Source organism: Halomonas sp. IOP_14 (assembly GCF_021021315.1).
Classification (GTDB): Bacteria; Pseudomonadota; Gammaproteobacteria; order Pseudomonadales; family Halomonadaceae; genus Vreelandella; species Vreelandella titanicae.
Map to the genome: position 1 here is coordinate 1 of NZ_JAINWD010000022.1, position 56,159 is coordinate 56,159.

The window sequence follows — 56,159 nt, forward strand, 5'->3', positions numbered from 1 at the left end:
GGCCAAATCCACGTGAAGTGACGAAGAACCAGATATTGTTACTTAATAGCAATCATCCTAAGTCGTAAAGCATTGCCAATCACGCTCACTGAAGAGAGTGACATCGCCGCCGCCGCGATAATCGGTGATAACAGCATACCTGTGAAGGGGTACAAAATCCCTGCGGCAATGGGGATGCCTGCCGCGTTGTAAGCAAAGGCAAAAAAGAGATTTTGGCGAATATTACGCATGGTGGCTTTTGAGAGCTTATGCGCCGTGGCAATACCGGTAAGATCTCCTCGCAGTAGAGTAACCCCAGCGCTTTCTATCGCCACATCGGTGCCGGTTCCCATGGCAATGCCGACATCCGCTGTAGCCAGCGCAGGTGCATCGTTCACGCCGTCGCCGGCCATGACAACAATGCGCCCTTCATCACGGAGACGCTGAATCACTCGGCCTTTATCCTCTGGAAGCACTTCAGCTTCGACCTCATCAATGCCTAGCCGACGTGCCACAGCGTTGGCGGAGGTGCGATTATCGCCTGTCAGCATCACCACTCGAATGCCGTCAGCCTGGAGTGAACGAATGGCTTCTTCGGTGGTTTCCTTGACCGGATCGGCAATGGCGAGCAGCCCAGCTAAATTCCCGTCGATGCTCGCAAAGATGACAGTAGCACCGTCGCTGCGCAATTGATCGGCATGTGTGTCTTGAGACTGGGTGTTAACGCCCTCGCTTTCCATCAATAGCCGGTTGCCCAGGGCAATACGCTTGCCATCTATCTGGCCTATAACGCCCATGCCATTGGGAGCCTCGAAGTCCAACGCTTCTGTTAATTTTACCTCTGCCTCTTTAGCCTTTTCGACTATTGCATGGGCCAAGGGGTGCTCGCTGCCTCGCTCAAGACTAGCTGCCAAGCGCAAAAGCTCCGATTCAGCAATGCCTTCAGTGAGAATCAACTCGGTCACTCGTGGTTTGCCTTCGGTAAGCGTGCCGGTTTTGTCGACGACGACGGTGTCGACCTTCTCTAGACGTTCAAGAGCTTCGGCATCGCGAATCAACACGCCTAACTGGGCACCGCGCCCTACACCGACCATAATTGACATGGGGGTAGCAAGACCTAGCGCGCACGGGCAGGCAATGATCAGAACACTAACCGCCGCAATAAGGCCAAACGCCATCGGCGGGGTAGGGCCCCACAATGACCAGGCGATGAAAGCCACAACAGCAATGAGAATAACGACGGGTACAAAGATGCTGGCGACTTTGTCGGCAAGCCCTTGAATGGGTGCGCGGCTGCGCTGGGCGCTGGCGACCATTTGCACAATCTGCGACAGCATCGTGTCCTGGCCCACCTTGTCAGCGCGCATGACAAAGGATCCTTGACCATTGATGCTGCCGCCAATGACGCCATCGCCGACTTCCTTTTTCACCGCTAGTGGTTCACCGGTAACCATGGATTCGTCAACGTTGGAGCGACCTTCCATCACTTCGCCATCTAATGGCACCTTATCGCCGGGGCGCACCCGGAGACGATCCCCTACCTGAACCTGGTCAAGAGAGATATCTTCCTCATTGCCCTGATCATCAAGGCGTCGAGCGGTAGCAGGCGCCAAGTCGAGCAGAGCACGAATAGCGCCAGAGGTTTTTTCACGAGCGCGTAGCTCTAATACTTGTCCCAGTAAAACTAAAACGACAATCACTGCCGCTGCTTCGAAATAAACGGCCACCGAACCATCGGCTTGACGGAAGGCGTCGGGAAAGATGCCCGGTGTGAGGGTGGCCAGCAAACTGTAGAGCAACGCGGTGCCGGTACCGATCGCGATTAGCGTGAACATATTAAGGCTGCGATGCACTAGCGAACGCCATCCGCGTACAAAGAATGGCCAACCTGCCCAGACGACTACCGGCGTTGCCAGCAGCAGTTGAATCCAGTTAGAGGTTTGCTGGGAAATAAAATGCATAAGGCCAAACACGTGGCCACCCATTTCTAGGGCAAACACGGGGAGGGTCAGTACTAGGCCGATCCAGAAACGCCTGGTCATGTCCTTGAGTTCGTCCGAAGGGCCGGTGTCAGCAGAGACGGTCTCAGGTTCCAGCGCCATACCACAGATTGGACAGTCGCCTGGGCCTTCTCGTCGAACTTCTGGGTGCATCGGGCAAGTATAAATAGACCCCGAGGGTACTGACGCTTGTGACTGTTTGCTTGGCTCAAGATACGCATCAGGCTTGGCAATAAACTTTTCCTGACACTTTTCTGAGCAGAAGTACCAAGTCTTACCCGCGTGATCGGCACGGTGGCGGGAGGTATGGGGATCAACGTCCATGCCACAAACAGGGTCTTTCACCTTTGTCTCGTTATGGTCTTCAGACATCGTTCATTCTCCCCGTTTGGCGAACAAGGCGCATGGCTTCGTGCTCTTCAAGTGCTAAAAGGGAATCTAAGAGCTCTTTAGCCTCAGGAATTTCCGCTTTGCCAACGAGGGTTCGATAAAGGTTTATCGTTTGTTCATGGAAATCAAAAACCTCTCGGCAAATGTCGTCAACACTTAGCGTGGAATAGGGCGCATCGCAGGTACGATGCGTACGGATAGGTTTATGCTCCAAATAGTCATAAACGTAGGTTTTTAATGCTTTCGCGTCAGCAGTCTGTTCAAAGCGCGCCACAACGCGCTGCATTTCCGCTTCCTGTGCAGCTAAGTAATTGAGCAACATGCGAGCGCGCTCTTCTTCGTGTATATCGGCGCAATGAGCAAGGCAAGCTGCAAGATGCTCGTGTAACTGACGGGTCCAATCGATCAATTCACCAAAGGTTCTAACGTCCATTTGGTACCTCCTATAACGCTATTAACGTTAATGAGTGTGAGAGTGCTCGCTATCGTTTGAAGCGTCGCGTTTGGATAGGAAAATCCATTCGCCGAGTAAAAGAGTAGCCATTACTACGCCAGCAACGATGAGCACCATGGGGTCCGAGATGGCTTTTACCCATAAAAAGCCGATTAACACGACAGCATCTAGTAGTATGGCAATGCTAGGAATAACAGGATTAGCCCCCACTCTGTCCTTGAGATGACGAAGCACACCCCAGTGGATGGCCATATCCATGATCAGGTAGAAAATGATGCCTAATGCTGCGATGCGGCTCAGGTCAAAAAAAGCGGTGAGCACTAAGCCAAATACGATGGTGTACACCAGTGTATGCTTTTGTACACTGCCGGGCATGTGGAAATGGCGGTGAGGAACCAGCTTCATTTCTGTCAGCATGGCGAGCATGCGTGAAACGGCAAAGACGCTGGCGATGATACCGCCCGCCGTTGCCAACATGGCGAGAATGACGGTAAACGCAACTGCCGCTTCACCCAGTGCGGGACGGGCAGCGGCGGCCAGGGAGTAGTCTTGGGTTTCGATAATTTCAGGCAAAGATAGGTTGCTGGCAACGGCAAAACCGACAAGGGCATAGATCACCACGCATAGCGCAATCGAGATCGTGATAGCTTTGCCAAGATTCCGCTTAGGATCTTTAAGCTCCGAACCACTATTGGTAATCGTCGTGAAGCCTTTAAATGCCAGTATGCCGAGCGCCGTAGCACCTAAAAAGCCCGTTATCGTAGGCGTAGGTGCATCGTTGCCAGCACCCATTTCGATGGAGTCGGCAATAAACACGCCGACAATACCAAACACTATAATGCCACCTATTTTGATAAATCCGAGCACCGAGGCGACGGTCTCGATCAAGCGGTTGGCGGATAAATTGATCAAAAAGGCTATTAGCAGTAAACCAACCCCGAGTAGGGGCACAAATAGTGAACGATCCCCCAGGTCAAACAACTCAAGCGTGTAGGAACCAAACGTTCTCGCCAAAAAACTCTGTGCGATCACCATGGAAAAATACATCAGGAGGGCATGAAAGGCGGTGGGAAGCGTCGGGCCATACGCTTTCTGTAAATACATGCCAATCCCACCTGCTGATGGGAAGGTATTGGACATTTTAACGTAAGAATAAGCGCTGAAAGAGACAATGACGGCAGCGGCCAGAAAGGCTAGAGGAAATAGCCGACCAGTCATTTCGGCCATTTGGCCGGTTAGCGCAAAAATACCGGCCCCAATCATCACGCCGGTGCCTAATGCAACGGCACCGACCAACGAAAGACTGTTTTCTTTATATTGTGGCGTTCTATCCTGCCCAACCATGAAAGCGACTCCTTGTATTAACGGCAACCACAGCAGCAATAACTGCCGAGGACTCCTGTGCGGTGTTTTTTGATGCTATATAAATTAAATATAGAACCTATGTGCAGCCACATGGCAAATGACTAACGGAAGGTCTGATTTTGCGAGGCCACAGGCAAGCAGCTCTTACCCTAAACTAGCTAGTCTTGCTCCTGGTTGTGTCATGTAGCCGTTATGACTATTAATGACAGCTCCAAGGTTCCTGTTTAGCGTTGTCTTTAACGTTCTGATCGACGAAACGGTAATACTCCTTCTTAAAGCGGTTCCACCGATCAGCGCTGACCTGTATGTCATGGAGCTTGAGAATTTTTTCAACGTCATCGATGCAGAGCCTCAGCGCATCGTAAGCAAGGCTGATATTTCGGTTTTTCTCGTTGTAGACCACCTTATCCATTCCATAGAGTCGGTCGATATCTGACAGCGCTTCTTCAATGCGTTTGGATTTACTAGGCTTGATTTTTAAATTCCGAGTCACCAGTGTGTTTTTGGAAACACCCAAGCGGTGCTCTTGTTGTGTCGTTTTCATGGTCTTTCTCCCAGGCGCGTACATGTATATATAGAGTGGTTCAGTCCTTGTCTATTTTGTTCTTATGACCGCCGTGGTGTTTATGCATGAAAATATGCATCAGTGGGCATGCTGCCAAAAAGAGGAAAGGTAAGAACTGAAATAGGTGGAGACGGTGCTCGGTTCCAATCAGGTATCCCGCCCAAATGACAAACCCAGCAAGTGGCACCCACAACATCAGCAAACGACTACTTGTACTGTTACTCATAATCACCTCAGTAACTCGCCCAAAGAGCCAACAGCAGTTAAGGCCGTTGGTTTGGGAAAAATCAAATAAATAACCCCAATAACAGCATGGATGATTTGTCTGAACGCAACCTGAACAGCATCGGAGGGAAATATGATCCTGATCAAGCGCCTCGCAAAAAGTAGGCGATAATTACCCAAGCGGTATCCATAGCCTCATTCCCATCATCATTAGGTTTTCGGTGAGCGATACAAAGCTTAATGGGTATTACTGTTGCCGACACAGGCGCACTTGAGCTCACGTTTATCGAGGTATATCGCTTTAAAGACAGAACCTGTCACACGGTGCCAACGAATAGCGCCAGTGGCGCAGCCAGCCAGATAAGCGTATCGGCCAGCAATTAGTAGCTTCGGAAGTATCTAGGCGTGAAGGTAAACGTAACTGAAGGGGACTTGGCGCTGGGCGTGCAGGTCATAGTTGAGAAACATGGCGCTAAAGCTCGCTACGCCCTGCAGCTTTTGCAGACCCGGGGGTATGATCGCTGTGGCTACGGCATACTCTAGCACGCGTGCAGTGAATATTATGCACTGAACCTCCCAACTGGCAGAAAAATCGATGAGTAACGCAGTGGCAAAAATTGCCAGCACAGGGCGATAGGTGGTCGCATTAGGGTCTGAAACGCTAACTCCCAGGTGCTCATGAAGCTCTTCATAGCCGCCAATACGTTCATAGCCCAGATATCCCTGGGAAATCGTATCGACATGTTCCTGCTCTGTAAACGCGTCAATCTCTTATCGCGAAGTCAGCAGGTTTACGTTCACCTAAGGCCCATGTGCACGAGCAGGTCAACGATCTACAAGCCAAACGGACATATGTACTCTCCTGTTTGCAACCATAAGCGCGAGCGCTGGAGTGGGTCGTTGTCACCGTTATGAACCTCTTAGTTGTTTATTAACCTTGGCCGCAGAAACTGAGTGCAACACCTGAGCATTTCGCTAAGGTGTTGTCCCATGTCTTACCTCGAACTCAGTATTGAAGAACGTGCCAGCATCCAAGTGGGTCAAGCCCAAGGGATGAGCCTTCGGCATATTGCCCAGCTCCTGGGGCGAGCTCCTTCAACCATCTCTCGTGAAATACGCCGTAACCAAATGGCCCAGAACGGTTACTGCGCCCGGTATGCCCAACGTCAGCGAGAAAAGCGTCGAGAGGTCTGTCGTCCTGCGCGTAAGCTTTTGCCAGGCACCGAGCGGTTTGATCTCATCGTGCATATGTTGCGGCGACGCTTGTCTCCCGAACAAATTAGCGGCAAGCTCAAGACGATGAAACTACCTAATTTGCGCGATGCCTACGTCTGCCGAGAGACCATCTACACGGCCATTTATGCCTTGCCTGTTGGCCACCTTCGCAAGGAACTGATTCACTGCTTGCGACAAGGTAAAACCACACGCAAGCCTCGCCGTGGCGAAGTGGATCGACGTGGACAGATCCCTGACATGGTCAGCATTCACTTACGTCCGCCCGAGGTCAGTAAGCGTGAAATGCCCGGCCACTGGGAAGGCGATCTGATCAAAGGTAAGAATAACGCGTCCGCGGTAGGCACCTTGGTAGAGCTTAGCAGTGGCTATCTGGTCCTCGCAAAAATGGACGACGCCACCGCCACATCCGCCGTAGCAGGTTTTAGTGCCGCCCTGAACCGAATGCCGGCCACCGCTCGAAAAAGCGGGTATCCGGATTAAGTGGTAGATGGAGCCCCCTTGCTCCTTCGAACCCTTAACTCTCCCAGAAGGTTGATAGATCGACGCCGTAGTTTTTCTCAGGCTCGGGAAGACCCATGCTGTAGGTCATGGTGGCCTTGCCCAGGAAGGGGGATTCCTTGATCTGCGGCACCTTCTTCTTGTGCTTGGTGGTGTAGAGCATCCGGGCCCGCATCACCTCGAATGAGTAGCCCCGGCCATCGCGGTTCTTGTCCTTGGCCAGCCGATTGATCGACTCCGTGAAGGCGTTGGTGATTGGGGTGTCGGTTTCGAAGTAGGCCAGCACCTCCTCGCGCCATCCGCTGACGGCGCTGACGAGATCCTTCCACACCTCTTTCTGCCCCTGTGGAATGTCGTCAATCCAGCGGGCCAGCGCCTTTTCGGCATCACGCCGGGTGGTGCTGTCCCAGATGTGGTAGAACCGCTCCTTGTGCTCGTAGGCCGCCAGGAGCTGAGGGAAGGCCCCTGTCCATGTCTCCATGATAAGCCGCTCGCGATCTGAAACGTCGTGGGCACGCTTCAGCAGGATCTTCCTATCGCCCTTGAGGGTCCGCCGCTGGTTTGGCTTCAGATCCTTCCTGAGTCCCTTACGCACCTTCTCCAGGGCTTCGTTGGCCATCCGCACCACATGGAACTTATCGACCACAATGCGAGCCTGCGGCAGTACCGCCTGGACAGCACGGCGGTAGGGTTTCCACATATCCATGCTGACGATCTCGACCTGGTGGCGCTCGGTCATGCTCATGAGGCGCCTCGTCACCGCGTCCTGCTGGCGACCGGGCAGCAGGTCCAGTAGGGTACGCTCCTCCAGGTTGGTCAGGATGCAGCGGTAGCGGCGGTTCAGGTACAGCTCGTCGATCCCCAGGCAGCGGGGTGTCTCGAAACGATGCCAGGCTGCCAGGAACTCAGCCTTCTTCTTGAATATCTCGCGGACAGTCTTCTCGTCGAGGCCCGTGGTATCAGCCACGTAGGCGTAGGGGTGATTGAAGGCTTCCTTCTCGACGTGGTTGTAAAGCCTCCGCGTCATGCGGTGATCGTCTACCATTTCCGGAAGAGCTGGCCGGAACGTCCTTCCACACGCCCGGCAGGTGTAGCGGCGACGGACCACCCAGAGGGTGACCCGCTTTCCGTGGATGGGTAGGTCGCGATAGGCCACATCGCGCTTGCCGAACCTGACAAACTCACTCTCAACGCCGCATTCCTCGCAAGCTAGAGGCTCAGGAGCTTCGACCTGGTAGTGGAGATCATGCTCTTCCATCTTGGTGCCTAGGACGTGGTACTCGGGAAGGTGAAGGATGTTGTCAGGCAAGCTAGTCATGCAAACTTTCCTTGTCGACATGGTCCATAGATGATCGCGACTCTTTGACCGCGTTGTTTTCAACGAACTGAAGGTGAGTTACTCCCTTGGGTCTTCTGCTTCTCTGAGCCCTTCATGCAATGACGCAATTAGCGGGCAAGTGATATTGCCTTGTTGTGCATGGCATCTGTCGACCATTTCGCTCAGCACCTTCTCAATTCTTTCAAGCCTGTCGATCTTCTCGCGAACGTCCCCTAACTTGTGCTCTGCGAGAGCACTGGCTTCTTGACAGTGGGCGCCATCTTCCAGCCGAAGTAGGTCACTGATCTCATCCAGACTAAAGCCCAGCTGCTGCGCCGTTTTCACGAACGTCAACCTGTCGATATCGGCGGCACTATAGCGTCGAATACCTCCGGGAGGGCGTTCGGGCTCCGATAATAGCCCTCGTCGCTGGTAATAGCGGATTGTCTCGACATTGACGCCGGCCGCCTTGGCCAGGCCGCCAATGGTCATGGTGTCCGCCACTTTATCTGCATGTCTCTTCATGATGCTTGACTCCGTACCAAGCTACGGAAGTAACCTTATCGTAGCTCCCCCCATCCCGAAAGGAGAATCGTCAATGCGGACATCTAAAACGGGGCGAGGGCCCCTGGCCGCCGGAGGAGTCGCGGCCCTCCTGGCCTCGGCGTGTTGCCTCGGCCCGCTGGTGCTGATCACGCTGGGCGTTTCCGGCGCCTGGATCAGCAATCTGGCGGCGTTGGAGCCCTATCGCCCGCTCTTTATCGGCGTCGCGCTGGTGGCGATGTTCTTCGCCTGGCGTCGCGTCTTTCGGCCAGTGGAAAAGTGCCAGCCGGGAGAGGTGTGTGCCGTGCCACGGGTCAGGACGGGCTACAAGGCGATCTTCTGGCTCGTATCGCTGCTGGTGCTAATCGCCCTGGTATTCCCCTACATCTTGCCCCTGTTCTATTAAAAGGAGATCTACCATGAAAGCTCGTTTCGCCTTCATCGCGCTACTCGCCCTGCTCAGCACGCCCGCCTTAGCGGCCCTGCAGACCGTGACGCTGTCGGTGCCGGGCATGACCTGTGCCGCCTGCCCGATCACCGTCAAGGCCGCCCTCAACAAGGTGGACGGCGTCTCGCAAGTCGACGTGAGCTACGCGGATCTCGAGGCCGTGGTCACCTTTGACGACGCCCGAACGTCGGTGGAGGCATTGACCGAGGCCACCATCAACGCTGGGTATCCATCAACCCCGACATCCTCGCAAGCGGATCGAGAGTGATCATGAAGAATCCCAAGCCCCTGCTGCGCGTGAGCGTGATCGGCACCGTCCTGGTGGCATTGTGCTGCTTTACGCCGATCCTGGTGATCCGGTGGGCCTGGCGGGGCTGACGGGCTATCTCGACGTTGTGTTATTGCTGGCCCTGGCCTTCTTCATCGGCCTGACCATTTATGCGATTTGGCGTAAGAAGCAGTTCGACGCCTGTTGTGACAACGGCTCTATCAAATCAAGGAATACGCCCCCTGAGTGACATCAAGCAGCTGCACATCGCGGTCATCGGGTGAGTTGTTTACGAGCTTGCCCGCCACGGTGAAGGAATAAGCGTGAAAGATTCGCAGAAATTTTTAAGCGTCGTGCTTGGCACCGGGTTGATGGTGCTGTGTTGCGCCGCGCCAATCGCCCTGGTGCTATTCGGTACGGCGGGCCTGGCCGCGTTGGCAGGCTATCTCGATTACCTGCTGTTTGCCGCCCTGGCCATCGGCTTACCTCTCTACGCGCGATACCACAAGCGGAAGCAGGATGCCGGCTTTACTAATGAAGACTCGGAGAAACGTGATGATTGAACTCAACGTGAGTGGCATGACCTGTGACCGCTGTGCGGATCATGTCAGGGAAGCCCTGGAGAAGCTGCCCGGCGTGCAGTCGGTGGAGGTATCCTATCCTCAGGGGACGGCATCGGTAGCCGTTGATCCGGAGACACCGGCCTCGGCGTTGACGTTTGCCGTGACCCGACTTGGCTACCAAGCTCGACTGGCCAACAGTGGGCCCACTTCCCCGGCAGGCGCATCGGTGTCCAAGGGCCGTGATGAAGACGCCCCGCACATCGCGGTGATCGGCAGCGGCGGCGCCGCCATGGCGGCGGCCCTGAAAGCCGCCGAGCGCGGCGCCCGGATCACCCTGATCGAACGCGGCACCGTCGGCGGTACCTGTGTCAATACAGGCTGTGTGCCTTCGAAGATCATGATTCGCGCGGCCCATATTGCCCACTTGCGTACGGAAAGTCCCTTCGATGCAGGCCTGAGCGCCCAGGCGCCGGTGGTGGATCGGGCCAAGCTGCTCGAGCAGCAGCAGCGACGTGTCGAGGAACTGCGTGACGCCAAGTACGAGGGGATTCTGCGCGACCACCCGGCCATCACGGTCCTGCACGGCGAGGCCCGGTTTATCGATGCCCATAGCCTGATGGTCAAGCTGAACGAGGGCGGCGAGCAGGTCGTCCACTTCGACCGCGCCTTAATCGGTACTGGCGCCCGACCGGCAGTACCGCCGATCCCGGGTCTTGCCGACACCCCCTACCTGACCTCTACCAGTGCGCTGGCCCTGGACACCCTTCCCGAGCGGCTGATTGTGATCGGCGCCTCGGTGGTGGCCCTGGAACTGGCCCAGGCCTTCGCCCGGCTGGGCAGCCGGGTCACGGTGCTGGCCCGCAGCCGCCTGCTCTCCCAGGAAGACCCGGCGGTAGGGGATGCGGTGGAGGCGGCGTTTCGCCGCGAGAGCATCGAGGTCCTCAAGCAGACCCAGGCGAGCCGCGTGGACTACACCGACAATGAATTCATTGTCGACACCAACGCCGGCACCTTGCGGGCGGATCAACTGCTGGTGGCCACCGGACGGACACCCAATACCGAGGCCCTGAACCTGGCGAGCCTCGGCGTGGAAACCGCACGTGGGGCGATTCTGGTCGATGAGCATCTGCACACCACGGTGCCGGGGCTCTATGCCGCCGGTGACTGCACCGATCAGCCGGAGTTCGTCTATGTCGCCGCCGCCGGGGGCAGCCGGGCTGCCGTCAACATGACCGGGGGCGAAGCCACCCTGGACCTGAGCGCCATGCCGGCGGTGATCTTCACCGACCCCCAGGTGGCCACCGTCGGCCTGACGGAAGCCGAGGCCATCGAGCAAGGCTTCAGCGTCGATACCCGCGAGCTGGACCTGGAAAACGTGCCGCGTGCGCTGGTGAATTTCGACACCGGTGGTTTCATCAAGCTGGTGGCCGAACGCGACTCGGGCCGGTTGCTGGGGGTGCAGGCGGTGGCGGGGGAAGCCGGTGAGCTGATCCAGACGGCGGTGATGGCGCTACGCGCACGCATGACCGTACACGACATCGCCAATGAGCTATTTCCCTACCTGACCATGGTGGAAGGGCTCAAGCTCTGTGCCCAGACTTTCACCAAGGATGTGACGCAGTTGTCCTGCTGTGCCGGGTGAACGATATGAGCGCGACCGTGGTGCCACTGGGCGGCGGCACCACGGGTTTTGGGCATGGACACCACAGGGAGCTCTGTCACGATGAACACGACACTACCCGATTGCGGGATGATGGGGGCGATGGGCTGGATAATGCCAGTGATCGGAATTGCCCTACTATTGCTGCTGGTCCTGGGCATCGCCTGTTTGGTGAAGTATCTGCTCTCTAGCAAGTGAGCGTACTGAGCGAGCCATCAACCAGCTAATCCGTTGTGGGTTGAGTTTGTCGGCCACCTTTCTCTCTCGCATACCAACCAGATAATCCGGATACCCGAAAAAGCATGACCTATGATCAGGGGCGTGAAATGGCACAGCATGCAAAAATCACTCAAGAAACGGGCGTTGCGATTTATTTTTGCGATCCCCACAGCCCCTGGCAACGTGGGGCCAATGAGAATATCAATGGTCTTATCCGTCAATATTTACCGAAAGGAACGGACCTTTCAGCACATAGCCAGGAAGAGCTGGACGCCATTGCCTTTGAGCTGAATATGCGACCTCGAAAACGCTTTGGATTTAAATGTCCGATAGAGGTGATGAGCGAGCTGATGGCCAAGTACCATGAAAGCCCATCAACCATCCAATGAGTGTGTTGCACTCAGAGTCTGCATCCGCCAATTGTCTTGTTTTTACGCCGATTGCGGCACTATAAAGTTAGCGAAAATTCCTGAATTAAAGCTGAATTTGTTTGCCGAGATACTAGTTTTTCATAAAAAAGGTCAGCTCATGGCTGACCTTCTTAATTCATGTCAAGACTAAAGGATATCAATAGGCGACATGTAGTTCATAATAACGGTTATCATCACTGCCTCCCCTTGATCTTCCTGTTACCTCAAGCTGATAATTACCCGGTTGCAGCTGACGAACAAGTTCGAAGTGCCCCCGTGGGCTGGAAGCTTCTGCTACCTGCTGTCCCGCCTCATTATAAAGAACAGCTGAAATGCGGTTGCCAGTGCTGGTTGCGCCTGGGAAGTGCTCACTTGCTATCTTCAGCGTAGTCGCTTGTTGAATGTTAATATTGAAACGCTTTGATTGGCCTTGGGCCAGCAATTGTGTAGAAGAGACGCCTCTTTCAAGTAGTGGCAGATCTTGGATGATCGTCCCATAGTTAGCCAATGCAGGCGTTGAAAGAATGCTAGCTACAAGCGCTCCAAAGAGAATTGATTTAACTTTCATGATAACTACTCCAGTGGTTGGTTACATGGTTATATTAGCTGGGGTTTTTGAAATGAAGCTGAATATAAAAATAAAAATAATAAAAAACGCCACCATTTGGTGACGTTAAAAGTTACACACTGCCAGAGTCGTTAGAACATTAGTTTAACACCGGCAACAACTCCAGTATCTTCAGTGTTGTCGCCACTGGCTCGGGAGAGATCTGCAGTGTCGCCGTATTCTTTCTCCCAATAGGCACCGATGTAGGGGGCGAAGCGTCGGGTCACTTCGTAGCCTAGCCGTAGGCCAGCACGAACCGAGTTAAGGCCTTCGCCCACGCCAAATTCTTCAACTTCACTGGCGGCCACGGCAATTTCGGTGCGCGGCTGTAGGTAGAGCCGCTGAGTCAGGCGCAGATCGTATTCGCCTTCAAAACTGGCGGCCACGTCGCCATCTTCACTCACTTGTAATGCCACGTCGGTTTCAATGCCGTAGGGCATTACGCCTTGCAGGCCGACAACCCCATAGGTGCGTTCAGCGTGATCATCGGAGAAAACACCGCCTTGATAACCGATCCCCCCCTGTAACTCCCAAAAATCAGCCACTAAACGACTATAGAGTAGTTCCAAAGACTCAAACTCAGCATCTTCGCCGTCGCCCTGGACATTTTCGCCTTCTGACTTTAGGTAAATGCGGTTGATATCGCCGCCGTACCAGCCTTGAAAGTCCCATACCACGGCTTCTGGGCCTTTATCAGGCACGCTATATTCGAGCCGATCAAACAGTGCCATACCCATATTATGTTCCTCAGTGGGCGCTGGCCAACTGTCTGGTGCCGCATAGCCATCTTCGGCTTGAGCGGTCGTGGCGGCGGCCATGCCAAGGGCGGCGCTGGCGAGGGTTAAGTAGCGCTTAATTTTCATACTGCCTCCTTAAGAAACTTGAACAACGCGGAACATGCCAGCATCCATGTGATAGAGAAGGTGGCAGTGGAACGCCCAACTGCCCTCTGCATCTGCGGTGATCAACGCAGATACGCGCTCACCGGGCTTCACATTTAGGGTGTGTTTGCGTGGTATCAATTCCCCTTGGCCGTTTTCTAGCTCCATCCACATACCGTGGAGGTGAATAGGATGCTCCATCATGGTGTCGTTAATCAGAATTAGGCGCAGCCGCTCATCTTTCTCAAAATGAATAGGGCCGGTCACTTCGCTAAACTTCTTACCGTCGAACGACCACATATAACGCTCCATATTGCCGGTCAGGTGCAGCTCAAGCTCACGGCCTGGCTCACGGCGATCAGGCCATGGTGTGAACGCTTTGAGATCCCGGTAAACCAATACGCGTCGTTCGTCAGGATCAATGCCGATTCCCGCCTGGTTATAGCGAGAGCCCGGCTGAGCTTCACCGGCGAGAAGCAAACCATTTGCGCCTATTTTGGCCTGCTCGGCTGCCATCCCCCCCATAGTAGAGTGATCCATGCCTTGCATGTTGGACATACCGGAGTGATCCATCCCAGCCATGCTGGAATGATCCATCCCCGACATGTTGGACATGCCAGAGTGATCCATCCCCGCCATGTTGGAGTGATCCATACCGCCCATACCGTGGGCACCCATGGCTTCCATACCGCGGTCTGCAATTTGACGGCGTTCAGGAATCTCCGCCTGCATGCCTTCACGTGGAGCTAGCGTGGCGCGTGCATAGCCGCTCCGATCCATGGCTTCGGCGAAGATGGTGTATGCCCGGTCGTCTTCAGGTGAAACCAGCACATCGTAGGTTTCAGCCACGCCAATACGGAACTCATCAACAGGAACGGGTTGCACCGGTTGTCCATCAGCGGCCACCACGGTCATCTTCAGGCCAGGTATACGAACATCGAAAAAAGACATGGCTGAGCCGTTAATCACGCGTAGTCGTATCCGCTCACCAGCTTTGAACAAGGCATTCCAGTTTTCTTGAGGAGAATAGCCGTTGAGAAGATAAGTATAAGTACTACCGGTGACATCGGCGATATCCCTCGAGCTCATGCGCATTTGAGCCCACATGCCGCGCATTTCAGCGGTCTGAGCAAAACCGTTGTTACGAACATCGGCAAAGAAGTCAGCAATCGTGCGCTCTTGGAAGTTGTAATAGCCTTCCATGGTTTTCAGATTACGGAACACCGACATCGGGTCTTCAAAGGTCCAGTCGGTGAGCAGTAGCACATGCTCACGGTCATAGCGGATGGGTTCGCGCTCGGCGGCGTCAATTATCAACGGCCCGGCGTGGCCGAGCTGTTCCTGCAAGCCGGAGTGGCTGTGGTACCAGTAGGTACCGTTCTGACGGACGGGAAAACGGTAGGTAAAGGTTTCACCAGGGGCGATACCTGCAAAGCTAACGCCAGGCACACCATCCATTTCCGGCGGTAGAATGAGACCATGCCAGTGGATGGAGGTGGGCTCGTCCAGCAGGTTGGTGACACGCAGTACTGCGTCTTGACCTTCTTTCAAACGAATCAGCGGGGCAGGACTGGTACCGTTAATGGTAATTGGTTGGGCTTCTTGTCCGTCAATAGGCAACGATTCACGGCGGATCGCCAGCGATACCTCGGGCCCTTCTTCAACGCCCTGAGCATAGACGTTGGTACGGCCCCAGGGGTTTGCCCAGGCGGGGGTTAATCCCATTGCCGCAGCGGAACCTATTCCTAGGGCAGCGCCGCCTTTTAGGACCTGCCGGCGAGAAAGCGGGTGAGAAATGATGCTTGAGCGTGCCATGTGTAACTCCCGTCAATGGTGAATAGCACCATCTTGATGGAAGAAGCTGAATCAAAGCTGAATAGTGATTAATTGACCACTTCAACTGCAAGAGGCAACGTAACCGTAACGCGCAGTCCACCCAGTGGACTACGCTCAAAGCGCGAGTGCCCTGAGTAGCGGGCAATTAACTGCGCAAGAATCGACAGGCCTAAGCCGTAGCCGGGACGGCGTTCATCCAATCGTGTGCCACGCTCTCCCAAGCGCGAAAGATCTTCTTCTGCAACGCCGAAACCGTCATCATCAGTGGTGAGCGTGAGTGTGGTAGTGGAGACGGCAATATCGCAATTAACGCACCTATTCGACCATTTGCCAGCGTTATCGAGCACGATGCCTAATATTTCAGAAAAGTCGTGAGCCTCAATAGGCACTTGGTCTTTCTCGTGTGCCGAGTGGGTAAGGTTGAAAATGCGCTCAGGGTAAAGACTACGGAACATCTCGATGAGCCGTGAACTATCTCGCGTGACGTTCGCCATTCGACCCGCGTTAGGCCCTGCAATACGCGAACGACGCAGCTCTGCAGCTAACTGAGCGTTAATATCTTCAATACGACTGAGCAGTTTATGCCGTCGGTTTTCATCAATGGGCCGATTGCCGCGCAGTACTTGGGTAATTGCTGCCAGCGGGGTTTTTAATGCGTGTGATAGGTTGGCGACCGATTCTCGCGAGCGCTTCAGACGAAGATCAATGTCGTCCATGAACCAGTTCAACTGGTCGACTAATTCATCTAGCTCCGAAGGGGCTACTAATGACAAGCGATCACGTTTGCCTGATCGCAATGCTTCAAGTTGTTGGCGCAGTTGCCAGAGTGGTATGAGTCCACGGTTAACCGCTAGCATGTTGAGTATGATGAGCATCCCTAAAAGCACGGCGGCGATCCCACCAACCCACCAGTGCAAAGCTGCAAGCCCTGCTTCTACTTGGGAAAAATCCTCGCCCACCAATAGCACACCCTGCGTGCCCTGCCACTCAAAATGGCGGCGATAGACGAGCATGTGCTGTGTTCCGCGATTCACATCTATTAGGGCATCGCCGCTCTCATCTAGCAACGGAGCCAGCTGTTGCTGCCATTGCGGGTCAGAAGCGCTGACCGAGCCATTGAAACGGAGTACGTAGAGATGATGAAAGACTTGATAGCCTTGGCTAACCGAGTCGAGCGCAGTCGGTACAGTCGTTTGGTCTTGCTCTAGCTGCGCGACCGCGTGGTTTGCTTCACGTTGTAAGCGTTCACCTAAAAAATCCCTTGCCAGGCTCTGTAAAAAGATCCCGTGCAATAGCCACGTGGTGACCACCACCAGTAGCGCGACGCCGCCTAACCATGCGAGTAGCCGAATGCGTAAACTGCGTCTATCAATGTGAAGCAAAGAAATACCCCTGACCACGTCGCGTTTGAATGACTGATTTACCGAGATAACGGCGCAGACGAGCGATGTAGACTTCCACCAAGTTAGGTGCGGCAGCGTCCTGATCCAAGGCGTAGAGCTGCTCTAGTAGCTGATCTTTCGAGTGAATACGGTCTGGATGAAGCATTAAGTAGCGCAGTAATCGAAACTCCGTTGCTGTTAGCGAACGCCACGTTTCTCCTTCTAAGCACACGCGTTGACCCGCCTCATCCAACGAGACACCGTTAAGCGTAATCACATGAGATAACTGACCAGACTGCCTACGCAACAAGGCCTTCAGGCGAGCCATAAGTTCGGCTTCGTGGAAAGGCTTGGTGAGATAGTCATCGGCTCCGGTTTCAAGTCCGATAACTTTATCTTCCCAGGTATCGCGCGCCGTCAAAATCAAAATAGGCGTACTGCGCTTCTGCTTGCGCCAATGAGCGAGAAGATCTAACCCCGACCCATCGGGCAAACCGACATCTAAAATAGCCAGCTCATAATCCTCGGTTGCCATCAGCGACTTGGCCGCTTTCAATGAAGCGGCCAAATCAACCAGGTAACCGTTGTCCTTGAGACTCTCTGCCAAGCTTTCTGCTAACAAATCATCATCTTCGAGTAGCAACAGTTTCATGGGTCTGCGTCAGATTAGAGAGAAAAATTACCGTACATGCCGGATTCATAATGACCAGGAATGTTACAGGCATACTCTAGCTCGTTAACATTGTCAGGGACACTCCATAATAAAGTCCCGGTTTCACCAGGCGCAATGGTGACACCTGCCATGTCCATGCTGGCCATATCGTGACCGCCGCCGTGTGACATATTCGACATATCGTGGCCTCCGCCGTTGGCCATGTTTAGCATCATTTGACGATGTTCTTCTTGGGCTTCTTTGCTACCAATCACAAACTCATGTTCTAAATTGCCGGTGTTGGTGATTTCAAATTTAACAATTTCACCCGCCGCCATTTCTAGCGTTTCAGGGTCGAACCACATATCGCCAGCATCAAGGCTGATCGTGCGGTCAACGTCAGCCTCGGTTAGGTTATTGCCACCACCGCCGTGGCCGGGTGCAGCCAGCGCCGCGCCCGTGATCAGACTTAATGAAAGGGCAAACAAAGACGTTGTTAAAAGAGTGTAGCGCATGGTCATTTACCTCAGAGGTTATTGTCACCCATTCTTTATACGGTGTTAACCTGAAACGAGCCTGAACCTACAGTAAAAATATGACCTGCCGGATAAGTAGCTATCACGAAAACTTGCAAGCGCAAGGCCTTATTTCGGGACCTTTTTTAATTCAATACAGCATCTTCCGCTTAATAGTGAAATTTGTTCAGTTGCCGATGTCGGCAGCAGGGATGCTCTTGGTCATCACTGCGCATCATTGTCGGTAGAAAATAGTTGCCCCTTGTTGATGATGATGGTAGCGCTAGTTACTTTTATCGCTATGACCGGACGTCGGCTTTCCACTTCATCTATATTAACCCTTGTGTCTACATTTCCTGAAAGTTTTGCCACAAGATGTTAATGCGAGCGTACAAGCACCATGAGCGCTCATCATCGACGTTGATCTATCAGCAGAAGGTGTAGCTCGTTAAATATCGCCCTCATGAACTCAATGACCAGCCGATGCTGGCCAGTTTGATCTAGATCAGCGTGAAAAAACCAGAGGACAGCTCTTGCAAAAGACCAGTGGCTCCCCAGGGATGAGAGAAGCAGAAAGGCTGAACCAGCACTGCACCTGTATCACTCTAGACCGACGAGCAGCCACCCAAAGTCTTATCGACCAGTTGGGCGACGATGCCGATGAGGCCTTTATCCGTTCGACCTGGCATCAACTTTTCTCGAATGTCGCTGTCTTTGTCCCATCTCAGGTTCTGGAGCAGATGAGGGCCACTGTTCAGGCCATAGAAAACGCCGCCGCTCTTCCCGACTATCAGCGACAAGTACTGTCTTGGGCCCCGCAAAGTGCACAGTTAAACCCCGGCCCAGTAGGTGTCTTCATGGGCTATGATTTCCATCTCGGCGAGGACGGGCCTCGCCTCATCGAAATCAATACCAATGCCGGAGGTGCATTTCTTAACGCGATCCTGGTACGGGCCCAACTGCAGTGTTGTGGTGATGCTAAAAGTGCGGCCGGGTCTGCCGACTTCGAGGCTAAAGTGATAGCCCAGTTCGAGAGCGAATGGCGTGCCCAGCGTGGCAATGGACGTCTGGAGAGGATAGCTATCGTTGATGATCAGCCTATGGGGCAATACCTCTATCCTGAATTCAAACTTGCCCAGCAGTTATTACGGCGTCATGGCATTGATGCTCTCATCCTCTCGCCTGGCGACCTTCGGTATGAGTCAGGCATGCTATACAGCGGCGGTAAGCGAGTAGATATGGTTTACAATCGCTTAGTGGATTTTGGGCTCGAAGCACCCGGAAACTCCGCCTTACACTCTGCCTGGTTGGACGGAGGCGCAGTCATAACCCCAAATCCCCATGCACACGCATTGTTCGCGGACAAACGCAACTTGGCTGTGTTATCAGATCCCGCGACGCTTATGGCTTGGGGGTTGAGCGCTCAAAATGCCGAATTACTTCGCTCTTGTATTCCCCGTACCTTACAGGTCAGCGCTGATAATGCTGATACCCTTTGGCAACAGCGACGGCAGTGGTTCTTCAAACCTGTCGCAGGCCACGGAAGTAAGGGAGTGTACCGGGGAAGTAAACTCACCAAAAAAACATTCAGCCAAATCTTGGAAAGCGACTATATTGCCCAGGCCCATGTGCCTCCCTCCGAACGCCTCGTTCTGGTCGATGGACAGCGTAAAAATCTCAAGGTCGACGTTAGACTGTATACCTATCGCGGCACACTGTTAATGGCCGCAGCGAGACTTTATCGAGGACAGACGACCAATTTCCGTACGCCAGGTGGGGGATTCGCACCTGTGCTTCTCATGAAAGATTAGTTATCAAAAATATGATCTAAAGAGTTTGTCCCACAACTTATGCGATTATCGTGATAGGGCGTGGAACTCATCTTGCAAGGCGATCGCCTCACTTCGGCCCGCGATTAGTTATTCGGAAATTGCTCCCAGCAACCTTTCAATTGCGCGCAAGTTTTTCCTGCATTTGGATTTAAAGCCTGGAAACTTACAATATTATCAGCTACGCGGATGAAACCTCGTCAATGAAGGCTGCCCTTAAAGGGGTATCTCTGGAGCGATATAGATAGCCACCTAGCCGAGCGATGGCCTTCATATAGAAACCATGTCGCGTCGCTGACCCAGTCGAGGCGGTGGAATCGACCGGTCGACCAGAACTAATAAATGATCAGTAAAGAACCGTTGCTAGCAAGGCAGCCGGGAACTGATGCCTAAGAATGATCAGTCCGGATACGATGTAGCCGAGCATAATGCCGATGGTGAGTCGATCGGCTGTGGTGAAGCACATATCCTCAATCCGGTAGCCAGTTTTTCAGATTCCATCATATACGTGTGTGCTAACGCACAGATCGTGTGATGTCAGACCCTGAACATGATGGTGCGGGTCCGTGTCGTTTGATCGCCAAGGTATCGGTCGCGTTACTATCCGCGCTAGATAACGAATAGTGCATTATGGAAATACAATCCTAATAATGTCAGGAAGGGTCTCCTCATGAATAGAGTCAACACTGCAGCAATGGCTTTTTGTCTTCTCGCTGTTCTGCCTAGGGCAGCATCCGCCCAAAACTCAGAGTACGGCCCACAAGGGGGTGTCCGTGAGTTTTCGATCTCTGGAACTGGCAGTAACGATCGGAATTTTAATAGCGGAAACTTCGGCGTGAGACTGTTGATCTTGGTTGGTATCTGAGGGATAACATGGTTGCCGGTGTTCGGCAAAGCGTCAATTACGCCGATGTCGAAGGCGAAGGCGGGCGTCACAGATGGTTTCTGGAACGGCTCAACCCGTGGTTACCTAACCCATCAGTTCCTTGATGGTCGTGCGCGGCCCTTCGTCGGTGCTAGCCTCGGTGGTATCTATGGAGACGGCGTCAAAGACAGCGCCTTCGCGGGACGGGAAACGGGTATGAAATACTATGTTCTGCCCAAGGCCTATTTCCTCGCTCGCGCTGAGTATCAGTTCCTGTTCAGCGATACCGACGATGCCACCGATGCGTTTCAGGAGGACGGTATCTGGGCTTATACGATTGGTCTGGGCTACAATTTCTGAACCACATCAAGATGCCACGAACCACCACGGCCACGTGGCGGGTGTGCATCTCTTGTCGCGCGCGGATGGCATCGGCCTTGCCTTCCGGATAGCGTTGCTTATAGCTATTAAGCTAGGTTCTTAACTACCTAAGGTGGTTGTCCTGACGGTCACCCATTCGGTGATGTCACCCTTGTCAGCACCGCCGTGATCAGCAGGATAACCACGACCAGCACCACCTCCAGCGCAATACTGCGCTGCAAACGTCGTGGGGCTGTTGCATCGCCGCTCTCAAAGGCAGGTACAAGCCGCCACTTGTTCGCGGCAGCAAATAACAGCAGCACCGCGACAATCAATACTTTGCCGATCAAGAACTGTCCATATGCCGTGGTGAGCAGGGGTGTGAGACCGCCTGTTAGCAGCGTGGCCAAAGTGACGCCCGCCAGTACCAACACGCCAACTCCGCCCATGGCGAGTTGCCCGAAACGGGTCAGAATGCGGGCGGTATTGCCGTGGTTGTAATGTTGCCCCACTAAGTGGAACAGCGGCCACAGCGAGGCTACCCAGAATGCTGCCGCCATCAGGTGAACGATCAGCAAGACAGCCAGAACGAGGCGTGGGGTGTTTACTGTATGCCCCACCTGCACGAATGCCAGCATCACCAATAAAACGCCTACTAGGCTCAAGCTGTTGGCTGTTTTCGAGAACGCTAAGTTATTAAGCTGAATCGCCTGGACCAGCAGCAAACCAGCTACCACCAGTATTAGTCGACCCCCGGACGCGCCATCGAACACGATCCCGAGCAACATTGGGTTGGTTGCAGCCGCTATATTGCCGCCTCCAAGGTAACCAGCTTCTAAAGACCACTGGAACAGAATCAGGATGACCCCCGCCCAGGCAGAAAGGACACCCATGCGGGCGACGCGCCTCCGGTCGTGATCAGGGAGCCGGGGAAACGCTAGACGAAACAACACGGCCCCCGTCGCGACTAGGGCGCTAAGGTAAATCCCGGCCGCCACGAGAATCATCGCGACGGTCCAGACATCGAGGCTATTTACGGAGAACCACCAAGCCACGGGTCAGGGCTCGACCGAGAAGTTAAAACCGTCGGACATCATGTGTCCGTCATCCGATAGGCCGCGCCAGTGCACCTGGTAGTCCCCAGCCGAAAGAATTTCACCGGGCTTCACGACGTAGCGTTCGACCTGTTCACTGCCTGGCTGACCATCAAGAGGAACGGGGCCGTTTGGGCCTGTCACTTCAAACTGGGTGATGCGCATCATGCCACCAAACTCGATGCCAATCTCTGCTGGGGAATCCTGAATGGTGACGCCATCCCTCGGTAAAGTGTTTACGCGGCCTTCATGGGCCAGTGCCGGGATTGCTAGCGACATCAACAGCGTTGCTAAGGAAGCGTGAATGATAGGGAGCGAACTCTTCTTCTTTTGCATACCGTATCCTTATGTTTTTCAGGGTTGAATGGATATTGTTACTTCATCGCGGAGGCGCTAAAACTGATTCGGTTGAGCCTTCTTACATCGTTCATTTTCCCTGTTTGGCGAACAAGGCGCATGGCGTCGTATGAATCTTCAAAGAAATGTGTAGGTGTTATAGCGTGCCAACCTGAAGCAGGGCTGAAAATGGCGGAAAAAATGATCTGTGACAACACTTAGGTATTGGGATCGGTTTCTCCTTTACCTTTGGGCCACCTATAGGTTGTAGGCTTATAACGAAAGCTAACTCCGCCTTCTTCCATTTTTAATGGATAAGGCGATGTCTCGACCAGCAACATGATAAGAGGAAATATCATGGTTAAGCACAAGATGATCTTTGTCATTGGTCTGGCTGCAAGCCTCAGTGTCCCCAGCAGCGCCATCTTCGCTCAAGGTATGAGCCAAGGCGCCCAAGGTCAGGGCAATATGATGGACGGCCAAGTCGGTATGGGTTCGGGCATGATGATGGGCAGTCAAGAAGGCATGTACCCAGGAATGATGATGGGAGGGCAAAGCGGGATGATGCCTTGTCCAATGATGGAAGGCATGGGGAGTATGTCCGGCATTGGCGGTATGCTCGACGAGCAGCAGATGAGTACCATGCGTGAGATGCGCCAAGAACACCGCGCGGCCCAGCTTGAGCGGATGGGCGAATTGATGAACCTGCGCGACGACATGATGCAAACCATGCAGACTGAACGCCCTGAACCAGAGGAAATAAAGGCGCTGCATGCTCAAATGGCCAACCTTCATGGCGATATGATGGCTGATAACGTGCGCATGCATAATCAGATGCAGGACTTACTGACCGATGAGCAGCGTGAACAGATGAGAGGAAGCATGCCCAGCCACCATGGCCCGCAATAAGCCTTGGCGATTGCCTCTTTTTTTAGGAGTGATGGTATGATGAACGCGGAATGTTTTGCTTTTATGGGGTCAATGGGGTGGCTAGGCTGGTTGATGCCCCTGGCCATGCTGTTATTAATTGGCTTGGCGATCGCTTCGCTGGCCAAGTACCTCTTCAGTCGTTCACGCTAAGGAGTTGAAAATAATGCAACATATGAGCACCAAGCTTTTACTCTCTGGTTCCATGCTGCTTGGGGCGGTCTCCGCCCAGGCGGCGTTACCGCCAGAGGCAACATTGTATAAAAACCCCCAGTGCGGCTGCTGTGACGCTTATGCACGCCATCTTGAAGAGCTCGGCGTAGAAGTGACGATTATTGACGATGTAGAGCTGGGTGATATTAAGCAGCAGGCAGGCGTGCCCTATGGCCTGGGTTCATGCCATACCATTGAGATGGGCGAGTATTGGATCGAAGGCCACGTTCCAATGGAAGCCGTGCAGGCGCTGTTTGAGGAACAACCCGATATTGACGGTATCGGTTTGGCGGGTATGCCCATTGGCACACCGGGTATGCCGGGGCCACAAGAAAGCCCTTACAATGTGTACACGTTTACAGGCCAGGAAGATGAGCCATTTATGACCCTTTAGTAGGGTGATAAAAGCTCGCCTGCTGTCTGCACGCCGTTCTAACGGACTCTTGTAGTACAGCAGGCGCATTCAAGTCATACATTACTAAAACGAAAGCGCTGTATTAAACTTAGGATTTACTTTGCTAGTGCGTTACGGGTCGATTCGTTACGGTAAGCTAAAAATAAGATTGCGTCGTTTTCTTTACACCTACACATTGCCACACTAGCAAGCCTGTTAAAGCTTACTTTGCGCAAAAACCTCCTATTAATATTACGCCTTAATAAAAGGTGAGCATGTTGTATACCCGCGTTAGTAAGATTGGCAGTTCGCATCCCACGTTTATTTCCCAAGCCCGCGTCCTTACTCGTTTTACGATGGCCAATGGGAATGGTGGTCATCGATAACAAAGACGTGCCCATGTGAGCCTGGGGAATGATGGTGGGAATGGCGATGAGGTTCCGGCCCCTCCCATCCCTCATGTTCGTGCTGATGATGTTCATCGTGGTAGTGCAGGTGGGTGTGACTTTGGGCAGCGTGCTCGTGCTCAAGAGCCATCGGGTCATGTGCGTGCCAGATAAGGGCCGCGAGCCCCGTTGCCGCCAGGGCCACCGTTCCCAGCAAAGCGAACGTACCCGTCAGTCCCAGGTTCACTCCCAGCCAGCCTGCCAACGGATAGGTGACTAGCCAACAGCTGTGTGACAACGAGAACTGGGCAGCAAACAGCGCTGGACGCTCCTCCGGCTGGCATGAACGTTTGAGCAGGCGCCCGGTGGGGGTCATGACCAACGAGGCCCCAGCGCCCAGCAGTAACCATAGCCCGACAAGCCCCGCAAACGATGGGCCCAGCCAGCCCAGGTAGAGGCTGAGTGCCATCATAACGCCACCCAGCAGCATGACTGGCCGCTCGGACACCCGTTCCAGCACCTTGGGCAGCAGTAAGGCTATTAGCATGGAGCCCCCGCCTGCGGCGGCAAAGGCCAGTGCGACTTCTTTCTCGCCCAAATTCAACACCGAGCGTACGAGTACCACCGTGTTGACGATCTGCATGGCCCCGGCGGCTGAAACAGCCAGGTTCAACGCCAGTAGCCCGCGCAACCGGGGCGTCTTCAGGTAAATCCGCATACCATGAGTAACGCGACGCCAGACGCCGGGGGCTTCCTCTAGGGGGTGAGACGCAGGCAGGATCACCGATATAACCAGGGCGGCAGAGATAACGAAGGCCAGAGCATTGATTACAAACAGGACATCAAAACCCATCACCATCAGCAATGCCGCCGCCGCCATCGGGCTAAGAAGGTTCTCTAAATCATAGGCGAGACGCGACAGGGACAATGCTCGTGTGTACTGCTCTTCGTCTTCGAGAATGTCAGGGATCATCGCCTGGAAAACGGGCGTAAAGCCAGCTGAACAAGCATTGAGCAGAAAGATCAGCACATAGATCTGCCACACTTCGGTAACAAAAGGCAGTGCGCAAACCACGGCTGCACGCAGCAAGTCCAGGCTAACCAATAAGGTGCGCCGAGGCAGGCGTGATGCATAAGCGCCGACCAAAGGGGCAATGCCCACGTAAGCGACCATCTTGATCGCCAGCGCCGTGCCTAGCACGACGCCCGCCTGACCTTCAGCAAGATCGTGAGCCAGCAACGCCAGAGCAACCGTGGTCAGGCCAGTGCCGATCAGTGCAATGACCTGCGCTAGAAAGAGATGGCGGTAGACGCGGTGGGCGAGTACATCGAGCATAGAACTTCCTCAAATGAGGGGTGCCTAAAAGCGCTTACAGGTAGCGTGCAATCGTCTTGAACTCTTCAGCCCGTGCCCGTTGCGTTTGATTCTGAGTACCCAGGGCTTCGTCTAGGCAGTGGTCGATGTGATCCAGCACTAAGGTGCGTTTAGCTTGCTGAATGGCTTTTTCTACCGCATGGAGTTGTTGAGCGATGTCCAGACAGTGGCGTCCATCCTCTACCATCTGGGTCACACTCGAAAGGTGCCCCCGAGCGCGGTTCAGGCGCTTGACGATATCGGGATGTGACTGGTGAGTATGCATTGTCATTTTCTTTTCCCTTATTATATTCCTATCCCCCCGGAGGGGATGGTAATCTATCGCCGTTATTCTGCCAACGCTATGGTTCAAGGCAGACGGTTATCTATTTTTATGATTTTTACTTTTATCCTGGTTGCTCTACATGCTCAATCGGCTGCGCCACCGCCTTGGCTATCTGACCTTTCTGTTGCTGTTCCTGCCTAGCCTGGTAATCACCAGTGTGGGTGAGGCGCGTGCGCATGGGGCAGCGAGCATGGTTGGCGTTGAGTCGTCTCTCCATGAGAATGTGCAGAAGGGCCATGGGCATACCCATGGCCACGAGCACGAAGACAGTCGCCACCTGCATAATGAGAGTGGCAGTCATTTCCATGAAAAAGCGGATCGGCCTGGGACAGGCATTACCGTCGAGCCGAACTTCCGCGATGCCCTGCGGCTAGGCGAATGCAGCGGTCTTCCGCTGCGTCGCGTCTACCGCTTGGAGCGTCCGCCACGGCCAGTCATCACTGGATGATTGGGGCCGTCCCCCTGACGGCCAACTTTAATGACAGACCCGTGGAGGTTTTATGTTTCCATCCCAACTAGGGGGTGCGTTCGGCTTGTCTGCTATGATCCGACGCCACGCGCTACCCCTTCTCACACTCCTAGTGATGCTCCTGGGAGCCACTGGTGAAGCCCTTGCCCACGCCGTTGCTGAAGGCGACAAAGGGTATATCCAGGAGATCTATGGCGTTCACCTGATCTCGTTCATCTATCTCGGTGCCAAGCACATGGTGACGGGGTATGACCACATCCTGTTTTTGCTAGGGGTCATCTTCTTCCTCTACCGAATGCAGCATATCGCCATTTACGTCAGCCTCTTTGCCATCGGTCACTCGACGACGATGCTGTTAGGGGTGTACTTCAATATCGGCATCAATAGCTACCTAATTGACGCCATCATCGGACTCTCCGTTGTCTACAAGGCGCTCGATAACATCGGGGCGTATCAGCGCTGGTTCGGCTTTCAGCCCAACACCAAGGTCGCCACACTGGTGTTCGGTCTGTTTCACGGCTTTGGCCTGTCGAGCAAGATCATTGAATACGATATCTCGCCTGATGGTCTCGTCCCTAATCTCCTGGCATTCAACGTAGGCGTCGAGATCGGCCAGCTACTAGCGTTGAGCGCCATTCTCATTGTGATGGGCTTCTGGCGACGCACGACGGGCTTCTTACGCCACGCGTATACCGCCAACGTCGCCATGATGTGTGCTGGTTTTATACTGGTGGGTTATCAACTCACCGGCTATTTCATTGCCTAATTGAGGGAGTCCCTAATGTATAACACTGATCTTCCAACCCGTGCCGAACTACCGTCAACGGGTAAGTTACTTCGCTCTACGCTGATGGCCGCCGTTATTGCTGTCGCTTTGCTGATCACCGTCGTGTTACCTGCCGAGTATGCCATTGACCCCACCGGTGCTGGGCGCTTGTTGGGGCTGACTGAGATGGGCGAAATCAAGACCCAGTTGGCTGAGGAAGCCGAACTCGACCAAGCCAACGATCAAGCCATGGCCCAACAGGCGTCTCAACCCTCGGCATCTCAAGGAATCGTCAGTGATCGCCAGTCTGCGCCGGTAAACGATGCTGATGCTCAGACTGCGACGTCCGAGGCAGAGATAGCTCCCCAAACAGCCAATTCAGCCTCAGCGAGTGATCCCGTAGCACCTTCACTCGAAGATTCTGACAGGGTGATGACCGATGCCAGCATGGCACTGGCGGAGGCATTAGCGACGGAGGAAGCTGCTTCACAGACGGCGCAAGCGGAAGAAGCGTCCCCGTGGAGCGATGAGGTGAGCTTTACCCTGACGCCAGGAGAAGGCACGGAGTACAAACTCACCATGCAAGAAGGGGCGGTTGCTACCTTTGCCTGGGTATCCGAAGGTGGCCCTGTCAACTTTGACACACACGGTGATGGCAATGGGAACTCCATTAGCTACGAAAAAGGCCGTGGCGTGCCCGAAGATGAAGGTGAGCTAGAAGCCGCTTTCACTGGCAACCATGGCTGGTTCTTCCGTAACCGCAATGACAACGATGTGATCATTGTCTTGCGTGTGGGTGGCGAATACGGGGAGTTAGTTAAGGCCCTTTAACAGATTAGCCTCTAGCGCTCTCTTGAGTGCTAGAGGTTTTCTTCGAACCAGTGTCATTAAGTATTTATAGCTGTATTGGTTTATTGATATACCACTTGATATAAAAATCATCTTCAAGCGCATGAGATGATGCAATAGCTCAGTTAGCAAAACCATTTAGGCGTATATGCGAAATATCTAAAAGACCGCTTCTGGCCGGTTTTTGCCCTTACCTTCATAGTGTGTCTTGGGCAGGCAGAAGAGATGCTGGCTCGCAGTGGAGCACGACAGCGAGCTCATATAGCTTTTCCACGGTTATTCTTACTTCACCTCGCTCGATTCTTCCCATGTAGCTTCGGTCGATGCCAACAGCCAAGGCAAAAGCCTCTTGCGAGAAACCTTCTTCCTTTCGTTTCTTCCTGATATTGCTTCCCAGCGCCTTCGCTAGCTCACCCATACCCGCCTCATTTCCTTTTGGCGGGACTATCCTTCGTTGCGGCCTATCTAGCCACGGACTATAATCCGCATTTTCGTTTTTACCTCTCCTACGGTGATGGTCATGTCGGTTACCCTTCCTTCGATTGATGAGCGCATTTTCGAGCTCCTTTTAAACACTGATAACGCTCAATTCACTATTCGCAGCCTCCGTGACCAGTACGCACATCGACATGGCATAGCCGCAGAGCATCGCGCTGATCTGCGGCGTTTTATCTATGAAAGGGTTAAAAAGCTAATCAACACTGGCTTAGTGGAGAAAGATCATGAAAAACGCAAACGCGACCAACTCTATTTTGTGTTGCCTTCAATAAGAGATGCGAGCTTGTGTCTGGAGGGGGAAAGTTTTGACACATGGCACCAGCGGCTCGTGTCGCAAACAAATGAAACAACAGAGAAATCCGTTATTCCAAAAGACGATGTCAGTATTGAACATCATCCCAGCACTAAGAAGGCGTCTAGCCAATATGCCTTGGAGAAAATGTTGCAGGAAACGCAAAGTGAATTCCTTTCTTCCCTGGGTGAAGTCGAGGCATTTCGAGAGCTTATGGACGAATACCCTGATCTCAAGCCGAGTATTGTGGTGGATCATCGTAATGCTTACGACCGGAGCGCACGCTTAATGGGCCGGGTACGTGCGCTAGAAAAGTCACTACATCGGCTGAGGGGTTCATGAGTACGAGGCTGCGTAAATGGCAATCAGAGTGCTTGGAACTAGCGAAGTCCCACTATTTACTGAGTAGAGATTTGTTCGTACAAGCAACCCCTGCCAGCGGCAAAACCCGTTTGGCCGCTGAAATTACGCGATGGCTCCTTGAAGAAGGACGTATAGATTTTGTTATCTGCTTTGCACCTACCAGAGAGGTGGTGGCTGGCATACAGCGCACCTTTACAGTGGTGTTGAACCAGCGTTTTGGAGATACGCTTGCATCGGTTGGGGCCGCTTATACCTACCAGTCTATGGAATATCACCCTGAAGATTTTTGGGCGTTATTCACAGAATATCGCACCTTAACCATTTTTGATGAGATACATCACTGTGCAGGCCATGATCCGCTTCTCAGCAATACGTGGGGCCAGCAAATAATTCAGCGCATCCAAAATGCAGCCACTTACACCTTAGCACTGTCAGGAACGCCTTGGCGTTCGGATGACTTACCTATTGCATTAGCTCGCTACAGCGATCCAGAAGGCAAGGTAATCTGCGATTACCGTTATGACCTGAAATCCGCCATTAAAGACGGCGTATGTCGCTCGCCAAGAATTACGCTTATCGATAACCCATTGATCCGTTTGACCGAAGAGAGCGAGAGTACAGCATCAGTAAAAGCGTTTTCCTCATTTCAACAGTTGCTCAGTGAGTCGCCAATCAGCTACGAAGACCTGTTGCGACACGACGATATCCTAAATGCGGTGCTAGACCTAAGCATTGACCGACTTAACCAAGAGAGGAATAGTGTACCTAATGCAGGCGGTCTAGTAGTGGCTACTGACATTGAACATGCACATCAAATCGCAGAGCTTTTGATTAACAAGGGTGAAAGCTATGTAGTGGTGACTAGCCAAACACCGAAGGCGCATCAACTTATTGACCAATACCGATATAACAGTACCCGCTGGATTGTCGCGGTAAGCATGATATCCGAAGGGACTGATATTCAACGATTATGCGTATGTGCGTATCTAAGCAGGATTCGCACGGAATTGCATTACCGGCAGGTTTTAGGGCGCATTTTACGCAAAATGGGCGACTCGGATGATCAAGCATGGCTCTATGTGATCGCCGAGCCACTACTGCGGAAATACTCACAGCGAATTGCTGACGATCTTCCCGAAGACCAGGCAATGCTTCAAACCCAAAAGCTGAGGCTGCAATTGGAAAAAGCACGTTCTAATCAAATCTGCCGAAATGAAGAAAGTCGGTCAGTTGAGCATGATAACCAATCAACCTTGGCAAAAAGCTATAACGAGAATGGAATGTTATCGGTCGAACCGCCGTTGCTTACTCTGAGCTTCTCGGAATATTACCACCATCACCTACTGTCTCTTATATAGCATCCGTTCAATAAACAGGCATAGGCCAAAAGCTTAAGCAGTAGGTGAAGATATTTAGTTAGCTGGTAGGTTTACGAAGCTATTGTAGGCGCTTGTAGGTCGTATAATCTGGGCATGAAACTAATCGAGCTGAACTGAATCATATCTGAGTCCCAAAAGACAGTTGGGTTATGATTAGCCATGAAGCTGCTAAAACCAGCTAAGCGTAAACAGCTTCACTGTTGGTTGATCGTGCTGAAGCATGCATATTCATACTCATTAGCAATTAAAAAGCTCATCGACTGCTCATCGTAATCTGTATCGTCCAGCAGTTTACACGGGTATTTCGTGAACACCCTAAGAACACTTCAGCTTTGAGATCAACCTCATTCATGGCTAATTTGCGCTCAAGATGGTTTTCAATAGTATATCAATATAGTATATATACTAATTATTAGAGATATCAAATCCCTTATGCTGTATGAAAAATCACTCATTCGTTACACATATAGTATATTTTTGCGGGCTATTGGCCAACCTCTTGAAGGAGGTCGTTGGGGAATTCGATATCGGCCTTGTCGATCTCGTCGATCAGCAGCACCACCCGTTGATTAGCGGTAAACGCTTCCCACAGCTTGCCGGGCTTGATGTAGTTGGCGACGTTCTCTACACCTTCAACACCTAGCTGAGAGTCACGCAGACGGCTGACGGCATCGTACTCGTATAAACCCTGGGCCGCCTTGGTGCTAGATTTGATATGCCAGGTAATCAACTGGGTATCGAGAGACTCGGCCAGTTCTTCGGCCAGCAGGGTTTTACCGGTGCCCGGCTCGCCTTTGATTAATAGCGGCCGTTCGAGCACCACCGCCGCGTTCACAGCCTGTTTAAGCGCATCGGTTGCAATATAGGAAGAGGTGGATTCAAACGCCATGGGAGAGCCTCGGCTTGTCGAAAGCGGGGTTATAAAAGGATAAACGAATTCAAACAAGTGTACGTGAGGGTCACCCTCAAGGCCAAGAGGTAGTGATGACTTGCGAAAGACCCTCGCTTCAACCGGCCCTCGCACCGTGTTCTCAAGATATGTTGCAGTTATTTCCAAATCAAAAGCTTTGAAGTAGCTTTTTATCACCCCTGCCAATTCGGCGGCACGATGCCCTGGCGCTGCATTTGCCGGTAGACCGTGGGCCGCGAAACCCCCAGCGCGCGAGCAACGGCGCTAATGTTCCAGTGCTGCTCCTTGAGCATTTCCAGCAGTGTGTGATCGCTGTCGCTACCAGCGTCTGCAGGCAGGGGAGTTGCCTGCCGCGTGATGCGCTGGCTTAGGCACTGCTCGGGTAAATCATGAACGGTGATTTCGTCACTTTCTGAGGTGGCCAGTGCAAAGGCCAGCGCATTCTTTAGCTGGCGGATATTACCGGGCCAAGCGTAGGCGAGCAGGGCGCTGATGGCATCGGCCCGCAGGCGCGGTGATTGGCTGCACCCCCGCTCCTGGATGATGTCATCAAAAACTCGGCGGATAACGAAGAGCTTATCGGCGCGGTCGCGTAGCGCGGGAAGGCGCAGTTGGGCCCCGTTAAGGCGGTAATAGAGATCTTCGCGGAACTCACCCTGCTGAATCATCGCATCGATATTGCGATGGGTGGCGGTAATCACCCGGATATCAACCTTTTCAGGTTTATTGGCCCCAAGAGGCATCACTTCTCGCTCGGCCAGTACGCGCAGCAGGCGGGTTTGCAAGGCTAGCGGCATATCGCCGATTTCATCTAAAAACAGTGTGCCGCCGTGGGCTTGGGGAATCAGCCCGCGCATGCCTTTGGCGCGCCCGCCGGTAAAGGCACCGGGCTCGTAACCAAACAGCTCGCTTTCGATTAGCGCTTCGGGAATGGCGGCACAGTTGACCGCGATAAATGGCCCCCTGGCACGGTTGCCGCTGTCATGTAGGGCACGGGCAACCACCTCTTTGCCGGTGCCGGTTTCACCGCTAATCAGCACATTGACGCTGGCTTCGTTGCGCAACCGTTCAGCCAGTTTCTGCACTTTGCGCATGGCGGGGTCGTCGGCGCCGAGGCGTACCAGTGGTTCCGGCAGGCTGGAGGCGAGAGGTTGTGCTTGCTGAGCAGGGCGCGGGCGGCGTGGCTCCAGCAGGCTAATAAAGTAGATCGTGTTATCGACCCTGGCGCGAAAAGCACGCAGTTGATCGTCGGTGGCGCTATTAATGCTGAGCACATCGGCGATCTCGCACTCGAATAGCTCCCCCAGCATTGGGGTGTGATGGGCTGACCAGGGTGGCCAACGGCGCTGGTGTTCACTTATCAGATCACGACCCACTGCGTTGGCAGCAATCACTTGCCCGTTCTCTTCAATGGCGATGAGTCCGCGCCCGTTTACATGCACGAACTCTCGCGAGGTATCCAGCCGCACCATCAGGCAGTCACGGTAGCGCTGGAGAAAATAGGCGTCCTCAATCATGCGCGCGTAGAGCGTTACCAGCGAGAGACTAAAATTTTGACTCTCATGCTGGGTAGGCGATTGCAGCGCGGAGATATCCAGCACGGCCATGACGTTGCCCTGCGGGTCAGCGATAGGCGCTGCGGTGCAGGTAAGCGAAATATGCGAGGCGTCGAAGTGCTCCTGGCGGTGGCAAATAATCGCTTGGCGATCATGCAGGCAGGTGCCTACGGCACAGGTGCCCGCAAAGCGTTCGTCCCAGTCGGCACCGAGATATAGGCCTGCTTTGCGCAGTTGCTGGTCTTGGTTGGGGTCGCCGCGAAACTCAACGGTTATCCCGCGGTGGTCGGTGAGCAGCAGCACGTAGCCTAGTTGAGCTATTTGCTGATAAAGCTGATCAACCCCGGCTCGCGCAACGTGCAGTAGTTCATCCACGGATTCCCGGTGCTCGATCAGGATTTGCTGGGGCACCACCCGGGCTGGGCGAGGCTGGGTAGGATCAAGCTGGTACTCGTTTAGGCAGCGCAGCCAGGAGCGTCGAATGGTTTGCTGGGCCGGTAGCTGCGGAACTTCCAGGCCTTCGCCGAGCTGGAAAATATGCTCGATATGCTGGCGCTGAACGGATTGCAGCCGTGCAGGCAGGGACGATTGAGTGGGCATGGCGTGGTTCACCGTGGGGCTTGTTATTGTCCTTCCAGCCTATGCGCTCTGGCGTGGGTGTCAACGCAGCGCTATTACGCCGTTAGTCGTGCGTTACACCTGTAACACCTAGCTGTAAACAGTGTGACAGGTGTCCACCTCCTCACTACGTCTTATCGCCGCTTCGTTTTATTAAATAACGTTATCTTTCAGTTGGTTGTAGTGGCTTTGTGTGTTTTGGCACGGCGGATGCTTGGAGTTGGGTGTCTCACAAGCAATTCAACAATAACAAACGATGGAGTTCTCGCTATGTCACAGACACCGACACAAACACATCAAACCGCCACGGCGACTGTCCAAGGGTGGCTGAGTGATTTTGATAAAGCGCTGCAAGCCCAGGATATTCAGCGTGTTTTGTCGCTATTTAATGAGGAATGCTACTGGCGCGACTTTGTAACCTTTACCTGGAATTTAAAAACCTGTGAGGGCAAAGATGCTATTCAGGCCATGCTCAATGCCACCCTGGAGAACGTGCGTCCTTCGAACTGGCAGCTAGAAGGTGAAGCTACCCAGAACGGCGATACCAGTGAGGCGTGGTTTACCTTTGAGACAGCGGCCGCCAGCGGCAAAGGCTACTTGCGTCTAAAAGACGGCAAATGCTGGACGCTACTAACCACTATGCAGTCGCTTCATGACTACCCCGAACCGCGTAACCACAACCGCCCAAAAGGAGCTGAGCACGGGGCCAATAAACAGCGTGAAACCTGGTTAGAGTCACGGGAGCGCGAAGAGGCAGAGCTTGGCTACACCCAACAGCCTTACTGCGTGATCATCGGCGGAGGCCAAGGTGGGATTGGCCTTGGGGCGCGGCTAAAGCAGATGGGTGTGCCGACCATCATCATAGAGCGCAACGAGCGCGCCGGGGACTCCTGGCGCAACCGCTATAAATCCCTCTGCCTGCACGACCCGGTGTGGTACGACCACCTACCCTATATTCCTTTCCCAGAAAACTGGCCGGTGTTTGCGCCTAAAGACAAGGTGGGCGATTGGCTGGAGATGTACACAAAGGTGATGGAGCTCAATTATTGGACCTCCACTGAGTGTCAGAATGCACACTATGACGAAGCCGCAGGCGAGTGGGTGGTTAACGTTAAGCGCAATGGCGAAGAGATCACGCTACGCCCGAAGCAACTGGTGATGGCCACCGGGATGTCGGGTATGCCCAATGTGCCGACATTTCCCGGCGCAGAGAGCTTCGCTGGTGAGCAGCAGCACTCCAGCCAACACCCAGGGCCAGATGCTTATGCGGGTAAAAAGTGTGTGATTGTGGGTTCGAATAACTCTGCTCACGATATTGCCGCGGCACTCTGGGAGCACGACGCCGATGTGACCATGCTGCAGCGTTCATCCACCCATATTGTGAAGTCGGACTCTTTGATGGAGGAAGTGCTGGGGCCGCTCTACTCCGAAGAGGCGGTGGCCAATGGCTTAACCCACGACAAGGCTGATCTGATTTTTGCCTCGATCCCCTACAAGGTGCTGCCGGACTTTCAGCGCCCGGCGTTTGAGGCAATCAAACAGCGCGACGCCGAGTTTTATCAGAAGCTGGAAGACGCGGGCTTTCTGCTCGATTTCGGTGACGATGACTCGGGGCTGTTTTTGAAGTATCTACGCCGGGGCTCAGGTTATTACATCGACGTAGGCGCCTGCGACTTGGTGGCTAACGGTGATATCAAGTTGCGAAGCGGTGTGGGCATTGAGCGCATTAACCCCCACTCCATCACACTTACCGATGGCAGTGAGCTAGAGGCAGATTTGATCGTCTACGCCACCGGCTATGGCTCCATGAATGGCTGGGCGGCGCGGCTTATCTCTCAGGAAGTGGCGGATAAAGTCGGCAAGTGCTGGGGCCTGGGCTCTGACACCACCAAAGACCCCGGCCCTTGGGAGGGCGAACTGCGTAATATGTGGAAACCCACCCAGCAAGAGGCGCTGTGGTTCCACGGCGGCAACCTGCACCAGTCGCGGCACTACTCACATTATTTAGCGCTGCAGTTAAAGGCACGCATGGAGGGGCTGGAAACGCCTGTCTATGGGCTGCAGCCGGTTCATCATACGTCTTAACAGGAAGGGTAACCCATGAGTCAGTCAAGCATGCAGGCAGCGGTTTGGTACGCAGCAAAAGATTTACGCGTTGAGCAAGTTTCGGTTCCCTCTATCAGCGACCCCCATGAAGTGAAAGTGAAAGTGGCTGCCTGTGGTATTTGCGGCAGTGACTTACACGAGTATGCTGCCGGGCCGATTTTTATTCCGGTGGGCAAGCCGCACCCCATTAGCGGCGAACAGGCGCCGATCATTATGGGCCATGAGTTCGCTGGGGAAGTGGTAGAGGTCGGCGAGAAAGTCACGCGGGTGAAGGTAGGCGACCGCGTGGCGATTGAGCCGATCCTTTCCCCCAACAAGGATGGCGCTTATCAGATGGAGCGCTACAACCTCACGCCCTTGCTGGGCTTTCACGGCCTTTCGGGCGGTGGCGGCGGCTTTTCCGAGTTCACCGTGATGGGGGAACATATGGTGCACAAGCTGCCAGATGACCTCAGCTTCGAGCAGGGTGCACTGGTAGAGCCCGCGGCGGTAGCGCTGCATGCGGTGCGCCAAAGCTGCCTGAAAGCCGGGGATAGCGCGGTAGTATTTGGCGCTGGACCAATCGGTTTGATGACTATTGAGGCTCTTAAGGCCGCAGGAGCTGCGCAGATTTATGCAGTGGAAGTGGCACCATCTCGTAAGGCCAAAGCTGAAGCGCTAGGGGCCACTGTGGTTGATCCGCAACAGGAGGATCCAGTGGCGAAATTACAAGCCTTGAGCGGTGGCGGGGTAGACGTGGCGTTTGAAGTCACCGGCATTCCTGACGTGCTGAATCAGGCGTTGCACAGCACCCACGAAGGGGGCGAAGTGGTGGTGGTGAGTATCTGGGAAGGCGAGGCCAGCTTCCAGCCTAACGACCTAGTCATCAAAGAGCGCACCATGAAGGGCATTATTGCCTATCGCCATGTGTACCCAGCGGTAATGGCACTGATGCAGCGGGGCTACTTCCGCGCCGAGGACATGGTGACTCAGCGCATTCCACTGGCGGATATCGTGGAGGAGGGCTTTGAGGCGCTTCTAAACGACAAAGCTCAAGTGAAAATCATCGTGACACCCAACCACTAATCTGAGGATTCCGAAGCGTAAACAAACGCATATGATGCTTTGTGATGCAAAAAGGCCTCAAAGTGCGCAATGCTGGTGCATTTTGTTTGCTGCAGTGCGTCGGAGGTTGATGTCAGTGAAGTGATTTTTTATTAACTATATGATTTTTAATGATATTTAAAAAAGTGGCACGCAGATCGCAATGTATATGGCAAAGGATGAGTGAATAGAGAGGCGTAATTAACTATCTGGCTTCTTTTCCTTCTTCATCCACGTTGCTACCGGCTGGTAGCAACAAACCGAGTGAGCTGGCGTGCTCCACCTGGTCCCCTTCGGGGGACTTTTTTTTTGTGCCTGGATTTTATGCCTGAGTTTTATGCCAGAACTTTACGCATAGGAAAAACTATCAGGGTGCAGTTTCTTATAACAATATTTTACAAGCAATTTGGAAACAGTGTTCGTATACTATACCCTGTACAGGTAAGTTGGATAGCAAGTACCGCAATCCCCAAGCGCAAGGAACTGCGCGCTGCATAGAGGATGACCCTTATGAGTAATATGAAACTGATTTCTGCTGCTGTAATCACTGCCGGTTTCGCACTGGCAAGCCAAGCGGCTCTCGCTTATAACGCTGGCGATGTATTCGTTCGTGGTGGTGTTGCCCAAACGGATACGGGGTCAGGTAATGGCAATCTGAATGGTGATTCACTGAACGTGCAGAGCGCTCGCGGCTTCACTTTTGGTGCTGGTTACCTGTTTACTGATAAGGTTGGCGTTGAACTCAACAGCTCTGAGAAGTTCGAGCACGATCTGAACACCTCTGCCTTAGGCGATGTGGGTAGTGTTGATCGTCTACCTGTTAATCTACTCGTGAATTACTACCCGATGGGTGGCCTGGATTCACGTGTACAGCCTTACGTTGGTGCTGGCCTTAACTACACACGCTTCTCTGGTGAGCCGAGTGGTGTGAATGTTGATGAAAGCTACGGCGCGATCGGCCAAGTAGGGGTTGATCTGGCTGTGACTGATAATATTATGCTCAATGGTTACGCAAGCTACGCTGACGTGAACGCAGATATCAACGTCGGTGGTGAAGTTGACATCGAACCCGTCACCATTGGCGGTGGTGTTACTTACCGCTTCTAAGTTTTACTAGACATTAGCTTTACTGGATTTTAGCTTTGCCTAGGTTTTAGCTTTGTTAAGTCTTCTGAAATATCACTACGCCCGGCCTTGAGCCGGGCGTAGTGCGTTGTAGAGTGTCGATTAGCACGACGTTACAGAGGGCTTATGGTGTTAAGTTATCAAAGCCGCTCTCTGTCACTGCTACGTTATCTTCGATACGAATACCGCCACAGGATGAGAGTTGGTCGACCAACGGCCAGTTAATGGGCAGTGAGGTGTTGCGCAGCGGGTCGAGCAGCATGGCGATAAAATAGAGCCCAGGTTCAATGGTAACGACCATGCCAGGGCGCAGCATGCGCGTCAGCCGTAGCGCTGGGTGCTGCTCTGGCGCAGGGGCGGGCGTGCCATCCGGGTGGCGTAACCCGGCCACATCATGCACTTGAAGGCCCAGCGAGTGCCCCAGTCCATGAGGGCAGAATGCCCGCGTAACGCCCTCGGCAACCGCTTGTTCTGCGGTGCCTTTAAACAGATCATTAGCCACCAATATTTCACCCAGGTGGTGATGCATCTGCTCGTGCAGTGCTAAAAAGTTAACGCCAGGGGCTACGCCTTTGACTAACTCATCTTTCAGCCCATGCATGGCGGTGACCAGTTCGCCAAACGCGACGGGGGCATCGGGGCCAGCGTATGTGCGGGTAATATCGGCGCAGTAACCTCGAAAGCGGCGACCCGCATCCACTAGCAAGCTATAGCGCTGTTTAGGCGCGTTAAGGTCGTAGTGTTGATAATGCAGCACGCCAGCATGCTCATTTAAACCAATAATATTTTGGTAGGGCACGTTTGATTCGCGCTGGCGACTCGCTGCTAAGTACGCCAGCTGAATATCCAGCTCACCGGCGGCGCCGATAAAGGCGGCCTGGGATGCCTGATGGCCCGCTATCGCTAAACGGTTGGCTTCACGGAGACAGGCAATCTCATAGGGCGTTTTAAACAGCCGTAATTCATCAAGGGCATGCACTATGCGTTCAGGGTGATGTTCAGCTTTTAGCGCCTGTTGGATGCTGATGGGAAGACGCTCGATATCTCCAATAACGACGGCATTTCCCGAAAGCGATGGGGAGACTTTCTCGCTGCATAAGTGGATATCAAACGTCTCTACCCAGGGCTCATCGGGTAGCTGAGTGGGCAAGTGCCAAAAGTCTGCGGGCGCATACAAGTAGAGCTGGGGGCGCTCTCCCGGCTGAATAATCAGCCAGCTATGCTGCACATCGGCTAAACCCACCCAGTGCATAAAATGCCCGTAAGCCTGAAAAGGAGGAGCGTGGTCATCTGCAAAATGGTCGCTGGCATGGCCACTGTAAATTGCCAGGCTATCGAGCCCGTGGTCGGTCAAAATATCCGAATAAGCACGCTGTAGGTGCGCTATATGCTCGCGTTGCAGGTTAAATAGGGTGGTTGACATACAAAGCTGTGCCCTCTCTTAAGTAAGGTTTCTCAAATGGGGGTCATACACGGGGCGGCGCAAGTTCGCTCCACAGGCTATCCAGCTCAGCGTGGCGATGATTTTGATGACGGTATAGCCGTAGCTCCATGGGCACATCCCAGCGACTATCGCCCGCTCTTACCAGCGTGCCTTGAGCAAGCTCTGCCGCGACGTTGCGTTCAGGCAGCCAACTCATGCCGTAGCCAAGTAGCACCAGCTCTTTAATACCGGCCGCGTAGAGATTTTCACTCTGTGCAGTTAAATAGGTGGTTTGGGGGAGCCTGGCTAGGTGTGCTTTAACCGCAGACCCCAACAACCCACGCTTGGGGTAGGCAAGCCAAGGCAGCGGTTGATGGCGCGAGCCAGGCAGCAGTGCGTGAGGTTCTCCCTCTGGGTTTAACCCAGTCACTGGAATCAGCCGTTCATGCCCAATCACACGATAATTGCAGGCGCTGGTGTCGATCTCCAGGTCGCAGCGCCCAATTGGCCAGTAACAGATAGCCAGGTCGCACTCGGCACGCGCTAAGGCTTGAAAGTAGTCATTGGCCACCCAGCCGGTCGCCCGCAAATACGGCTGTACGCGATCTTGCCACCCCGTAGACGCCAACCATTCCGGTAAAAAATGCGGCAATAGGCTCTGCGGTGCTGCGACCATAATGCGCCGCTGCTGGCCAGCGTTAATTTCGCGCACCCGGTCACGGGTCAGCCGCACCCGGTCGGTCACCTGTTCGCACAGGGTCAAAAACTCCTCCCCGGCCGGGGTGAGTGAGAGCGGCAGCGTTTGACGATTAATCAGCGTTACGCCCATCTCCTCCTCAAGCAGTTTAATCCGCCGGGAGAAGGTGGGTTGCGTAACGTTTTGATCATCTGCTGCGCGTGAGAAGTGCCGCGTTCTGGCCAGGGCGATAAAATCTTCTAGCCAGCGAATTTCCATGCTCTACCTCTCAGCGCCTGGGGTCGCTGTATCGAATACGACGCCCGCTTCATAGGCGTCCCTCCTCAACAGCGTGGCACGCCACTCGGGTTCCGTCATCCTGTGTTTGCAGCAAGGGGATCTCTTGCTTACAGCGCGCATTGGCATGGGGGCAGCGGCCATGAAACACGCAGCCGCTAGGCAGGTTAACTGGGGTCGGCACTTCGCCGGTGAGACGAATATGCTGGGGCCGGTCATCCTTCAAGCGTGGAATGGCCGAGAGCAGCGCCTGGGTATAGGGGTGGCGCGGCTTATCGAACAGTGTCGCGGTGGTGGCAACTTCACACACCGTGCCTAAGTACATCACCGCCACGCGGGTGCCAAAGTGCTCTACGACGGCTAGGTCGTGGGTAATGAACAGGTAGGTCAGATTGCGCTCTTGCTGGGCTTCCATCAGCAGGTTGAGCACCTGGGCTTGAATCGAGACGTCCAGTGCGGAGATAGGCTCGTCGGCAACGATGAACTCAGGGTCAACGGCCAGGGCGCGGGCAATGGCAATACGCTGCCGCTGGCCGCCGGAGAACTCGTGGCCAAAGCGTTTGCCCCAGTCCGGGTCAATGCCCACTGAGCGCATCACTTCCTCTACCTTGTCGAGAATTTGCGGTCGCTTCCAATCAGGGTGGTGCAGGCGTAGCGGTTCTTCCAGGGTTTGCTGAATAGTCATGCGCGGGTTGAGCGACGCATAAGGGTTCTGGAAGATCATCTGCATCCGCTTGCGATACGGCAGCAGTTGGCGCGAGCTTAAGTTATCGATGCGGTTGCCGTCGTAGCGAATCTCACCCTCTGTGGGGGTCAGCAGCCCCATGACAGTTCGCGCCACGGTGGACTTACCGCAGCCCGACTCACCGACCACGCACAGCGCTTCACCGCGTTTGATATCCAGATTCACACCATTAATGGCGTGAACGTGCTCTTGGTGGCGAACCAGCTTACCGCCCTTAAAGCGCAGCTGATCGAGAAAATCCCCAGAGAGCGAGAAGCGCTTTTTTAGATCGCGAATCTGCAGTAGCGAATCAGCGCTCTGTTCGTTCTGACGTGGAGTAGGAGTATGGCTGTCCGTTATAGCCTCAGCGTGCGCACTCATGAGGTTTCCTCTTTCAAACGGCGATCTTCGAGCATTTCAGCGACCATATGACACGCCACACGGCAATTGCCGGATTCGACAAATTCAGGCACCTGCTGGGTGCAGGCGGGGCGGGGCTGGCCATCGGCACGATTGATAAAATCGCAGCGCGGATGAAACGCGCAGCCGCTGGGCAGGTTAGAGAGTGACGGCATGCTGCCGCGAATCTGATTGAGCTTTTCACCCGGCGTTGCCATCTGAGGCAGGGCGTTGATTAACCCCTGAGTGTAAGGGTGCTGCGGGTCGTTGATAATCTCCCGTGTTGGCCCTTGCTCAATGACTCGGCCAGCGTACATGACCAGCATGCGCTGGGTGACCTGGCTGACCACGCCCAGGTCGTGGGTGATCAGAATAAGCCCCACATTGTGCTGCTCGCAGAGGTCAAGCAGCAGCGCCATGATCTCGGCCTGAATGGTCACATCAAGCGCCGTAGTAGGCTCGTCGGCAATGATAATGTCCGGGTCGAGGAGCAGCGCAATGGCAATAATAATCCGCTGACGCATACCACCTGAAAGCTCGTGAGGGTACTGATCCAGGCGCGTTTCCGGCGAAGGGATTTGCACCTGTTGGAGTTTGTCCAGGGCGATCGCACGGGCTTCTTTGGAAGAGATGCGCCGGTGGGCTTTTAAGCACTCGACCATCTGCTCGCCAATGGAGAGCACCGGATTAAGCGTCATCATTGGGTCTTGGAAGATCATCGAAACGCGGTTGCCGCGTACTTTACGCAGGCCACGCTCAGACATGCGGTTAAGCACCTGACCGTCAAACGTCACCGTACCGCCGGCGATAAAGCCTGGTTTGGCGATCAAGTTGAGCAGCGAAAACGCGGCAACCGATTTGCCTGCGCCGGACTCACCGACAATACCCAGGCGCTCACCGCGCTCAAGGCTGAAACAGATATCGCGCAGGGCGTGCACTTCACCCTGGCGCAGCGCAAAGCGTACATCGAGGTTGTTGACTTCAAGTAGTGCCATGGTGTCCTCAGCCTTTGTAGAGTCGTGGGTTCATGACATCACGCAGCCAATCGCCTAGTAGATTGATCGACAGCACCAGTACCACCAGAACTGCACCCGGGATCAAGGTGATCCACCAGGAGCCGGACTGGATGTAGTCAAAGCCCGATTTGATCAGTGAGCCAAGCGAGGGATGGGTCTCTGGCATCCCCAGTCCCAGAAACGACAGCGCCGCTTCAGAGATAATCGCGTTGGCGATCTGCACGGTAGAGATAACGAATATCGGTGACATGGTGTTGGGCAGCACGTGGCGGAACATAATCCGTTTGCTGCGTAGGCCCATCACGCGGGCGGCATCAACGTACTCTTTGTTTTTCTCTGCCAACACTGAGGCGCGCACGGTACGGGCATACTGGGGCCATTCGGCCAGGCCGATAATCAGGATCAGCATCATCACCGCGTACTGGCTATAGAAGGCGCTACCCATGGTCGCTTTGACCAAAGCGCCCACCACGATAGCGACCATAAGTGTCGAGAATGACAGCTGAATGTCTGCCAGGCGCATCAAAATCGTATCGACACGGCCGCCCAGGTAGCCCGCCATTAGGCCGAAGGTGACCCCTAGCAGCGCCTGCAAAATAACCGCACCGAAACCAATCAGCAGCGATACGCGGGTGCCATATAGCACAATCGACCATAAGTCGCGCCCCTGGGCATCGGTACCTAGCGCGTAACGCTCATCTGCACCGTCAATCCAGAAGGGCGGCAGTTCAGATGACATAATGTCTATCTGGGATAGGTCGTAAGGGTTCGTGGGCGCCAGCAGCGGTGAGGCAAAGGCGGCGATAACCATGCAGATAAACACAGCCAGGCAGAGCTGGGCGGTGCGGTCACGCTTGAAGCTGTACCATATATAGGAGTCGCGCAGGCGTTCCCAGCGGCTGGGTGAGGCGCTCGCTGGGGAGGAATTGTTGGTGGTGCTCATGCGGGCTTCCCAGTCAGTTTAACGGTGGGGTTCACCATGCCGTAGATGAGATCCACGATGGTGTTAGTGACGACAAAGATCACGCCGACGATCATCAGGTAGGTCACAATCAGCGGTATATCGGCGCGGTTGATCGCATCCAAAAACATCAAACCCATGCCGGGCCATTGGAAAACGGTCTCGGTCAAAATGGTGTAGGCCACCATGGTGCCGATCTGTACGCCGCCCACGGTAATCACTGGTAGCATGGTGTTTTTAAGGGCGTGAACGAAATACACCCGGCGCATAGAGATGCCTTTAGCGCGGGCATACTTGACGTACTCCGACTGCAGGACTTCCATCATTTCGGCGCGAATCAGACGGATAAACAGCGGTAGCATAATGGAGGCCAGTGAAACCGCCGGCAGCACTAGATGCTGTAAACCGTTCCAAGTTGCCAGGTTGGTGTCCCAGTTGCCCACCACGTTAACGAGATCATAACCACGGCCGAAGGAGGGCATATTGCCTTCGGTGGAGAAGAAGTCATTCAGCCATGCGCCCCAGCCGGTACTTTCGGGGAACAGTGTGACAGTGACGCCGATGGCGAAGATTTGAATCAGTACGATCGCGGTCAAGAACACTGGAATTGAGATACCGATAATCGATATACCCATAAACAGGCGTGAAATCGGTGAGCGCGGTTTGATGGCGCTATATACCCCAATGGGTACCGAAAGCAGCACAATAATCAGCGTCGCGGCAAATACCAGCTCCAGGGTGGCGGGTAAGTGGCGAGCAATTACTTCTAACGCCGGTTCGCGATAAAAGTACGAGTAGCCGAAATCGCCTTGAACGGCGTTTTTAGCAAAACGAGCGTACTGCACCAGGAAGGGGTCATTGAGGCCAAAGCGCTCGCGAATCTCTTCACGCTCGCTCTCAGGCACTGACTGGCCAACCATCTGCTGTATGGGGTCACCCAGGTTATCCTGAATGGCGAAGGCCAGCACGCTGATGACAAACATCACCAAAATCGCGTGCATCAGCCGCTTGATTAAAAAGGCAATCATGGCGTACGCCACCTATATGAGGGGTTCATCAAAGGGAGTAGGGGCATGTTATGCAGAGTTCTCACAGACGCGAACTGCCAGCTAAAAGGCTTCGCCCCCTAAACGCTTAGGGAGCGAAGCATCCTTGCGGTTTACTTGTTGGCTGTTAACGCTGTAGTGACTCTTTTCTAGGCATTTAATCAATCAGCGCTGTGAGCGCTTAATCGTCGCTGCGATTAATGACCAAGTCACCCAGGTAGGGGAAGTCAAGGGCGTTGACTACAGGCTCAATCTCAACCCCTTCAGCGGCCGCGTAAGCAAGGTTCTGCCAGTGCAGTGTGATATAGCCGACGTCTTCATAGAGCATGGCTTCGGCTTCGCGCAGCATTTCGTTGCGTTTTTCCAAATCGGTTTCACTATCGGCTTCGGTGACGAGTGCGTCGATCTCTTCGTTGCAGTAGCCACCGTAGTTGTATTGGCCAGCACCGGTCTCTTCATCGAAGCAGAAGGTTAGATACTGGAAGAAGTTAGCGGTATCTTCGGTATCCGCGTGCCAGCCGATCATCGCCATATCCGATTGGCGGGTATCGTACTCAGGCCAGTACTGCGCCAGGGGCATGGTACGCAGGTCAACGTCAATATTGATTTGTGCCAGCATATTGGCGACCGCTTGGGCGATCTGGGCATCGTTTACGTAGCGATTGTTGGGGGCAATCATTTCAACGCTGAAGCCGTCTGCGTAGCCCGCTTCGGCCATTAGCTCTTTGGCGCGTTCAATATCGTAGCGTGGCGTTAAGTCTGGGTTGTGACCGGAGTAACCTTTGGGTGATATCTGTCCGGCGGGCGTCGCGAAGCCGCGCATTAAGCGGTCGGCAATGCCTTCCTGGTTAATAGCCAGATCAACCGCTTGGCGAACGCGGGCATCCTGGAAGGCTTCAACGCGGTCTTCGTTCATTTGGAAGCCAATGATACGCGTACCGTCAACCTCAACCAGATTAACGCCGTCGGCCTCGCGTACGCGATCCAAATCGTTGGGAGGCACGGCATCAATAAAGTCGACACCGCCAGAGAGCAGGGCGGCAACCCGTGAGGCGTTCTCAGCGATGGGTGTCAGCACGATATTAGAGACATTGCCTTCGCTTTCGGTATCCCAGTAATCTTCAAAACGCTCAAAATCTACCCGTACACCCTGACGGCGGTCAGTCACCATGAACGGACCAGTACCGGAAACATTGCGCGAAGCAAAGGAGTTGCCAGCTTTAACGATCTCACCTTTGTCGTTGCCGCCCTCGGTTTCACCGCTATAGAACTCGCTATCCATCGGGAAGATGTAGGTAGCCAGGTTGAGTAGCAGCGGGTAAGGTTCGGTGGTGACAATTTCAACGGTGTAGTCATCAACGGCTTCGGCGCTGGCCACTGGCTCAAAAATAGCGCGATAGTCAGGGCTCTCTTTCAGACGCTCAATGGTCCATACCACGTCTTTGGCGGTGAATTCGTTACCTGAGTGGAAGGTAACGCCTTCACGCAAGGTCATGCGCATGGTGGTTTCGTCGACCTGCTCCCACTCGGTGGCTAAGCGCGGCTCAAACTCAAAATCTTTTGTCCAGCGCACCAGCGGATCAAATGCCATATGAGAAAAGCGCAAGACGCCGCCAGAAAGCTGCTCGTGGATATCGAGGGTTTCAGGGTCGGCGGAGTAGCCAATACGCAGCGTTTCAGCACTTGCGGTCATCGGTAGTAACGTCGTACCCGCAACCACTGCACCAATAACGGAAGCCAGTAAGGTTTTCTTGAGCGTCATCATCGTTCCCTTAAATCATTGTTTATTTTTCGTTTTACCGCCGTTTTCTTGGCTAGAAGCACCCTTCCCGCCAGGAAAGCGTCGGCAAAACAGACACGGTCAGTTGTTAAGCCTATTTACAACACAAGCGCACAACCTAGGCTTACAACATAGAGAGTGCCTATCGCGTCATACAATCGAAATAATGACAGGCATCATTCGTCTACTGAATGATGGGGCTAATAGCGGCATGCTGAAGGCTTGTTTTAAGACGAAAGTAGTAAGCGAAAAGCGACACATAATAGGGCGGAAAATCTTATGTGGAAAAAAATTGGGATAGCGTTGATGGGGGTTTGGCTACCTATCACTGGTTTTGCCACTGAGCCTGTGGGGCAAAGTCCTCCTCAAGGTGGCTCTGAGCGCGCGGCGCCTGAAATAGCAGGGTCGTTGGATGATGAGTTGCGGGAGTGGTTTATTTTACGCCATGGTAATGACTCAAATGCCTCATTCGTAGAGCTAGGCGACGATATCAATATTGATATCGCTGGCTCTGTTGACGATGAGAAGTGGGACGGCGAGGAGGCGCTCTCTATTAGCCTGACCGTGAACGAAGGGCAGTTGATCAATGCAGTGGTTATTTATTCCATTGGGGCTTCTATTGCCCCGCCGCTGTTCACCTCTGAAGGGGGGGAAGTAGTAGTAACACTGACTCACTATGACCGTACCAGCCAAACGGTTCGCGTAGCTGGGAAAATTGAGGGGGCGCTGGGACTGCAAGTCGAGCTAGGTGAACCGCCAAGCCAGGAAGAGGGCATTGAGATCGACGTGGTGTTCGATGTAGAGGCGCAAAAAGTAGAGTTCTAATGCCCAGGTCGACGTTTGCCGACCTGGTGACAAGACCTCAGTGGCTATCCATGTCCATCAAAAGCGCTTAACCGAACTGCTGGTGCAGCCAGGCATTAATAGTGTCAGATTCGTACATCCACTCTTCACGCCCATCGTCGTGGGTGATTCTCAAGCAGGGCACTTTGACTTTGCCACCCCCTTCCAAGAGCGCCTGCTTATGGGCAGGATCAAGTTGAGCATCACGTACCTCAATGTTTAAACCCAGCCGCGCTATCTCTTTGCGCACCTTGATGCAGAAAGGGCAGGTGCGAAATTGGTACAGCGCAAGGTTCTGGCACGCTTGATCCACCTTGGCTTGTTCTTCAGGCGTACGCTCTACTGACTTAGGCGTGGAAAGCTTCTCGGAAATCAGCATGACCGGGGCGAGCACCAAGCGAAGACCACGAAAGAAATAGCGAATTAAAATGCGCATCGAAAAAGGCTCCTGTGCTGAGATGTTGGCTTACATCAGCGTGACAAGTGGGAAGAAAGGGGTAGTCATCATAAGTAAACAGTGGCCGCATCCTGCAACAACTAAAGAGATTTGTCACTTGAGTGGTGCTTTGTCAGCGTTTATGGCGATGAATAGATGAGCAAATAGCCTCAACATGCTAGGCTACTTGGCTATTTTTACGCCATTTTTTGGCTTTTAGTGAATTGGTTTACGGGCGATTAACGGGGCGAGAGCCATGCATCTGCATATTATGGGTATCTGCGGCACCTTTATGGGTAGCCTGGCACTGCTGGCGCGTGAAATGGGGCACCAGGTGAGTGGCTCCGATCAGAATGTTTACCCACCCATGAGCACCCAGTTGGTTGATGCGGGCATCACCTTAATGGAGGGCTACCACGCCGAGCATCTGTCGCCAGCGCCGGATCTTGTCGTGGTGGGCAATGCCTTGTCACGGGGCAATGAAGAGGTTGAAGCGTTACTCAATAGCGGCCTGCCGTATACCTCGGGGGCGCAGTGGTTGGCGGAGCACGTGCTGCCCGGCCGACGCGTCATTGCCGTGGCAGGTACTCACGGAAAAACCACCACCGCAAGCGTATTGGCTTGGCTGCTGGAGAGTGCTGGCTTAGCGCCAGGGTTTTTGATTGGTGGCGTGCCGCGTAATTTTGGCGTGTCGGCGCGCGTGGGTGATCCGCAAGCGCCGTTTGTGGTGGAAGCTGACGAGTACGACACGGCGTTCTTTGATAAACGTTCCAAGTTTGTTCACTACCGTCCGCATATCGCCATACTCAACAACCTTGAGTTTGACCACGCCGATATCTTCCCCGACCTGGCAGCCATTGAGCGCCAGTTCCATCACCTGGTGCGCACCGTGCCAAGCCAGGGGCACCTATTAGTTGCTGATGAGCAGCCCGCCCTTGAACGTGTTCTGAGCCAGGGCGCCTGGACGCCGGTAGCGCACTTTGGTGATCGGGATGCGAGCGAGTGGCAACTGAAATTAGAGCGCGACGACGCCAGTCGTTTCCAGGTGATTTATAGCGCTGGCGAGTCTGGTCAGGATACCCATGGACAAGAGGAGGACGGGGTCGTCGAGTGGGCGCTAACCGGCGAGCATAACGCCCGCAATGCGTTGGCAGCGCTGGCGGCGGCGCATTTGTGTGGGGTTGATTTAGCCCGTGGCTGTGCGGCGCTGGCGCGTTTTGAAACACCCAGAAGGCGCCAGGAGGTGCGCGGCGAAATCAATGGCATTCAGGTGATCGATGATTTCGCCCACCACCCCACGGCGATTGCCGCGACGCTCAAAGGTCTACGTGCGGCCACCACGAAAGGACGCCTGCTGGCGGTCATCGAGCCGCGCTCCAATACCATGCGTTTAGGTGCTCTGCGCGAGCGGTTACTCGAGAGCGTGGCTGACGCTGATGGCGTTTTTTGGTTTCAGCCCGCCGGGCTCGACTGGTCGATGGACGAGCTGGTTGCCACGCAAGGTGCGCATGCCCAGCTGTTTAGCGATATTGATACGCTGGTGGCGGCAGTGGTCACTCAAGCGTCACCGTTGGATCGCATTGTGGTGATGTCCAACGGTGGCTTTGAGGGCGTGCATGAACGCTTGCTCGCCGCATTAGCCGCAGCCAAGGAGGGGAATGCGTGACAGATAGAGCCGACGCATCGTTCAAAAAACCGATTACCGTGGCACTCACCGGCGCATCCGGGGCTCAATACGGTTTGCGCTTGATCGATGTACTAGTCGCCGCAGGTCATGAAGTGTGGGTCATGATTTCGAAAGCTGCGCACATGGTCATCGCCACAGAAACAGATATTGAGCTACCCGCCCAGCCCCAGCGTTTAGCCGAGGCGCTGAGTGAGCGCAGTGGGGCACAGCCTGGTCAGATCCGCTGCTTTGGCCGCGAAGACTGGATGGCGCCGGTGGCATCAGGCTCTGGCGCGCCCTCCGCCATGGTGGTGTGCCCGTGCTCTACCGGCACGCTTTCTGCCGTCGCAACGGGGGCTAGCAATAACCTGATTGAGCGGGCGGCGGACGTGGCGATTAAAGAGCGCCGAACGCTGGTGCTGGTGCCGCGGGAAAGCCCATTTTCACCGATTCACTTGGAGCACATGTTGGCATTGAGTCGCTTGGGAGTGGTCATTTTGCCGGCGGCTCCTGGGTTTTATCACTGCCCGCAAAGCATTGATGATCTGATTGATTTTATTGTCGCGCGTATTCTCAACCAGTTGGGAATCGAGCATTCGCTGGTGCCTCGCTGGGGAGAGGTCGGAGATAAGGATGAGTGATCTATGATGTCGTGGGCCACGCTGTCGGTTTTTGTGCCAACGTTTCTGTTTGTCTCGCTAACCCCAGGTATGTGCATGACCCTCGCCATGGTGCTGGGCATGACCCAAGGCGTCAAACGCACGCTGTGGATGATGGTGGGCGAGTTGCTGGGCGTTGGCTTAGTGGCTGCCGCCGCAGGCGCGGGGGTGGCTGCGTTGATGCTGCGTCAGCCAGAGCTGTTTGTGCTGTTTAAATGGGTGGGCGGCGCTTACCTGGGCTATTTGGGTATTATGATGTGGCGCTCCCGTGGGCGCATGGCGATTCCCAGCGAGCTTGATGCGGGCCCACCCGCTAGCCCCCTGCAGTTAGCCATGCAAGGGTTTGTTACCGCTGTGGCAAATCCTAAAGGGTGGGCATTTTTTATGGTGCTGCTGCCGCCTTTTTTGGATAGTAGTCGCCCATTGCCGGGGCAGCTCAGCTTGTTGATCGGGGTCATTTTGACCATTGAGTTTGTCAGCATGCTGGTCTATGCCACCGGCGGCAAAACGCTACGCAATGTGCTCGGTAAAAGCGGCAATGTCCGGCTCCTGAATCGCATCGCCGGAACACTGATGATTGGGGTAGGCCTGTGGCTTGCCTTGGGGTAAAGCGGTGTCGATTTAAAGCTAAACCGGTGGGAATAAGCCGACGCGAGCGCTGATAAGCACTAGCGATGCCAGGCTGAGCAGAAGCCACGGGCAGGGGCGCATCGACGGGCGCGACTGCTGCTGCCAATGAAGTAGCGTGAGTGCGCAAACGACCAAGCCGAGTAGCGCGCCTCCCACCAGATCACTGAACCAGTGCACGCCCACCACCAGTCTTGATAGCGCCATGGGCAGCGCAAGCGCTAGTGCTATCCAGTACACCCAAAAGCGTTTTTGACGGGGTATCTCGGCCGCAACGAACGCCGCTGTAAGGCCAACGAGCACCACGGCGGTGGAAGTGTGGGCGCTGGGGTAGGAGAACGAGCCCATTAAGTAGTCCGGTGTCTCTGGGCGAGCACGACCAAACAGCCCTTTGCCTACTGTGTTTAGCAGGGCGACGCTGGCAAAGGCGCCACTCCAGTGCAGTAAAGCCTCCCATCTCTTAGTCACCAGCATCCATGCTGCCCAAGGCAGTGTTAAAGCGATAATGCCTAGGGTGTCGCCAATGCGTGCAAAAACATTCCCCGCTCGGTACAAAACATCGCTCTGCAGCCAGGAGAACAGTTGCTGAATGAACAGATCAATCTCAAGCGGTTCATGGTGGGCGATGACCAGCAGTGTCCAGCCAGACAGACTGCCTAGCGCTATGACCAGTAACAGTAGTGAAGCCAAGGGAACATCGCCGGTTTGACTCATGGCCAGCCATGGCCTGCGTAGTAGCGGTACACGGCGAACGCTGCCAGCAATAGCCCGATAAAGTCGCCCATGCCGTGTCACCTGATGCCGACCCCAGGAGAAAATCACCGCGAGCACGACAATGATCGCTGCGAGGATAAGCAGCGCAGCCTCTATGCCTGGCGGTAGATTCAAATGGTGCTGCCAGGTACGCCCCAACAAATAGCCGGGCAGTATATAGGCAGGCGCCCACAGCGCTGCAGAAGTGACATTAGCCCAAATAAAGGTGCGTGGTGGCATACGCATCATGCCTGCTACCAAGGGAATAATCGGTCGCACCGGACCGACAAAGCGGCCGATAAACACCGACCAGATGCCATAGCGCTCAAAGAACCGTGCCCCGCGGCCCAACCATTCGGGATGCAGGGAAAGGGGCCATCTCTGAGTGACCTGCTCGTGATGTTTAAAGCCCAGCGAAAAACTGACGCCGTCGCCTAAAATAGCGCCTATGAAGGCAGCACCGATTAACCATGCCAAGCCAAGATCCTGGTGTCCCGCCAGGGAGGCTGCGGTAGTGATTAACACCACGCCCGGCACCAGCAGCCCGATCAAGGCAAGTGATTCTACTAATGAAATCACCAGCACCAGACAGACGATCAACGCAGGCGATGGCGTTAATGAGTGGAGCAGATCGGCTAGCGGCAAGGAGAGTACTCCAGCGTCAGATAAGAGACATTGAAAAGGCAGACTAGAGGTTGGCGAGGGCGGCGCCGCGGGTTTCCAGGCGCTTTACATAGTGTGCAAAGTGCTCGGTGCGACTGGGTAAGCAGGCGGCAATGCGCGCTTCCAGTTGACCGGTTTCTACCAGTACACGCTGTGAAAGAGCTCTTTGTAAACGCTCGCGTACCAACAGAGCGCCGCTTTCACTAGTGTCAGGTAGAACCAGCCAAAAAGTGGCGCTGTCCGCGCGCCCCAGCACATCATGATCGCGACAACGGCTATTCACTTCACCGCATAGCGCTCCCAGCAGCGCCGTTTGCGCACGATGGCCAAACTGCTCTGCTGCCATATCCAACTGCGGTAAATGCAGTACCAGCACTGCCAGTTGCTGATTGAGCATGGCAGCGCGCTGGAACTCGCTGTGTAAACGCTCTTTTAGCGTGTCCATGTGGAAAGCTTCACAGTCGCTGTCGTTGGGGTCGGTAGCTCTTAAGAGTGCACGGCGACGAGCATGCTCCCAGCGGGGGAGGGCAAGTAACAGTGTTAAAGCAGCATAGCCCACGATAATCGCCGGTGGCGCAGAGGCGACCGAAGGAAGCAGCCACCACAATGGCCCAATGGCAATATTAATCAGCATTGCGGCCCATAGCGGTAGCAGTAAAAACGCGGCGGTAATCGGCAGGCCTAACCATAGAGGTGATACCTGCGGCTGAAAATAGAAAGCGCCGAGCACTACCGAGTAGGTACTGCAGAGTAAAATAATGCGCGGCAGGTAGCTTTTCACGCCCTGCCCTATATGCATTAGCAGGGCGGCCATTAGCAGCAGGGTCATAAAGGTGGGAATCAGCAGGTCGCGGTAGTCACCCATGGCATACAGCCATAGCGCGTAGCCCACCATCAACGCGATACTGGAAGTATAAGCCAGGGTCATTAATCGTTTGGGGAGGTGCTCGATCATACCGTCTCCCGCACCCGCTCAGCCGGAAGTTTGCTGATCTCAAACACCGAAAGCGTTGCCGGTTCGATATCGATTAATTCAAGGTGTTCACTGGTAATATTGTCGGGTAAGTCGGCGAGTAGTAGGCTGCGTCGTTGAGCGGCTTCTCTAGGTGAGCGGGCAAGAATGAGTGTCACCAGCGTTGTGCTGCTTAAGCGGTAAACGTTTTCAAAATCATAGGTTAATTCGCACAGCTTTTGCGCCATTGGCCACAGTTGGTGGCGTTTTACGTGCAGAATAAACAGTTCCGCATGAACGCCTTCACGCTCGCAGCGCGTTTGTTCCCGGGCGATATCGCGCAGCAACTGCTCACCGGCCCAAAGGTTAAGGCCGGGAATCAATCGCAGGCGTTGGCGAATGGAACCGTTCATATCAATAAGCTGCTGTGCTCTGGATAAGGCCAGCAGACCAAGCACCAGCAGTGAACAAATCAGCAGCACAAGCGCTGACGCCTCCAATTGAGGTGCTACCATTACAGCGCTAATCAGTGCAGCGCTGAGGTTAAAGGCGGCGACCCCATTGTTTTGGGGCAGCATCAGCATTGCGGCCCACGCCCAGATTAAAATGCCGTGTCGTTCTGGAGCAGTGGCAATTAAACCCAATAGCAGTGCACCCGGTACAATTTGCCATGGCAATCCTCGCGAACGACGGTGGCTAAAATCAAGCATCAGTGCGGTGATGAGTAACCAGCCGACTGATAGCCACAGCACTAGGGCAGCAGCAGGGGGTGTAGCGGGTGTCCATAGTGCCAAAGCGACGGCAGCAGCTAAAAGATTGGCACGTAGCAGGCGGATTTTGTACTTGCTTTGCATGGTGACTTACTATTCGTCCTGAATGACCAGATGTATCTCATCAAGTAAAGTAATTGTAGGATAATAAATGTACGCGAGACATATTAGTGCCTTAATCGTCCCCAGTATAACGATGAAATGACGTAACATAAGCAAAACATGTAAAACGCGATACATGGTTAATTAAAAAATTAAAGTATCCTTCCGTACGGAGACACTATGAGCGCTTCAACACCGTTCCAAGACGAGGCCCATCAGCACTTAATTGCCGGGAATGTGCCCGCCTACATGCAGGCCTTGGGGCAAGCGGCGCGCCGTGCCGCCAGTGAACTGCGGCGGGCGGATACCGGGTTGAAAAACCGTGCGCTAATGGCTATGGCGCAGCGCTTGACCGAGGCGCGAGCCAAAATACTGGATGCCAACACCGAGGATTTACAGCGTGGCCGCGAGAACGGTTTGGAAAGCGCGCTGCTGGATCGCTTAGCTCTGAACGACGCGCGTATCGACGCCATGATTGAAGGGCTACAGCAGGTAGCGGGCTTGCCTGACCCGGTGGGCGAAATTGGCGATATGCGTTATCGGCCTAGCGGCATCCAAGTGGGCAAAATGCGCGTCCCGCTGGGCGTCATCGGGATTATTTACGAGTCGCGCCCAAATGTAACCCTGGAAGCCGCCAGCCTATGTTTGAAGTCGGGCAACGCCTGTATTTTGCGCGGCGGGTCGGAAGCCAGCCAGTCAAATGCCGCCATTAGCGCCTGTATCCAAACGGGGTTAGCTGATGTAGGCCTGCCAGCGGGTAGTGTGCAGGTAGTCGCCACCACTGATCGCGCGGCGGTGGGTGAAATGATTAGCATGCCGGAATATGTCGACGTGATTATCCCCCGCGGTGGAAAGTCGTTGATTGAGCGTATCAGCCGTGATGCCCGCGTACCGGTTATCAAACATCTCGACGGTGTTTGTCATGTGTATATCGATACCACCGCTGATCCCGCCAAAGCGCTAGCCATCGCCATCAATGCGAAAACTCATCGCTACGGCACCTGTAACACCATGGAAACGTTGCTGGTTGATGCGCCGATTGCTGACCTGCTGCTGCCGGAACTGGCCCGCGCTTATGCCGAACATGAAGTTGAACTGCGTGGCTGCCAGCGTACGCAGGCATTGTTGCCACAGGCGGCAGCTGCTGAAGAAGCCGATTGGTATGCCGAGTATTTGGCCCCCGTGCTGGCAATCAAAGTGGTCGATGGTATCGATGAAGCGATTGCCCATATTGAACAGTACGGCTCTCACCACACTGATGCGATTGTCACCCAGGATTATTCACTCGCACGCCGCTTTATGGCGGAAGTCGACTCCAGTTCGGTGATTGTGAATGCCTCTACCCGCTTTGCCGATGGTTTTGAGTACGGGCTTGGCGCTGAGATCGGAATTTCAACCGATAAGCTTCACGCCCGTGGGCCTGTCGGTTTGGAAGGGCTAACCACTCAGAAATACGTTGTATTTGGCGATGGCCAGGTGCGTGAATAGGGTGGTGGCATGAGTCAAACGGAGCAGCGTATCGGCATGTTGGGCGGCACCTTTGACCCTGTTCATCTGGGGCATTTGCGCAGCGCGGTAGAGTTGCATGAGGCGCTGTCGCTTGATCGGCTACATATGATACCGGCTCAACAGCCACCGCTACGTGGGCGACCCCAAGTCTCGGCGAAACAGAGATTGGCGTTATTAGAAGCGGGTATCGGTGCGACGCCTGGGCTGGTCGCCGATGACCGCGAGCTGCGCCGTGACGGCCCCTCTTATAGCGTCGATACACTGGCTGAGCTGCGTGGGGAAGTTGGCGAACAGGCCCGTCTGGTGATGGCGATTGGTTTTGATGCCTTCTTGCGGCTCGCCCAGTGGCACCAGCCGGAGCGCTTGTTTGAGTTTGCTCATCTAGTGGTGATTGCCAGACCGGGCTATGACGATCCGTTACCGGCATCATTAATGGAACTGGTAGCGCATCGCAGAGTCGATAGCGTAGACGCATTGATGCAGCGGCCTTGCGGCGGCTATCTGCCGTTGGAACTGCCATCACTGATGGCGATCTCGGCAACGTATATCCGCGAGCGTTTAGAGGCCGGGAAAAGCGTGCGCTATTTACTGCCAGAAGCCGTTGAATTGGCCATTACGCAGGACGGACTTTATCGACAACGCGAATAGCGCTGGCAGTCATCAAAGAAGCCGTTACAATGGCCGGCTTTATTGACCGATTAACCAATAAGGTTGTCTTTAGGAGT

55 protein-coding genes and 3 pseudogenes are annotated in these 56,159 nt (G+C 54.2%); 27 read left to right on the forward strand and 31 right to left on the reverse strand.

Annotated features, from left to right (window positions below; genetic code table 11):
- Positions 1-38 precede the first annotated feature (38 nt).
- The 5 genes from K7H09_RS15130 to K7H09_RS15150 form a co-directional block, all read right to left on the reverse strand.
- Complete coding sequence (locus K7H09_RS15130) at positions 39-2,351, reverse strand: heavy metal translocating P-type ATPase (RefSeq protein ID WP_008958466.1); 2,313 nt, start codon at positions 2,349-2,351, stop codon at positions 39-41.
- Positions 2,344-2,802: a hypothetical protein gene (locus K7H09_RS15135; RefSeq protein WP_008958467.1), complete on the reverse strand. Its 459-nt coding sequence runs from the start codon at positions 2,800-2,802 to the stop codon at positions 2,344-2,346. Before K7H09_RS15135 ends, K7H09_RS15130 begins: the two co-directional genes overlap by 8 nt.
- Positions 2,803-2,829: 27 nt before the next feature.
- Positions 2,830-4,167, reverse strand: coding sequence for an APC family permease (locus tag K7H09_RS15140; protein ID WP_008958468.1), 1,338 nt, complete (start codon positions 4,165-4,167; stop codon positions 2,830-2,832).
- A 220-nt stretch (positions 4,168-4,387) separates the two neighbouring features.
- Positions 4,388-4,732, reverse strand: a complete 345-nt coding sequence (locus K7H09_RS15145) for a hypothetical protein (RefSeq protein WP_022522184.1) — start codon at positions 4,730-4,732, stop codon at positions 4,388-4,390.
- Positions 4,733-4,772: 40 nt separating this feature from the next.
- On the reverse strand, positions 4,773-4,979 hold the full coding sequence (locus tag K7H09_RS15150) for a DUF2933 domain-containing protein (RefSeq protein ID WP_153844206.1): 207 nt from the start codon (positions 4,977-4,979) through the stop codon (positions 4,773-4,775).
- Positions 4,980-5,968: 989 nt separating this feature from the next.
- Between K7H09_RS15150 and K7H09_RS15155 the strand changes: the two are divergent.
- Positions 5,969-6,679: pseudogene (locus tag K7H09_RS15155) on the forward strand (IS30 family transposase); the annotation flags it as partial.
- A 49-nt stretch (positions 6,680-6,728) separates the two neighbouring features.
- On the opposite strand, the gene K7H09_RS15160 reads toward K7H09_RS15155, so the two are convergent.
- Both K7H09_RS15160 and merR read right to left on the reverse strand, forming a co-directional pair.
- Complete coding sequence (locus K7H09_RS15160; protein WP_033988338.1) at positions 6,729-8,030, reverse strand: ISL3 family transposase; 1,302 nt, start codon at positions 8,028-8,030, stop codon at positions 6,729-6,731.
- Positions 8,031-8,108: 78 nt separating this feature from the next.
- Positions 8,109-8,555 carry an Hg(II)-responsive transcriptional regulator gene (gene merR, locus K7H09_RS15165; RefSeq protein ID WP_006911920.1) on the reverse strand — a complete coding sequence of 149 codons (447 nt, stop codon included), beginning with the start codon at positions 8,553-8,555 and terminating at the stop codon, positions 8,109-8,111.
- Positions 8,556-8,628: 73 nt separating this feature from the next.
- Here merR and merT point away from each other — a divergent pair, with 73 nt between their 5' ends.
- From merT to K7H09_RS15195, 7 genes and pseudogenes are all read left to right on the forward strand, one after another.
- Complete coding sequence (gene merT / locus K7H09_RS15170) at positions 8,629-8,979, forward strand: mercuric ion transporter MerT (RefSeq protein ID WP_027965778.1); 351 nt, start codon at positions 8,629-8,631, stop codon at positions 8,977-8,979.
- A gap of 13 nt (positions 8,980-8,992) precedes the next feature.
- Positions 8,993-9,289 (forward strand): mercury resistance system periplasmic binding protein MerP, encoded by a 297-nt coding sequence (merP, locus tag K7H09_RS15175; protein WP_022519794.1) that lies wholly within the window; start codon positions 8,993-8,995, stop codon positions 9,287-9,289.
- A 61-nt stretch (positions 9,290-9,350) separates the two neighbouring features.
- The gene (locus tag K7H09_RS15180; RefSeq protein ID WP_230805094.1) at positions 9,351-9,539 is read left to right on the forward strand and encodes a mercury resistance system transport protein MerF; all 189 of its coding nucleotides are present in this window, start codon (positions 9,351-9,353) and stop codon (positions 9,537-9,539) included.
- A gap of 73 nt (positions 9,540-9,612) precedes the next feature.
- The gene (gene merF, locus K7H09_RS15185) at positions 9,613-9,852 is read left to right on the forward strand and encodes a mercury resistance system transport protein MerF (RefSeq protein ID WP_027965777.1); all 240 of its coding nucleotides are present in this window, start codon (positions 9,613-9,615) and stop codon (positions 9,850-9,852) included.
- Positions 9,845-11,494, forward strand: coding sequence for a mercury(II) reductase (gene merA, locus K7H09_RS15190; protein ID WP_082051506.1), 1,650 nt, complete (start codon positions 9,845-9,847; stop codon positions 11,492-11,494). The genes merF and merA overlap by 8 nt, the downstream gene beginning before the upstream one ends.
- A gap of 81 nt (positions 11,495-11,575) precedes the next feature.
- Positions 11,576-11,710, forward strand: coding sequence for a hypothetical protein (locus K7H09_RS24465; protein WP_008957399.1), 135 nt, complete (start codon positions 11,576-11,578; stop codon positions 11,708-11,710).
- Between the two features lie 95 nt (positions 11,711-11,805).
- Positions 11,806-12,120 (forward strand): annotated as a pseudogene (locus tag K7H09_RS15195) (IS30 family transposase); the annotation flags it as partial.
- Between the two features lie 178 nt (positions 12,121-12,298).
- On the opposite strand, the gene K7H09_RS15200 reads toward K7H09_RS15195, so the two are convergent.
- The 6 genes from K7H09_RS15200 to K7H09_RS15225 form a co-directional block, all read right to left on the reverse strand.
- Positions 12,299-12,709: a hypothetical protein gene (locus K7H09_RS15200; RefSeq protein ID WP_230805096.1), complete on the reverse strand. Its 411-nt coding sequence runs from the start codon at positions 12,707-12,709 to the stop codon at positions 12,299-12,301.
- Between the two features lie 131 nt (positions 12,710-12,840).
- On the reverse strand, positions 12,841-13,611 hold the full coding sequence (locus K7H09_RS15205; RefSeq protein ID WP_050713463.1) for a copper resistance protein B: 771 nt from the start codon (positions 13,609-13,611) through the stop codon (positions 12,841-12,843).
- Between the two features lie 9 nt (positions 13,612-13,620).
- Positions 13,621-15,444 carry a copper resistance system multicopper oxidase gene (locus tag K7H09_RS15210; protein ID WP_230805098.1) on the reverse strand — a complete coding sequence of 608 codons (1,824 nt, stop codon included), beginning with the start codon at positions 15,442-15,444 and terminating at the stop codon, positions 13,621-13,623.
- A gap of 68 nt (positions 15,445-15,512) precedes the next feature.
- Positions 15,513-16,847, reverse strand: coding sequence for a sensor histidine kinase (locus K7H09_RS15215; RefSeq protein ID WP_230805100.1), 1,335 nt, complete (start codon positions 16,845-16,847; stop codon positions 15,513-15,515).
- Positions 16,834-17,499: a response regulator transcription factor gene (locus K7H09_RS15220; RefSeq protein ID WP_009288249.1), complete on the reverse strand. Its 666-nt coding sequence runs from the start codon at positions 17,497-17,499 to the stop codon at positions 16,834-16,836. Before K7H09_RS15220 ends, K7H09_RS15215 begins: the two co-directional genes overlap by 14 nt.
- Positions 17,500-17,513: 14 nt before the next feature.
- Positions 17,514-18,014, reverse strand: coding sequence for a cupredoxin domain-containing protein (locus tag K7H09_RS15225; protein WP_230805102.1), 501 nt, complete (start codon positions 18,012-18,014; stop codon positions 17,514-17,516).
- A gap of 533 nt (positions 18,015-18,547) precedes the next feature.
- Between K7H09_RS15225 and K7H09_RS15230 the strand changes: the two genes are divergently transcribed.
- Positions 18,548-19,825 carry a hypothetical protein gene (locus tag K7H09_RS15230; RefSeq protein ID WP_230805104.1) on the forward strand — a complete coding sequence of 426 codons (1,278 nt, stop codon included), beginning with the start codon at positions 18,548-18,550 and terminating at the stop codon, positions 19,823-19,825.
- Positions 19,826-20,753: 928 nt separating this feature from the next.
- Entirely contained in the window at positions 20,754-21,068 is a 315-nt protein-coding gene (locus tag K7H09_RS15235; protein ID WP_197672011.1) for a hypothetical protein, read from the forward strand.
- A 149-nt stretch (positions 21,069-21,217) separates the two neighbouring features.
- On the opposite strand, the gene K7H09_RS15240 is transcribed toward K7H09_RS15235, so the two are convergent.
- Positions 21,218-22,075, reverse strand: a complete 858-nt coding sequence (locus tag K7H09_RS15240) for a copper resistance D family protein (protein ID WP_092490837.1) — start codon at positions 22,073-22,075, stop codon at positions 21,218-21,220.
- A 51-nt stretch (positions 22,076-22,126) separates the two neighbouring features.
- Positions 22,127-22,498 (reverse strand): copper resistance CopC family protein, encoded by a 372-nt coding sequence (locus K7H09_RS15245; RefSeq protein WP_230805106.1) that lies wholly within the window; start codon positions 22,496-22,498, stop codon positions 22,127-22,129.
- Between the two features lie 357 nt (positions 22,499-22,855).
- Between K7H09_RS15245 and K7H09_RS15250 the strand changes: the two genes are divergently transcribed.
- Genes K7H09_RS15250 through K7H09_RS15255 form a run of 3 tightly spaced genes read left to right on the forward strand, consistent with a single transcriptional unit; the run spans position 22,856 to position 24,032 of the window.
- The gene (locus tag K7H09_RS15250) at positions 22,856-23,407 is read left to right on the forward strand and encodes a hypothetical protein (protein WP_044630687.1); all 552 of its coding nucleotides are present in this window, start codon (positions 22,856-22,858) and stop codon (positions 23,405-23,407) included.
- Positions 23,408-23,443: 36 nt separating this feature from the next.
- On the forward strand, positions 23,444-23,578 hold the full coding sequence (locus K7H09_RS24470) for a hypothetical protein (protein WP_008957443.1): 135 nt from the start codon (positions 23,444-23,446) through the stop codon (positions 23,576-23,578).
- 13 nt (positions 23,579-23,591) lie between these two features.
- Complete coding sequence (locus tag K7H09_RS15255; RefSeq protein WP_008957442.1) at positions 23,592-24,032, forward strand: DUF411 domain-containing protein; 441 nt, start codon at positions 23,592-23,594, stop codon at positions 24,030-24,032.
- A gap of 351 nt (positions 24,033-24,383) precedes the next feature.
- On the opposite strand, the gene K7H09_RS15260 is transcribed toward K7H09_RS15255, so the two are convergent.
- Both K7H09_RS15260 and K7H09_RS15265 read right to left on the reverse strand, forming a co-directional pair.
- Positions 24,384-25,754: an MFS transporter gene (locus tag K7H09_RS15260; RefSeq protein ID WP_008957441.1), complete on the reverse strand. Its 1,371-nt coding sequence runs from the start codon at positions 25,752-25,754 to the stop codon at positions 24,384-24,386.
- A gap of 34 nt (positions 25,755-25,788) precedes the next feature.
- Positions 25,789-26,064, reverse strand: a complete 276-nt coding sequence (locus K7H09_RS15265) for a metal-sensing transcriptional repressor (RefSeq protein WP_008957440.1) — start codon at positions 26,062-26,064, stop codon at positions 25,789-25,791.
- Between the two features lie 133 nt (positions 26,065-26,197).
- Between K7H09_RS15265 and K7H09_RS15270 the strand changes: the two genes are divergently transcribed.
- The 3 genes from K7H09_RS15270 to K7H09_RS15280 are packed head-to-tail and all read left to right on the forward strand — an operon-like array spanning position 26,198 to position 28,184.
- Entirely contained in the window at positions 26,198-26,566 is a 369-nt protein-coding gene (locus tag K7H09_RS15270; RefSeq protein WP_137094712.1) for a hypothetical protein, read from the forward strand.
- Positions 26,567-26,618: 52 nt separating this feature from the next.
- The gene (locus K7H09_RS15275; RefSeq protein WP_170968126.1) at positions 26,619-27,353 is read left to right on the forward strand and encodes a HupE/UreJ family protein; all 735 of its coding nucleotides are present in this window, start codon (positions 26,619-26,621) and stop codon (positions 27,351-27,353) included.
- A 15-nt stretch (positions 27,354-27,368) separates the two neighbouring features.
- Positions 27,369-28,184 (forward strand): hypothetical protein, encoded by an 816-nt coding sequence (locus K7H09_RS15280; protein ID WP_044630691.1) that lies wholly within the window; start codon positions 27,369-27,371, stop codon positions 28,182-28,184.
- Positions 28,185-28,398: 214 nt separating this feature from the next.
- Here K7H09_RS15280 and K7H09_RS15285 read toward each other — a convergent pair whose 3' ends face one another.
- A complete protein-coding gene (locus tag K7H09_RS15285; RefSeq protein ID WP_230805107.1) occupies positions 28,399-28,620 on the reverse strand; it encodes a helix-turn-helix domain-containing protein in 222 nt (73 codons plus the stop codon).
- Positions 28,621-28,722: 102 nt separating this feature from the next.
- Between K7H09_RS15285 and K7H09_RS15290 the strand changes: the two genes are divergently transcribed.
- Together K7H09_RS15290 and K7H09_RS15295 are read left to right on the forward strand one after the other, a co-directional pair.
- Complete coding sequence (locus K7H09_RS15290) at positions 28,723-29,334, forward strand: hypothetical protein (protein ID WP_230805108.1); 612 nt, start codon at positions 28,723-28,725, stop codon at positions 29,332-29,334.
- Positions 29,331-30,713 carry a DEAD/DEAH box helicase gene (locus K7H09_RS15295; protein WP_253920406.1) on the forward strand — a complete coding sequence of 461 codons (1,383 nt, stop codon included), beginning with the start codon at positions 29,331-29,333 and terminating at the stop codon, positions 30,711-30,713. Before K7H09_RS15290 ends, K7H09_RS15295 begins: the two co-directional genes overlap by 4 nt.
- 514 nt (positions 30,714-31,227) lie before the next feature.
- Here the strand turns inward: K7H09_RS15295 and K7H09_RS15300 are convergent.
- Positions 31,228-31,623 (reverse strand): annotated as a pseudogene (locus K7H09_RS15300) (AAA family ATPase); the annotation flags it as partial.
- A gap of 194 nt (positions 31,624-31,817) precedes the next feature.
- Positions 31,818-33,800, reverse strand: a complete 1,983-nt coding sequence (locus tag K7H09_RS15305) for a sigma-54-dependent Fis family transcriptional regulator (protein WP_230805110.1) — start codon at positions 33,798-33,800, stop codon at positions 31,818-31,820.
- 288 nt (positions 33,801-34,088) lie between these two features.
- Between K7H09_RS15305 and K7H09_RS15310 the strand changes: the two genes are divergently transcribed.
- The 3 genes from K7H09_RS15310 (at position 34,089) to K7H09_RS15320 (ending at position 38,114) form a co-directional block, all read left to right on the forward strand.
- Positions 34,089-35,903 carry an NAD(P)/FAD-dependent oxidoreductase gene (locus K7H09_RS15310; RefSeq protein WP_141440962.1) on the forward strand — a complete coding sequence of 605 codons (1,815 nt, stop codon included), beginning with the start codon at positions 34,089-34,091 and terminating at the stop codon, positions 35,901-35,903.
- 15 nt (positions 35,904-35,918) lie between these two features.
- Complete coding sequence (locus tag K7H09_RS15315; RefSeq protein ID WP_276316030.1) at positions 35,919-36,989, forward strand: 2,3-butanediol dehydrogenase; 1,071 nt, start codon at positions 35,919-35,921, stop codon at positions 36,987-36,989.
- A gap of 528 nt (positions 36,990-37,517) precedes the next feature.
- Positions 37,518-38,114 carry an OmpW/AlkL family protein gene (locus K7H09_RS15320; protein ID WP_027957556.1) on the forward strand — a complete coding sequence of 199 codons (597 nt, stop codon included), beginning with the start codon at positions 37,518-37,520 and terminating at the stop codon, positions 38,112-38,114.
- A gap of 142 nt (positions 38,115-38,256) precedes the next feature.
- Here K7H09_RS15320 and pepQ read toward each other — a convergent pair whose 3' ends face one another.
- From pepQ to K7H09_RS15355, 7 genes are all read right to left on the reverse strand, one after another.
- Entirely contained in the window at positions 38,257-39,555 is a 1,299-nt protein-coding gene (gene pepQ / locus K7H09_RS15325) for a Xaa-Pro dipeptidase (RefSeq protein WP_141440963.1), read from the reverse strand.
- A 43-nt stretch (positions 39,556-39,598) separates the two neighbouring features.
- A complete protein-coding gene (locus K7H09_RS15330) occupies positions 39,599-40,510 on the reverse strand; it encodes a LysR family transcriptional regulator (RefSeq protein WP_009287010.1) in 912 nt (303 codons plus the stop codon).
- A 49-nt stretch (positions 40,511-40,559) separates the two neighbouring features.
- Complete coding sequence (locus tag K7H09_RS15335) at positions 40,560-41,633, reverse strand: ABC transporter ATP-binding protein (RefSeq protein WP_141440965.1); 1,074 nt, start codon at positions 41,631-41,633, stop codon at positions 40,560-40,562.
- Positions 41,630-42,646, reverse strand: a complete 1,017-nt coding sequence (locus K7H09_RS15340) for an ABC transporter ATP-binding protein (protein WP_009287009.1) — start codon at positions 42,644-42,646, stop codon at positions 41,630-41,632. The genes K7H09_RS15335 and K7H09_RS15340 overlap by 4 nt, the downstream gene beginning before the upstream one ends.
- Before the next feature lie 7 nt (positions 42,647-42,653).
- Positions 42,654-43,610 carry an ABC transporter permease gene (locus K7H09_RS15345; RefSeq protein ID WP_009287008.1) on the reverse strand — a complete coding sequence of 319 codons (957 nt, stop codon included), beginning with the start codon at positions 43,608-43,610 and terminating at the stop codon, positions 42,654-42,656.
- Positions 43,607-44,656, reverse strand: a complete 1,050-nt coding sequence (locus K7H09_RS15350; protein ID WP_039859109.1) for an ABC transporter permease — start codon at positions 44,654-44,656, stop codon at positions 43,607-43,609. Before K7H09_RS15350 ends, K7H09_RS15345 begins: the two co-directional genes overlap by 4 nt.
- 199 nt (positions 44,657-44,855) lie before the next feature.
- Positions 44,856-46,436: an ABC transporter substrate-binding protein gene (locus K7H09_RS15355; protein WP_039859107.1), complete on the reverse strand. Its 1,581-nt coding sequence runs from the start codon at positions 46,434-46,436 to the stop codon at positions 44,856-44,858.
- Between the two features lie 297 nt (positions 46,437-46,733).
- Here K7H09_RS15355 and K7H09_RS15360 point away from each other — a divergent pair, with 297 nt between their 5' ends.
- A complete protein-coding gene (locus K7H09_RS15360; protein WP_009287005.1) occupies positions 46,734-47,279 on the forward strand; it encodes a hypothetical protein in 546 nt (181 codons plus the stop codon).
- Positions 47,280-47,346: 67 nt separating this feature from the next.
- Here the strand turns inward: K7H09_RS15360 and K7H09_RS15365 are convergent, their stop codons facing one another.
- Positions 47,347-47,733 carry a glutaredoxin family protein gene (locus K7H09_RS15365; RefSeq protein ID WP_022523151.1) on the reverse strand — a complete coding sequence of 129 codons (387 nt, stop codon included), beginning with the start codon at positions 47,731-47,733 and terminating at the stop codon, positions 47,347-47,349.
- Positions 47,734-47,989: 256 nt separating this feature from the next.
- Here K7H09_RS15365 and mpl point away from each other — a divergent pair, with 256 nt between their 5' ends.
- The 3 genes from mpl to K7H09_RS15380 are packed head-to-tail and all read left to right on the forward strand — an operon-like array spanning position 47,990 to position 50,667.
- The gene (mpl, locus tag K7H09_RS15370; RefSeq protein WP_141440966.1) at positions 47,990-49,399 is read left to right on the forward strand and encodes a UDP-N-acetylmuramate:L-alanyl-gamma-D-glutamyl-meso-diaminopimelate ligase; all 1,410 of its coding nucleotides are present in this window, start codon (positions 47,990-47,992) and stop codon (positions 49,397-49,399) included.
- Positions 49,396-50,040, forward strand: coding sequence for a flavin prenyltransferase UbiX (locus K7H09_RS15375; protein WP_141440967.1), 645 nt, complete (start codon positions 49,396-49,398; stop codon positions 50,038-50,040). Before mpl ends, K7H09_RS15375 begins: the two co-directional genes overlap by 4 nt.
- Positions 50,041-50,043: 3 nt before the next feature.
- Positions 50,044-50,667: a LysE family translocator gene (locus tag K7H09_RS15380; RefSeq protein WP_208797083.1), complete on the forward strand. Its 624-nt coding sequence runs from the start codon at positions 50,044-50,046 to the stop codon at positions 50,665-50,667.
- 18 nt (positions 50,668-50,685) lie between these two features.
- Here the strand turns inward: K7H09_RS15380 and K7H09_RS15385 are convergent, their stop codons facing one another.
- Genes K7H09_RS15385 through K7H09_RS15395 form a run of 3 tightly spaced genes read right to left on the reverse strand, consistent with a single transcriptional unit; the run spans position 50,686 to position 53,907 of the window.
- The gene (locus K7H09_RS15385; RefSeq protein ID WP_141440968.1) at positions 50,686-52,083 is read right to left on the reverse strand and encodes a bifunctional DedA family/phosphatase PAP2 family protein; all 1,398 of its coding nucleotides are present in this window, start codon (positions 52,081-52,083) and stop codon (positions 50,686-50,688) included.
- 43 nt (positions 52,084-52,126) lie between these two features.
- Entirely contained in the window at positions 52,127-53,056 is a 930-nt protein-coding gene (locus tag K7H09_RS15390; protein WP_009287001.1) for a diguanylate cyclase domain-containing protein, read from the reverse strand.
- Positions 53,053-53,907 (reverse strand): hypothetical protein, encoded by an 855-nt coding sequence (locus K7H09_RS15395; RefSeq protein WP_009287000.1) that lies wholly within the window; start codon positions 53,905-53,907, stop codon positions 53,053-53,055. Before K7H09_RS15395 ends, K7H09_RS15390 begins: the two co-directional genes overlap by 4 nt.
- 198 nt (positions 53,908-54,105) lie before the next feature.
- Here K7H09_RS15395 and K7H09_RS15400 point away from each other — a divergent pair, with 198 nt between their 5' ends.
- Complete coding sequence (locus K7H09_RS15400; RefSeq protein ID WP_141440969.1) at positions 54,106-55,413, forward strand: glutamate-5-semialdehyde dehydrogenase; 1,308 nt, start codon at positions 54,106-54,108, stop codon at positions 55,411-55,413.
- A gap of 9 nt (positions 55,414-55,422) precedes the next feature.
- Positions 55,423-56,082, forward strand: a complete 660-nt coding sequence (nadD, locus tag K7H09_RS15405) for a nicotinate-nucleotide adenylyltransferase (RefSeq protein ID WP_141440970.1) — start codon at positions 55,423-55,425, stop codon at positions 56,080-56,082.
- Positions 56,083-56,159: the final 77 nt, after the last annotated feature.

Excerpts from the sequence above, each read along its gene's own strand:
- K7H09_RS15135 (WP_008958467.1), bottom strand. The coding sequence starts at position 2,802 with ATGGACGTTAGAACCTTTGGTGAATTGATCGATTGGACCCGTCAGTTA.
- K7H09_RS15150 (WP_153844206.1), bottom strand. The coding sequence starts at position 4,979 with ATGAGTAACAGTACAAGTAGTCGTTTGCTGATGTTGTGGGTGCCACTT.
- K7H09_RS15235 (WP_197672011.1), top strand. The coding sequence starts at position 20,754 with ATGTCGAAGGCGAAGGCGGGCGTCACAGATGGTTTCTGGAACGGCTCA.
- K7H09_RS15330 (WP_009287010.1), bottom strand. The coding sequence starts at position 40,510 with ATGGAAATTCGCTGGCTAGAAGATTTTATCGCCCTGGCCAGAACGCGG.
- K7H09_RS15160 (WP_033988338.1), bottom strand. The coding sequence starts at position 8,030 with ATGACTAGCTTGCCTGACAACATCCTTCACCTTCCCGAGTACCACGTC.
- K7H09_RS15140 (WP_008958468.1), bottom strand. The coding sequence starts at position 4,167 with ATGGTTGGGCAGGATAGAACGCCACAATATAAAGAAAACAGTCTTTCG.
- K7H09_RS15240 (WP_092490837.1), bottom strand. The coding sequence starts at position 22,075 with ATGATTCTCGTGGCGGCCGGGATTTACCTTAGCGCCCTAGTCGCGACG.
- K7H09_RS15290 (WP_230805108.1), top strand. The coding sequence starts at position 28,723 with ATGTCGGTTACCCTTCCTTCGATTGATGAGCGCATTTTCGAGCTCCTT.
- K7H09_RS15255 (WP_008957442.1), top strand. The coding sequence starts at position 23,592 with ATGCAACATATGAGCACCAAGCTTTTACTCTCTGGTTCCATGCTGCTT.
- K7H09_RS15250 (WP_044630687.1), top strand. The coding sequence starts at position 22,856 with ATGGTTAAGCACAAGATGATCTTTGTCATTGGTCTGGCTGCAAGCCTC.
- K7H09_RS15305 (WP_230805110.1), bottom strand. The coding sequence starts at position 33,800 with ATGCCCACTCAATCGTCCCTGCCTGCACGGCTGCAATCCGTTCAGCGC.
- K7H09_RS15205 (WP_050713463.1), bottom strand. The coding sequence starts at position 13,611 with ATGAAAATTAAGCGCTACTTAACCCTCGCCAGCGCCGCCCTTGGCATG.
- pepQ (WP_141440963.1), bottom strand. The coding sequence starts at position 39,555 with ATGTCAACCACCCTATTTAACCTGCAACGCGAGCATATAGCGCACCTA.
- K7H09_RS15210 (WP_230805098.1), bottom strand. The coding sequence starts at position 15,444 with ATGGCACGCTCAAGCATCATTTCTCACCCGCTTTCTCGCCGGCAGGTC.
- K7H09_RS15265 (WP_008957440.1), bottom strand. The coding sequence starts at position 26,064 with ATGACAATGCATACTCACCAGTCACATCCCGATATCGTCAAGCGCCTG.
- K7H09_RS15335 (WP_141440965.1), bottom strand. The coding sequence starts at position 41,633 with ATGAGTGCGCACGCTGAGGCTATAACGGACAGCCATACTCCTACTCCA.
- K7H09_RS15220 (WP_009288249.1), bottom strand. The coding sequence starts at position 17,499 with ATGAAACTGTTGCTACTCGAAGATGATGATTTGTTAGCAGAAAGCTTG.
- K7H09_RS15260 (WP_008957441.1), bottom strand. The coding sequence starts at position 25,754 with ATGCTCGATGTACTCGCCCACCGCGTCTACCGCCATCTCTTTCTAGCG.
- K7H09_RS15340 (WP_009287009.1), bottom strand. The coding sequence starts at position 42,646 with ATGGCACTACTTGAAGTCAACAACCTCGATGTACGCTTTGCGCTGCGC.
- K7H09_RS15320 (WP_027957556.1), top strand. The coding sequence starts at position 37,518 with ATGAGTAATATGAAACTGATTTCTGCTGCTGTAATCACTGCCGGTTTC.
- K7H09_RS15225 (WP_230805102.1), bottom strand. The coding sequence starts at position 18,014 with ATGCGCTACACTCTTTTAACAACGTCTTTGTTTGCCCTTTCATTAAGT.
- merT (WP_027965778.1), top strand. The coding sequence starts at position 8,629 with ATGCGGACATCTAAAACGGGGCGAGGGCCCCTGGCCGCCGGAGGAGTC.
- merP (WP_022519794.1), top strand. The coding sequence starts at position 8,993 with ATGAAAGCTCGTTTCGCCTTCATCGCGCTACTCGCCCTGCTCAGCACG.
- K7H09_RS15145 (WP_022522184.1), bottom strand. The coding sequence starts at position 4,732 with ATGAAAACGACACAACAAGAGCACCGCTTGGGTGTTTCCAAAAACACA.
- K7H09_RS15200 (WP_230805096.1), bottom strand. The coding sequence starts at position 12,709 with ATGAAAGTTAAATCAATTCTCTTTGGAGCGCTTGTAGCTAGCATTCTT.
- merA (WP_082051506.1), top strand. The coding sequence starts at position 9,845 with ATGATTGAACTCAACGTGAGTGGCATGACCTGTGACCGCTGTGCGGAT.
- K7H09_RS15245 (WP_230805106.1), bottom strand. The coding sequence starts at position 22,498 with ATGCAAAAGAAGAAGAGTTCGCTCCCTATCATTCACGCTTCCTTAGCA.
- K7H09_RS15285 (WP_230805107.1), bottom strand. The coding sequence starts at position 28,620 with ATGGGTGAGCTAGCGAAGGCGCTGGGAAGCAATATCAGGAAGAAACGA.
- K7H09_RS15350 (WP_039859109.1), bottom strand. The coding sequence starts at position 44,656 with ATGATTGCCTTTTTAATCAAGCGGCTGATGCACGCGATTTTGGTGATG.
- K7H09_RS15280 (WP_044630691.1), top strand. The coding sequence starts at position 27,369 with ATGTATAACACTGATCTTCCAACCCGTGCCGAACTACCGTCAACGGGT.
- merR (WP_006911920.1), bottom strand. The coding sequence starts at position 8,555 with ATGAAGAGACATGCAGATAAAGTGGCGGACACCATGACCATTGGCGGC.
- K7H09_RS15130 (WP_008958466.1), bottom strand. The coding sequence starts at position 2,351 with ATGTCTGAAGACCATAACGAGACAAAGGTGAAAGACCCTGTTTGTGGC.
- K7H09_RS15390 (WP_009287001.1), bottom strand. The coding sequence starts at position 53,056 with ATGATCGAGCACCTCCCCAAACGATTAATGACCCTGGCTTATACTTCC.
- K7H09_RS15365 (WP_022523151.1), bottom strand. The coding sequence starts at position 47,733 with ATGCGCATTTTAATTCGCTATTTCTTTCGTGGTCTTCGCTTGGTGCTC.
- K7H09_RS24470 (WP_008957443.1), top strand. The coding sequence starts at position 23,444 with ATGATGAACGCGGAATGTTTTGCTTTTATGGGGTCAATGGGGTGGCTA.
- K7H09_RS15310 (WP_141440962.1), top strand. The coding sequence starts at position 34,089 with ATGTCACAGACACCGACACAAACACATCAAACCGCCACGGCGACTGTC.
- K7H09_RS15400 (WP_141440969.1), top strand. The coding sequence starts at position 54,106 with ATGAGCGCTTCAACACCGTTCCAAGACGAGGCCCATCAGCACTTAATT.
- K7H09_RS24465 (WP_008957399.1), top strand. The coding sequence starts at position 11,576 with ATGAACACGACACTACCCGATTGCGGGATGATGGGGGCGATGGGCTGG.
- K7H09_RS15395 (WP_009287000.1), bottom strand. The coding sequence starts at position 53,907 with ATGCAAAGCAAGTACAAAATCCGCCTGCTACGTGCCAATCTTTTAGCT.
- K7H09_RS15295 (WP_253920406.1), top strand. The coding sequence starts at position 29,331 with ATGAGTACGAGGCTGCGTAAATGGCAATCAGAGTGCTTGGAACTAGCG.
- K7H09_RS15355 (WP_039859107.1), bottom strand. The coding sequence starts at position 46,436 with ATGACGCTCAAGAAAACCTTACTGGCTTCCGTTATTGGTGCAGTGGTT.
- K7H09_RS15270 (WP_137094712.1), top strand. The coding sequence starts at position 26,198 with ATGCTCAATCGGCTGCGCCACCGCCTTGGCTATCTGACCTTTCTGTTG.
- mpl (WP_141440966.1), top strand. The coding sequence starts at position 47,990 with ATGCATCTGCATATTATGGGTATCTGCGGCACCTTTATGGGTAGCCTG.
- nadD (WP_141440970.1), top strand. The coding sequence starts at position 55,423 with ATGAGTCAAACGGAGCAGCGTATCGGCATGTTGGGCGGCACCTTTGAC.
- K7H09_RS15315 (WP_276316030.1), top strand. The coding sequence starts at position 35,919 with ATGAGTCAGTCAAGCATGCAGGCAGCGGTTTGGTACGCAGCAAAAGAT.
- K7H09_RS15360 (WP_009287005.1), top strand. The coding sequence starts at position 46,734 with ATGTGGAAAAAAATTGGGATAGCGTTGATGGGGGTTTGGCTACCTATC.
- K7H09_RS15380 (WP_208797083.1), top strand. The coding sequence starts at position 50,044 with ATGATGTCGTGGGCCACGCTGTCGGTTTTTGTGCCAACGTTTCTGTTT.
- K7H09_RS15275 (WP_170968126.1), top strand. The coding sequence starts at position 26,619 with ATGTTTCCATCCCAACTAGGGGGTGCGTTCGGCTTGTCTGCTATGATC.
- K7H09_RS15345 (WP_009287008.1), bottom strand. The coding sequence starts at position 43,610 with ATGAGCACCACCAACAATTCCTCCCCAGCGAGCGCCTCACCCAGCCGC.